Consider the following 56346-nt stretch of genomic DNA (forward strand, 5'->3'; position numbering starts at 1 on the left):
TTGTGGACCAGGTTACCGTGCGACAGCACAACGCCTTTCGGTGTGGCCGTGGAGCCCGAGGTGTACTGCACCATGGCGACTGTGCCGGCGTCGATGTCTGGTGGAACCCACGGCCGGTCGTCGCCCGCCGTGTCGGTGACAGCCCAGCGCAACGGACGCCCCCTGACCAGACCGTCCACCGTGGCCTTGATCCTCGTCTGGACTTCGGTGGTGGACAGAGCGAAGCCAGGTTGCGCGTCCGCGATGATCGCCTCGACGCGCGGGACCAGGTGATCGCGTACCGGCGGATGCATCGGAACGGCGACGGCGCCAGCGTAAAGACACCCGAACAAGCCGGCGACAAAGTCCAGGCCCGGCGGGCACAGCACCAGGACGCGCTCGCCGGCAGCGCCCAGTCGCTGGAGCGTCGACGCGATCTGCCGCGCGTGGGCATCCAGTTCCTGATAGCTCAGCCGGCTGACTCCTTGTTCCTCGCCATCGCGAGAGTAGGTGAACGCAAGCTTGTCCCGATAGCGTGCGGCTCGCTGCTGCAATTGCCCAACCAGCGTCGGCGCGGTAAGCGGCGGATAATCCGCTATTTTCCAACCGGATTCGACGCGGTGTTCGGCGTGCTCGGCACCGCTTTTATCGGCGGCGCTCGTCTCGCTCCTCTTATCGGCCTTCGGTCGGCCACTTGTTCTGCGGACTCGTGACATCAGCTTTGCCCCGTCATATGGGTGGTTGGTATCGGCATTTCCGTGCCCTGAGCCGCTATTGGAGCTTTCGATGACGCCGCCCTCGGTGTTGGTCTCGAGCAATCCGCGGAATGCCTCCACGGTGTAGCAGGTAACGATCGCGTCGGTGCGTGCCCGCACCGACGCCGAGCGGGCCATCTGGAACAACGGCTCGAGCTCACCGACGTACTCGCCGGCGGTGGCGACCTTGAGCAGCTCCTCGGCCCCGTCCGCCGATTCCCGGACGACTTCCAGTTCGCCGTCGGCGACGACGTAGATCAAGTCCCCCACGCTGCCTTGCGCGAACAACACCGAACCGCTTGCAAGACGCACGGTTTCGGGCTCGGAGTCGGTCGCGGTGACATCCGGCAATAGCCTGACCACGTGGTCGGCGAACGGCAGGATCCGCGTGTCGTGGGTGGCGACCACGACGATGCGCTCACCGCTGGCCAACTCCCGGAGCAGCCGCAGCACTCCTTGCACCTGGACTTGGTCCAGGTGGGCCGTGGGTTCGTCGGCCAAGATCAGCGGTGGGTCCAGCGCGATCGCGCGGGCCACCGCAACCCGTTCCCGCTCACCGCCGCTGAGGTCGCCGGGCCGGTGTGTCATGCGGTCGTGCAGCCCGACGCGAGTCAACAATTCCTCGGCGCGTTCGCGCGCCGCACGCCGCGACCACCCGGCCGCCCACAGCGGCACCATCACGTTCTCCAGTGCGGTCAGGCTTGCCACCAGATTGAATGATTGAAAGACGATGCCCACGGTGCTGCGCCGGTAAGTGGTCAGCCTGCGACGGTCCAGCGCCGTGACGTCGATGTCGCAGACTTGGATGCGCCCACCGGTCGGGCTGAGGATGCCGCCGATACACGACAGCAATGAACTCTTCCCGCACCCACTTGGGCCCAACACGATCACCAGGGATCCGGCCTTGACCTCCAGATCCAGACCGTCGATGACGCGGAGCGCCTGCCCACCGTTGGAGTACTCGACGACGAGATCTTTGATGTGCAGATCACCCACGACTATGAACCCCCAAACGCCAGCGCCGGGTCGACCGCTACCGCGCGCCGCACGCCCGCCAAGCTCGCCAACAGACCGATCACCACCGCGGTCGCCACCAGGGACAGGAAGGTCGAGGTGGTCACCACCACGAGCATCGGAAACAACGGGCCGAGCACAACCGCCAGCAGCCCACCGAGGACCGCGGCGACCAACGCGACGAGCACTGCCTGTAGCGCGAGCCCGGTGAGCACCGAATGACTGGGGACACCGAGGGCTTTGAACACCGCGAAGTCGCGGGTGCGCTCCAGCGCAGAGAGATAGATCAGCGATCCCACGATCATCGCCGCCACTCCCCACAGCAGAATCGCCATGTAGAACATCGCCAGGCGAGCCCCGTGCAGCGGGCGGACCATGTCATCGATCGCAGCGCGGCGATCCACGGCGCGGTAGCCGGCGGGTATTTGGGTGAGTGTGCCGCGCAAACCGATGGCGGAAACCACCGGCTGCGCGGAAAACATCAACCGCTGCGCCCCCGCAACGGTCAGAAACGCATTGGGTTGGCCTGCGAGCGTGGTCGACTTGTCGACCAGCCCTACGATCCGCAGCACCTCCGCACCCATCTCGACGTCGGCACCAATGGGTCGCCCCAGCGTGTTCGACATGGCGACCTCACCGGGATTCGACGGTGCCCGCCCCGCAGCGATCGGCGGCATCGCTTGCTCGGGCACACCGTAGACGTTCACGTTTTGCGGCGAGGGCCGATCTTGCAAGATCGTGTTGCCGTAGACCACCGGGATCGCCGATTCGACGCCCGGGAGCCGGGCGATCGCCTGTAATTCTGCCTCCGGGAACCTCGATGAACCCATGAACGGACCTACTGCGCCCGTCTGGATGAGGTAGGTGTCAATGCCGATTGAATCGACCACACGCTGCGCCTCGACACGAAAACCGTGCGTCAGCCCGGTGAGGATGAGGGTCAGCGCGAATACCATTCCGGTACCGATTGCCGCGATGATGAAGCGTCGCAGACGCCAATGCATGTCCCGCAAGGCGGTGGTCAGCATCGGCAGGCACATCTGCTCCCGCAGGTCACCGATAGACCCCACGGCTAGACCTCCGATCTAACTAGGTAGTAAGAATCTGCCCGCTCGACCGTGGGTCGCGTAGAGCCGAAGGGCCTTTATCGGACATGACCTAACGCCCCGCTTGCAGCGCAGGCCGGGCTCAACGTGGTTGAGTGGTTCGTGGATCTCCCCGGAATGCCCGTCCACACACTTAGCGGCGTGCGCGATCGGTCAGGTAATGCGTCGAAAAACCTTGGCCGAGAACATCGCTCGGCGCGGATTGTTTGATGCGCCTGTTCAACAGGCGGCGGCGGTCGCGTCGTCGACGATGAGGCGAACAACCGGTTTGCCACTACCTCAGCAGGGCGGCCCGCAACCAACTGCGTGAAACCGATGATCTCTATGAAACATATTGCAAGATAAGCTTTTCGCTGCCCAGACGAAGCCCCTATGAATGCAAAAAGACAGACGGCCAGCGCCAGCAGCACACGGCGACGCCAGGGTGGGCCGCCATGGGTGCGCGTCCTCAGCCGAGGATCTTCTCGAACGCGATCGGGACGAACGGGCCCCAGGACGGCAGCGGGTCGGCGGGCACCCGGGTGTACCCGGTCGCGTCGTACAGCGCCTCGGCCTCGGGTTGCCGGTTGCCGGTGATCAGGTAGAGGCGCCGATACCCGCGCGCGGCGGTCTCGGCCTCCAACGCCGCCAGCAGGACGCGGGCGTAACCGCGGCGCCGATGCGCGCGGTCGGTCCAGATCCGCTTGAGCTCGGCGGTCTCGGCGTCGTATCGCCGGAACGCGCCGCCGGTGACGGGCACGCCGTCCAGCACACCGATCAGCAGCCCGCCGTCCGGCGCCGCCAACTCGGCCTCCGGCACGGGCAACCAGGACAGGTGCGTGCTCGGCGTGCCGCCGTAGCGCTGCGCGTACTCGTCGGCCAGCTCGGCCAGCAGCGGCTGCGCCAACGGGTCGTTGTGGGTGGCCGACACGAACCGCAGCTGTTCGGCTGGGGCTGACTTGAACATCAAACTATTAAACCCGCGTCGCGGTGAGGTATTCCGGGACGAACTCGGTGCCGCCGGGGCCGCGCCGCCGACCTGGCAGCCCCATGGCGCCAAGCAGGTCGGTGACGTTGCGCTGCACCGTCTCCCAGCCGTTGGCCGCCAAATACTCCGGCACGTAATGGTATTGGCCCGCATGAGTCAGGCTGGCCAGGTCGACGTCCAGGCCCTGTCGGTGCCAGCCATCGACAAACGACCGCTCCGCCTCGAGCTGCAACGGGGTCCAGGTCGGCATGTGGTCGGCCGCGAACCGGCTGCCGGCGGCACTCATCGCGGTGACCCCCTGCAGCAAGCGGTCCTGCAGGCCGGGCGTCAGGTACCCGATCAGCAGCTGCTCGGCGATCCACACCGTGGGCGAGGTGGCGTCGAAACCGACCCGCCGCAGCGCGGCCGGCCAATCCTGATGCACATCGACGCAGACCGCGCGCCGGCTCGCGGCCAGTTCGGCACCCAGGCCGCGCAGCACTTCGGCTTTGAAGTCGAGCACCTCGGGCCGGTCGATCTCGTAAACGGCTGTCCCCGGCGGCCACCACAGCCGGTACGGCCGGGTGTCCAGACCCGATACCAGGATCACCACTTGGCGAAGACCCGCCCTCCCGGCTTCGGCGACGAACTCGTCGACGAACCGGGTGTGCGCCGCGCAGATGTCCAGGAACCGCGGGCTGCCGGTGTCGTCGGCGGCGTACCGATCGTCGTCGAGCAAGCGGACGAAGTGGTCGACCCCGGCGGCGCGCACCAACGGTTCGGCGAACGGGTCGTTCAGCTGCCCCTTGTTGGTGGCGACCGCCCGCGCGACGGCGCCGAATGCCGCGGTCACCGGCACGCCCGCCGTCGCTGCCATGGTTCTATACGCCGGACCGGCGCCGAAGCATCAGCCCGGCGACCGCCCGCCAGCCGAGCAATAACAACGCGGTGACCGACGCCGCCACCACCACGAAACTCGCCGCCACACCCGCGGAACTGGCCTTGCGCAACACCATGCCGACGACGACGGTGCACAGCCAGACGACCACTCCGGTCGGCACCACCGCGGTGGGGCGCCGCCAGGCACGGGATGCCAGCCACCCGACGACGGTGCCGGTGAGAAACGGCCACGCCGTCGTCGCGACGCCGGTGATGTTGAGTCCTTCGTCGTGGCTGCGCCGGCCGACGGCGCAGAAGACGAGTACGCCGAGGACGTCCAGGGCTAGCCAGGCCGGCCTCCGGTGGCTGAGCATGCAGCGAGACTACCGACAGGCTTGCCGACCTTGACCCTGCCGCCACGGTGAACCTAAGTTCGTCAACAATGAACGCACATTCACAAGGCCGCCTGGCCGTGGTGACGGGCGCCGGTTCGGGCATCGGCAAGGCGATAGCGCTGGCGTTCGCCGCACAGGGCGACCGGGTGATCGCCGCCGACCTGGACGAGGCCGCGGCGGCGGCCACCGCCAAGGAGCACCCCGAGCTGATCACCGCGCTGCCGGTGGACGTCGCCGACCCGGCCCAGGTCGACGCCCTGCGGGACGCGACGCACGCCGAAGCCGGCGTGCCCGACATCGTGGTCAACGCCGCCGGCTGGGACCGCACCGATCAATTCCTCAACGCCACACCGGAATTCGCGGCCAAGGTGGTGGCCATCAACTACCTGGGGCCGGTGCACGTCTGCGCTGCGTTCCTGCCGGGAATGATCGAGACGCACGCCGGCGGACGCGTCGTCAACGTCGCCAGCGACGCGGGCCGCGTCGGCAGCGCCGGGGAATCCATCTACGCCGGAGCCAAGGGCGGGGTGATCGCGCTGACCAAGTCGCTGGCCCGGGAGATGGCCCGCCATCAGATCACGGTCAACTGCGTGTGCCCGGGCCCGACCGACACACCGCTGTTCCACGCCCAGCCCGAGAAGCTGAAAGAGGCGCTGGTCAAAGCCATCCCGTTTCGCCGCCTGGCGCGCCCCGAAGAGGTCGCCGCACCCGTACTGTTCTTCGCGTCGCCCGCCGCGTCGTTCATCACGGGACAGGTGATCAGCGTCAGCGGCGGCCTGACGATGGCAGGCTGAGACCTATGAGCACCCAAAAACTTCCCGCCTTCGACCGGTACGACCCCCTGGGCCTGGACGCCTCCCTGTCCGACGACGAGCTCGCGCTGCGCGACACCGTCCGGAAGTTCTGCGCCGAGCATGTCCTTCCCTACGTCGCGGAGTGGTTCGAGATCGGCGACCTGCCGGTGCGCGAACTCGCCAAAGGGTTCGGCCAGCTCGGCCTGCTGGGCATGCACCTGCACGGCTACGGATGCGGCGGGGCCTCCGCCGTGCACTACGGCCTGGCCTGTGTGGAGCTGGAGGCCGCCGACTCTGGCCTGCGGTCGATGGTCTCGGTGCAGGGGTCCCTGGCGATGTTCGCGATCTGGAACTTCGGGTCCGAGGAGCAAAAGCGGGAGTGGCTGCCCGGTATGGCGACCGGCGAACTGCTGGGGTGTTTCGGGCTGACCGAACCCGACGTGGGATCCGATCCCGCCGCGATGAAAACCCGTGCGCGGCGTGATGGTTCGGATTGGGTGCTCAACGGCCGAAAGCTGTGGATCACCAACGGCTCGGTCGCCGATGTCGCGGTCGTGTGGGCCGCCACCGACGAGGGGATTCGGGGCTTCCTAGTGCCGACTAGGACACCGGGATTCACCGCCAACACCATCCACCACAAGCTGTCGCTGCGGGCCTCGATCACCAGCGAGCTGGTGCTCGACGACGTGCGGCTGCCCGCCGACGCGATGCTGCCCGAGGCGACAGGGCTGCGGGGACCGCTGTCCTGCCTGTCCGAGGCGCGCTACGGAATCATCTGGGGTTCGATGGGCGCGGCGCGGTCGGCCTGGCAGGCCGCGCTCGACTACGCCACGCAGCGCACCCAATTCGGGCGCCCGATCGCCGGATTCCAATTGACCCAGGCCAAGCTCGTCGACATGGCGGTCGAGCTGCACAAGGGTCAGCTGCTGTCGCTGCATCTCGGCCGCCTCAAGGACGGTGTCGGGCTGCGTCCCGAGCAGGTCAGCTTCGGCAAGCTGAACAACACCCGCGAGGCCATCAAGATCTGCCGGACCGCTCGAACCATTTTGGGCGGCAACGGCATATCGCTGGAGTACCCGGTCATCCGGCACATGGTCAACCTGGAGTCGGTGCTCACGTACGAGGGCACGCCCGAGATGCACCAGCTTGTCCTCGGCCAGGCGTTCACCGGCAGCGACGCCTTCCGCTGACATGGCCCCGCGTCTGGAGTACGCCGAAGAGCACCGGCAGTTCCGCGCACTCGTCCGCGAGTTCGTCCAGCGGGTGGTGGTCCCGGCGCACGAGCGGGCCGAAACGCGGGGCCAGTGGGACCGCTCGCTGTTCATCGAAGCGGGAAAGCTTGGCCTGCTGGGTTTTTCGGTTCCCGAACACCTCGGCGGCCCTGGGGTCAACGACTTCCGCTACAACGCGATCGTCATCGACGAACTGCAACGCGCCGGGGCGGCGGCCGAGACCATCGCGTTCACGCTGCAAAACGACGTGGTGCTGCCCTATCTCACCGACCTGACCACGCCCGAGCAACAACAACGCTGGCTGCCCGGCGTGGTGACGGGCGAGACGGTGCTCGGCATCGCCATGACCGAACCCGGCACCGGCAGCGACCTGGCCGGAATCCGTACCGCGGCGGTCCGGGACGGCGACCACTACGTCGTCAGCGGCGCCAAGACGTTCATCTCCAACGGCCAATGCGGCGACCTGTTCGTCGTCGCGGTGCGGACGTCACCCGATCGGCACAAAGGGCTTTCGCTTCTGGTGGTCGACGCGGACACCCCGGGTTTCTCCCGCGGCCGCAACCTGGAGAAGATCGGCCTGCACGCCCAGGACACCAGCGAGCTGACCTTCACCGACATGCGGGTGCCGGTAGCCAATCTGCTCGGAGAAGAGGGCAGGGGCTTCTACCAGCTGATGCAGAACCTGCCGCAGGAGCGGCTCGCACTGGGGGTGGGGGCGGTGGCCGCCGCCGATGCCATCCTGGCGGAGACGCTGGAGTATGTGCGCGGCCGCAAGGCGTTCGGGGCGCCGATCGCCGGCTTTCAGCACAGCCAGTTCGTGCTCGCCGAGCTGGCGACCGAAATCGACATCGCCCGAACTTATCTCGACGACTGCCTGGCCCAGCACCTCACCGGCGAGCTGACGGCCGCGCGGGCCGCACGGCTGAAATGGTGGACCACCGACCTGCAGGTGCGGACCGCCGACCGGTGCCTGCAACTGCACGGCGGCTATGGCTACATGCGCGAATACGCCGTGGCGCGCGCGTTCGTCGACGCCCGCATCCAGACGATTTACGGCGGAACCAACGAGATTATGAAGACGATTGTGGCCAAGGACCTGGGGATCTAGTGGCCGTCGACTACGGCTCTCTGCCCGTCGAGGAGGCGGTACGCGCGGCCCGGGCCAGCGCGCGGCGCCGCCAGGTGCTCGACGCCGCGGTAACGGTGATGGGCAAACACGGCTTCCACCAGATGTCCATGCAGGACCTGGCCGCCGAGGCGAAGGTCAGCGTCGGCCTCATCTACACCTACTTCGGCGGCAAGGAGGACCTGCTGCTCGCCACGATCGTGCGGATCCTCGACGTGTTCCGCGATCAGCTTGCGCCCGTGATGGATGCCGCCGGCGACGACGTGGTGGACCAGTTGGCCGCGGGCATCCGCCGCTACATCCAGATCGTGGACGAGAATCTCGATGGCGTGGTGCTGACCTATCGGGAAAGCCGGACACTGGCGCCGGCCGATCGGGCGCGGATCAAGGAACTCGAAATCGCCACCGCCGCACCGCTGCGCTCGGTCATCGAAGACGGAGTCGCCCAGGGCGTCTTCCGCGACGTCGACGTCGACCTCACCGTATTCGACATCATGCTGATCGCACACGGCTGGGCGCTCAAGCACTGGCACTTCGGGCCGCTCTACACCAGCGACGAGTACATCCGACTGCAGACCCGCCACGTGCTCGACGCGTTGGTTCGCGATGACCGTCGCGCCGACTACGCACACGTGCTGGAATGAGAGGCATGAAAGGCACCGCACTCCGTGGCATGCTCGCGGCTCTCGCGCTGGGTGCCGTTGCCGGTATCCCGCCAAGCGGCGCCGATCCCACCGTCACGCTGCCCCCGATGACGTCGAGCGGCGGCGGGCCGATCATCGGCGGCGGCAACAGCGCCGGGATCGCGCAGCAGCTGTTCAGCTTCGGCACTCCCAACGTGCAGGAGGCCGACGGCTCGGACGCGGCGCAATTCATCACGGCTGCCGCCGGCAGCGCCAATCCGCAACTGGCCGCGCCCTTCTCGTTGATGCGCCGGGCGCTGGCGTGCCAGACGAACAACGCCGGATTCGGGGCGCGCGCGTATCGGCGCAGCGACGGGCAATGGGGAGGCGCGATGGTGGTCGCGGCCAAGAGCGCGACGCCCAACGTCGACGCCCTGGCGGGCTGCGCCAAGACGAACTGGCGCAGGGCCACGGCCGGCACGCAGGGCTCACTCTGCAACAGCGGCTGGAGCACCCCGAACACCTACGAGAGCCGCCGCGGCGAGACCTACTACATCTTGCTCGCCGGCACCGCCGACGACTTCTGCACCACGCTCAACGGCAAATTCAAGGACAACTCCAACGGGTGGCCGTTCTAGCAGGGGCGGATGAGCTGACGCGAGTGGCGCGGTCTTGGGCCCGGGTTCGTGGTCAGATCGGCATGGGTTCTCACCCATTGCCTAGACGTTCATCGCAGTTCAGCGCGGGTCGTCCGGACGGACAAAACCGGAAGAACGGGCTCAGCGAGCGTTGACACCGCTGAGGTACCGCCCGACCAGCACGACGCGTGGGGGTCCGGATCTTCCGCGGAAGCGATGAGAGGGGTGGTGCTGTGCCGAAGCTTCGTGGCCTCAAACGCTACCGCATCGCCGGGACGCAGCGAGATGGCTTTTCCCTCGACGATTAGTACTCCACCGTTCTGGGTCGACGGCGGAGACTGCAAGCACACCAGGACCTGAATCGTTCCCTCGGCATCCCGATGAGGATTGATGAATTCGCCGAATTCTGGCGAGCAGCTATTGGCCGAGCGTGTTCTGCATCGCCGCCGCCACCGCGTTCACCGCGGGACCGCCGTCGCCCGACTGACACACCTTGGCCTGCAGCAGAACGTTTTCCCGCAACCGGGTTTGGAAGAAGCAGCGACGATCAGTGCCCGGCTCCTGCTTGCTCCACGCGGCGTCGGTGCCCGTGATCGCACCGTTGGTGAACGACCAGACCTGGGTCGTCCCGTTGTCGATATGCATCGTGCCAGTCCGCCCTGAGCACCCGCCGGTACGGTCCAGGATCCGGTGGAAGGCCCCGTTCGCGGCATCATCGGTGGCGAACACACCGACCGCCTGCTTGACGTAGTGGGTCTCATCGGTGGGCGACTCCTGCATGACCGCGCTGTTGAACGCCTCCAGGCCGGGATCGGTGTAGACCTCCGGCAGCCCGACATCGGCGTAGTTGTTGCACAGCGGGAGGTCGATCCAATAATCCTGCACCGGCGCCGTCGACGTCGCCGCCCACCCGATGGTCGCGCCGACGATGTTGCCCACCGACCCCTGGTCGAGCACCGCACGATTCACCACGCCCGGATCCGAAGGTCGCGCCGCGGCCGCCGGCATGGCGCCGAAACCGGCCAATACCACTACGACAACGGCGCACGCGCGAGCACCCGCGGCTCCCAGCATGCCTTTTAAAGTAATTCCGTCAGCGGTGAGAGGTCCAATGTGCGGCACCCGGCGCAGTCGTACGGTGGAGGTGCGCCGCAGAGACACCGGGACGGATCAGAGGGGACAACTATGTCGCGTCATCGCGTCGTCATCATCGGAAGCGGATTCGGCGGCCTCAACGCGGCCAAGGCACTCAAGCGGGCCCCCAAAGGATGCCAAGTCGACGTCACCCTGATCTCGAAAACCACGAGCCACCTGTTCCAGCCCTTGCTGTACCAGGTGGCCACCGGCATCCTGTCCGAAGGTGACATCGCCCCGACCACGCGGCTGATCCTGCGCCGGCAGAAGAACGTCCGGGTGCTGTGGGGCGAGGTCAGCGAGATCGACCTGACGGCGAAGACCGTGACGTCGCACCTGATGGGCATGCAGACGGTGACGCCCTTTGACAGTCTCATCGTGGCCGCCGGCGCGCAGCAGTCCTATTTCGGCCACGACGAGTACGCCGCCTTCGCACCCGGCATGAAGAGCATCGACGACGCCCTCGAGCTGCGGGCCCGCATCCTCGGCGCGTTCGAGGCCGCCGAAGTCGCCACCGACCCCGCCGAGCGGCAACGCCGCCTGACGTTCGTGGTGGTCGGTGCCGGCCCGACCGGAGTCGAGCTGGCCGGCGAGATCGTCCAGCTCGCCGAACGCACCCTGGCCGGGGCATTCCGGACGATCACACCCAGCGAATGCCGGGTTATCCTGCTCGACGCGGCGCCCGCGGTGTTGCCGCCGATGGGTGAGAATCTGGGCCTCAAAGCGCAACGGCGTCTGCAAAAGATGGATGTCGAGATCCAGCTCAACGCGATGGTGAGCGCGGTGGACTACATGGGCATCACGATCCAGGAGAAGGACGGCAGCGAGCGCCGCATCGAATGCGCGTGCAAGGTGTGGGCCGCGGGCGTGCAGGCCAGCGAGCTGGGCAAGATGATCGCCGAGCAGTCCGAGGGAACCGAGACCGACCGCGCCGGACGGGTCATCGTCGAACCCGACCTCACCGTCAAGGGGCATCCGTACGTGTTCGTCGTCGGCGACCTGATGTCCGTGCCCGGCGTACCCGGGATGGCCCAGGGCGCGATCCAGGGGGCGCACTACGTCACCACGCTGATCAAGCACGCGGTGAAGGGCCACGACGACCCGGCCAACCGCAAGCCGTTCAAGTACTTCGACAAGGGCAGCATGGCCCTGATCTCGCGGTACAGCGCCGTCGCGAAGGTCGGCAAGCTGGAGTTCGGCGGCTTCATCGCCTGGTTGGCGTGGCTGCTGCTGCACCTCTACTACCTGATCGGCCACCGCAACCGCATCGCCGCCATGTTCGCCTGGGGCATCTCCTTCCTGGGCCGCACCCGCGGCCAGATGGCCATCACCAGCCAGATGATGTATGCCCGGCCGGTGGTGGACTGGGTGGAGCGGCAAGCGCAGGAGGGGACGCTGGCGGCGGCCGAACGCATCGAAGCGGCCGAGAAGCAAGCCGGCTAGCTGAGGGCCTGGTCGATATCGGCGATCAGGTCGTCGGTGCCTTCCAGCCCGACGGAGATCCGGACCACGCCGTCACCGAGGCCGATCGCCGCGCGGCCCTCCGGGCCCATCGCCCGGTGGGTCGTGGTGGCGGGATGGGTGACAAGGGATTTCGCGTCGCCCAGGTTGTTGGAGATGTCGATCAGCCGCAGCTTGTCCAACACCTCGAAGGCCCGCTGTTTGGCTTTGTCGTCGGGGCAGTCGAGCGCGAAGGTGATCACCGTCCCGCCGCCGGACATCTGGCGCTTGGCCAGGTCGTACTGCGGGTGCGACGGCAGGTACGGGTAGCGAACCCAGCTCACCGCCGGATGGGTCTCGAGGAACTCCGCGATCCGGTGCGCCGAGGAATTGCTGTGCTCGACCCGGATGGCCAGCGTCTCAAGGCCTTTCACCAACACCCAGGCGTTGAACGCGCTCAGCGCCGGGCCGGTGTGCCGCATCAGCTTCTGCACCGGACCGTCGATGTAGTCCTTGTCGCCGAGGATGGCGCCGCCCAGCACCCGGCCCTGGCCGTCGATGTGCTTGGTGCCCGAGTACACCACCACGTCAACGCCGAGGGGAATGCCCTGCTGCAGCAATGGTGTGGCAAAGACGTTGTCCAACACCACTTTTGCCCCCGCGGCGTGCGCCAGCTCGACCACCGCGGCGATATCCACCAGCGACTGCATCGGGTTGGACGGCGTCTCGAAGAACACCGCCGCGGTGGGGACGGACAGGGCCTCCTCCCACTGCGCCAGGTCGTCGCCGTCGACGAAGACGGTCTCGACGCCCCAGCGCGGCAGGATCTCGTTGCACACCACGAAGCACGACCCGAACAGGCTGCGCGCGGCGACCAGCCGGTCCCCGGCGGCCAGCAGCGCGCCCAGCGAGGTGAACACCGCGGCCATGCCGCTCGCGGTGGCGAACGCCGCTGGCGCGCCCTCGATCAGGCGCAACCGCTCCTCGAACATCGTCACGGTCGGGTTGCCGTAGCGCGAGTACACGAAGTGGTCCAGCTCGCCGGTGAACGACTTCTCCGCAACGGCCGCCGAGGAGTAGACGTAGCCGGACGTCAGGAACATCGCCTCGGCGGTCTCGTCGAACCCCGAGCGCAGCAGCCCGCCGCGCACTCCGATCGTGGCCTGGCTGACGCCGTCGGGCAGCGCCTTGGGCGCTCGGACAGAGTCCCCCGACGAGGAGGCGTCGGTCATAGCCGCTTCCAGGGCAATCCGATTGCGCGCCAGCCTGATTCACCGCGCCGGCCCTCGGCATTCAGCTGGCCTTCGAACCCGTCCAGCACGTTGTAGGCCGGGGTGATGCCGGCCCGGGTCGCGACCTCGGCGGCACCGATGGAGCGGTTGCCCGAGCGACACAGGAAGACCACCGGACGCTCGGATTCCGTTTCGGGAACCCGCGCCCGCAGTTCGTCGGCGAAATTGGCGTTGTACCTGCCGTCAGACGTGTTCCACTCGATGAACACCACGTCGCGGCCCAGGCTGGACAGGTCGGGCACACCGACGAACCGCCATTCATCATCGGTGCGCACGTCGACCAGCACGGCGTCGGGGTTGTCGTTGAGCAGCTTCCATGCCTGCTGGGGCGTGATGTCTCCGGCGTAGGAGCCTGCGCGTTCTGTGCTCATGCTTGTCTGACCTCGTTCTTGGTGAGCATTGTGAGCCACATTATCCGCGCTCGAGCGTCCCGGCCTCGGCGAGGTCAGGGTGCCGGGCGATGACTCTCCTGCCCCCGGTCGCGCGCGGTCAGCCGGTTGGCGACCTCACGGGCGCGCTCGCGCGCCGCCGTCACCTCCGGGGCCGTCGCCAACGCCTGGAATCCCCGCCCGACGACGCGAAGGTCGCTCTCCGGCACCGCCAGCGCACCGGCCAGCGCGGCGGCAGGGGCGTCGGCGCGCTGCACCCGGTGGGCCGCGCCCGGCGAAATCATCATGGTGTCCACCGGCAGGCCGAGAATGGTGCGGGCCTGCAGTTCGAACGCCGAAAGCCGCTGGCTGCGCACGGTCGCCCAGGCGCTGTCGGCGGGGTGGGGCGTGACGTCGGCGAAGTACACCTCGTCGCCGTTGATCATCAACTCGACCCCGAAGACGCCGCGCCCGCCGAGCGCCTTGACGATCCGCGCGGCAATCGATTTGGCGGCGTCCGTCGCGGCCGCGCTCATCTTCTGTGGCTGCCAGGACTCCTGCACGTCGGCAAGCCCCTCGCGGTGACCGATGGGCGAGCAGAACTCGATCACCGGCCCCTGGGGTCCGTCGCTGCGGACCGCCAGCAGGGTGACGTAAAACTCGACCTCCACCACGGTTTCGGCCAGCACCCGGTGCTGGTCCCCCTGGCCTCCCGTCGCGCGCTGCCAGGCCGGCCCGATGTCGTCGGGCCCCGCCGCCACCGACTGTCCCCGCCCGGCGGCCGCGAGCACCGGCTTCACCAGCAATGGGTACCCGGCGTGGGCACCCACCGCCTCGAGTTCGCCGGCGGAGCCGACGAACCAGAACGGCGCGGTGGGCAACCCCAACTCGTCGGCGGCCAGCCGGCGCAGGCCCTCCCGGTCGGCGGTGAGCCGGACGGCGCGGGCGCTGGGCACCAGCTGGGCACTCTCGAGCCCTTCGAGGGCCCAGGTGGCGACCGCGTCTGTGGCGGTCACGACGAAGTCCGGCTGCAGCCCCCGGAGCGCCTTCGTCAGCTCGTCGGCGTCGGTCATCGCGACCACTAGCGACTGATCGGACACCCCGTGCGCGGGCGCATCCGCGCGCTCGTCGACGGCGATCACCTGCGCGCCGAGGCGTCGCAAGGCGATCGCCAGTTCCCGGCTGAGCTCCCCGGAACCGAGCAACGCCACTCGCGGCCTGACGTCGGTTTCGTCCACCGGCGCTTGCGGGGGCACGGCGAGCATGGTCGTCTTGTCGTCTTGTCCTTCGGTCACGCCGTCAGTCACCGCTCAAGGATAGGTCGGTCGCGCAGACCTCAAGGCTGGCCGGGAAGCAGCCGCACCATCAGCCCGTTGGCCTCGGCCAGCACCGCGTCCCCAGATTCGCGCGCGTCGACGAGTTCCGCGGCCACGAACGCCTTGCGGCCTTCGGTGCTCGTGACGCGGCCGCGGACCGCCAACGGCGCATCGATCGGGGTGACCTTGCGGTAGTCGACGTGCAGGAAGGCGGTTCGGCTGATCGGCCGTCCCGCGGCGTGCGAGACCATGCCGAATACGTGGTCGAACAGCAGCGGCAGCACGCCGCCATGCACGGCGTGGTTTCCGCCGACGTGAAACCGGCTGAAGTAGCCGGTCATCTCGACCCCGTCCGGCGCGTACTTCGTCAACGTCCAGGGCGGCAGCAGCAGGCTGCCCATGCCGGGCAGGTCGGGTGTCCGCCCGGCCGGCGCCTGGCCCTCGTCGGCCTGGAACGGGCCCAGGACCTCCACCAGGGCCGCGGCGCGGTCGGCCGCATCGTCCCAGACGTCCTGAGCGTCTGGGCCGGGGTCGGCGGACACGGCAAGGTCCTGCAGCTGGCGCATGGCCGCGACGAACCGGCCGAACCCCGGGCCCGGACTGGCCGGGCCGTATTCGGGAAAGCCGCCGTGGTGTTCGTATTCGGGGTCGAGTTCTTTCGGGTCCAGCTCCGTCACGGGCGGGCCGCCAGGACGTCGCGGCGCACGATCGTCTGTTCGCGTCCCGGGCCGACGCCGATGCACGAAACATGGGCCCCGGCAAGCTCTTCCAGCCGCAACACGTAGTCACGCGCCTTGGCGGGCAGGTCGTCGAATTCCCGCGCGTCCGAGATGTCCTCCCACCAGCCCGGCAACTCCTCGTAAATCGGTTCGGCACCGGCCAGTTCGCTCTGAGTCATCGGCATGTCGGTGGTGCGCACGCCGTCGACCCGGTAACCGACGCACACCGGCACGGTTTCCAGACTGGACAGCACGTCGAGCTTGGTCAGGAAGTAATCGGTGATGCCGTTGACCCGGGTGGCGTAGCGGGCGATGACGGCGTCGAACCAGCCGCAGCGCCGGCGCCGGCCGGTGGTGACGCCGAACTCGCCACCGGTCTTGGACAGGTATTCGCCGCTCTCGTCGAACAATTCGGTCGGGAACGGGCCGGAGCCCACCCGCGTGGTGTAGGCCTTGAGGATCCCGAGCACGGTGGTGATCCGGGTCGGGCCGATGCCGGACCCGACGGCCGCGCCGCCGGCGGTCGGATTCGACGATGTGACATAGGGATACGTGCCGTGGTCGACATCTAGCAGGGTGCCCTGCGAGCCCTCCAGCAGCACGGTCTCGCCGGCCTCCAGCGCGGTGTTGAGTAGCAGCCGGGTGTCGCGGATGCGGTGGCGGAAACCCTCCGCCTGTTCCAGGAGGGCCTCGACGACCTGGTGCGGATCCAGCGCCTTGCGGTTATAGATCTTGACCAGGATCTGGTTCTTCAGTTCCAGCGCGGCCTCGACCTTGTGGGTCAGCCCGTCGGGGTCGAGCACGTCGGCGACGCGGATACCCATCCGGGCGATCTTGTCCTGGTAGCACGGCCCGATGCCGCGTCCGGTGGTGCCGATCTTCTTGTTGCCCATGTAGCGCTCGGTGACCTTGTCGATGGCGACGTGGTAGGGCAACAGCAGGTGCGCATCGGCGGAAATCAACAGCTTGGTGGTGTCCACGCCGCGGTCTTCGAGGCCTTTCAGCTCGTCGAGCAGCACGCCGGGGTCGATCACCACACCGTTGCCGATGACGTTGGTCACGCCCGGGGTCAGCACGCCCGAGGGGATGAGGTGCAGCGCGAAGTTTTCGCCGCTGGGCAAGACGACGGTGTGCCCGGCGTTGTTGCCGCCCTGATAGCGCACCACCCACTGCACGCGCCCACCGAGCAGGTCAGTGGCCTTACCTTTGCCCTCGTCGCCCCATTGGGCGCCGATGAGGACGATTGCCGGCATGACTTGCTCCCGCCTGCTTACTGTGGTTCCACTGGCAATGCGCCGTATCTTGCAGCGCCGCAACGGCTTGCGACATCGTCCGGTGGCTCGAGCTGCCGACCTGCACCAGCGCCTCGGTTAACCACTCCGGGACCGTGCGCGTAGCTGGACGCGTCTTTGCTTGCCGCGCTCACGTGGCGATCCTAAACGTCGGGTAACGACGGACTTGTGCCAAGGCCCATTTGATCCCGACTCGTGTCGCGGAGCGCCCCGGCTCATCCTGAAGGCGGCGCGGGCAGCCGCCCGCTGGGCGGCATTTCCGTCCATGCGCCGACGGGCGGAGCACTTGCCGTCGCGGGCGGTTTCGCCGCACATACACCGCTGCCGGTCGGCGCGTCCAACATCAGGCACAAGCCCTTCGGGTTACGACCGGTCCTCCCGGCCGCCCAACCCGGCCACACGGGTTTCCCGTTCCAACTCACCAGCGTCCAGCCATCGTGCGGATTGCCCTGGATCACGACAATGCCGGCGTTGGGCAGCGGGTCGAAGAGCAGGAGCAGCGGATCGGGGTTTTTGACGCTCATCATCGTCCCGACGCCGATCGCAAACTCGCTGGAGATCGCCACTTCGGTGATCTTGCCGTCCGCGGCCCGGACCGGGTTGGCCAGGGCTTTGCCATACATCGTTTGCAGGGAGTCGCCGAAGCGACTCGCGTTGGTCACCGCATTGCCGTACATCGTTTGCAGCGCGCCGTTGAAGCGTTTGTCGAATTCGAACCCGTTAGCGTCGGTGGAGCCCGGAGCCAGCATCGGCACGATGCGTAGCCCGAGCAGCCACGCCACAGGGCCTAGCAGGTACGCCAGCCCCGCCAGGCTGACCTGCGGTAGGCCATTGAATGCGCCGGCATCGATCTCGTTGAGCCCGGGCGATACCTGAACATTCATCCCCACCGTGACTGCCATCGGCGCCGCGGTCTGCTGCGCCCTGATCAACTGCGACGTGAAGATCGCGGCGAACGGGCCCTGCGCCGCGAGCACCTTGGCGACGTTCTGCGCCTGTTCCTGGCCGAGCACAGTGAGTGCCGTTCCGGGCACCGACGTGTCGATCAAGCGCGCCGCATTGGCCTCCGACTGGCCATGCCGCACCAAGTCGATCACGATCGATTCGTCGGCCGACGCCGTCGCCGACCCGATGCACAGCAGGACAGTCGAAAGCGCTACGGCGCCAACACGGCGGAGTTGCTTTGTCAGCAAGGGACCCGCGGGCCGGTACCAGACACGAGCAGCGCGGTTCGTGTGGGTGAGAAGACGGCGGTGAGTCGGCGAATGGCAGTTCTCCGTTCTCTTAGCCAATCGTTGGCTGGCCGTGTTGCAGGAGTAGAGTATCCGGTTGTTACCGGGCAGTGGCGCAACAACTTTCGTAGTCCGCAACCATGTTGTGACTACTTCGTTATGACGAGATCTTCCTGCGCCCAAATGGTCTGGCTGCCGACCGGACGAGAGGCGTTGGAGGACAGCGATATTGGTCCTGCTTGATTGGATAGCTTGTGACGCAAGAAGACCGTGGCCTGGCGGTGTTGGTGTTCGGTGATCGACGGGTGCCACGGCCGCTGATCGGCCTGCCGGTCCACACCGCCGATCTCGACGCCGCGATCGGGCCGTACCGACGGCTGGTGGTGGTCGGCGCCGACGCCGACCTGGCCGCCGTGCTGACCCGACTGCTGCGCGCCGACCGGCTCGACATCGAGGTGGCCTACGCGCCGTGCCGCCGCACCCGCGCGACCCGGATCTACCGCCTGCCGGCCGGACGCCGCGCGGCGCGACGTGCCCGGCGCGGTTCCCCGCAGCGGGTGACCCTGGTCCGCGACGAGACCGGGTCGGTTGTCGTCGGGCGGGCCGGCTGGGCGCCCACCGAGGGCCGACACCTGCACGGCGAGGCGGTCGTCGACGACACCACGTTGTTCGATGGCCACGCCCCCGCCGTCGACATCGAGCCGACGCTGGCCGTGCCGGGCCTGCGCGCCCGCGTGCCGACGGGCTGGCGCCGCTGGGTGACCGGCCGCGCGGTCCAGCTGGGCAGCACCGGCGCCACCGTGATGCGCGACGGCGTACCCGCGCCGCGCCCGGCGCGCCGGTCGACGTTCTACCGCAACGTCGAAGGCTGGCTGGCGGTCCGATAGTTTCGACCGGTGAACCTGCCCGCCCGGCACGAATCGGTGCGACCCAGCCCCATCTTCCTGGCCCTGGTGGGCTTGACGGCGGTCGGCGGCGTGCTGGCCTGGCTGGCCGGGACGAGCGTGCGACCGCTGGCGTACTTCGGGGTGTTCACCTTCGTCATCGCCGGCTGGTTGGTGTCGCTGTGCCTGCACGAATTCGGCCACGCGGTGACCGCCTGGCGATTCGGCGACCACGACGTCGCCGTGCGCGGATACCTGACGCTGGATCCGCGGCGCTACAGCCATCCCGCCCTGTCGCTCTTGCTGCCGATGGTGGTCATCGCGCTGGGCGGGATCGGCCTGCCGGGCGCCGCGGTGTACGTGCGGACCTGGTTCATGACGCCGAACCGGCGCACCCTGGTCAGCCTGGCGGGCCCGGCGGCCAACCTGGTGCTGGCCGTGCTGCTGCTGGCGCTGACGCGGGTGTTCTACGACCCGGCCCATGCGGTGCTGTGGGCGGGGGTGGCGTTCCTGGGATTCCTGCAGCTGACCGCGCTGGTGCTGAACCTGCTGCCCATCCCGGGTCTGGACGGGTACGACGCCCTGGAACCACACCTGAGTCCCGAGACGCAGCGCGCGGTGGCGCCGGCCAAGCAGTGGGGCTTTTTCATCCTGCTGTTCCTGCTCTTGCCGGCCAGCCATTGGTTCTTTCAGATGGTGCTCTGGCTGTTCGAGTTCTCCGGGGTGCAGCCGTGGCTGGTGTCCGCGGGCAACATGCTGACCCGCTTCTGGAGCCGCTGGATCTGACCCTTGCTATATATGCGTGAATCCGCATATATTGCACGGCATGGGCGCCGGCCACAATCACAGTCCCGCCGAGACCGACGGGTCCCGGTTGATTCCCCGCATGATCATCGCCGCCGTGATTCTGGCGGCGTTCTTCGTCGTGGAGTTGACCACCTCGTTGCTGATCAACTCGATCGCGCTGCTGGCCGACGCGGGCCACATGCTGACCGACGTCGTCGCGGTCTTCATGGGCCTGGCCGCCGTGACGCTGGCCCGCCGGGGCAGCTCGTCACCGTCGCGAACCTACGGCTGGCACCGGGCCGAGGTGTTCACGGCGGTCGCCAACGCGGGCCTGCTGATGGGGGTCGCCCTGTTCATTCTCTGGGAAGCGATCCAGCGGCTCCGGGAAACACCGTCGGTCCCCGGCGTGCCCATGATCGTGGTCGCGCTGGCCGGGCTGCTCGCCAACCTCGTGGTCGCGTTGCTGCTGCGGTCGCACTCGGGGCAGAGCCTGGCGGTCAGGGGCGCCTACATGGAGGTGGTCGCCGACAGCGTCGGCAGCCTGGGCGTGCTGATCGCCGGTGTGGTGACGGTGACGACGCACTGGCCGTACGCCGACGTGGTGGTCGCCGTGCTGGTTGCGCTGTGGGTGCTGCCGCGGGCGATCTCGCTGGCCCGCGACGCGTTGCGGATCCTCTCCGAAACGTCACCGACCCACATCGACGTCGAGGAGCTGCGCTCGGCGCTGGGCGCCGTCGACGGCGTGACCGAGGTGCACGACCTGCATGTCTGGACGCTGTCGCCAGGCAAGGACATGTGCACCGCGCACTTGCGGAGCACCGGCGACTCCACCCGGGTGCTGCAGGAGGCCCGTTCCGTGCTTTCGGCCCGCGGGCTGCAGCACGCCACCGTCCAGATCGACTCGCCCGACACCGGGTGCTCGGAGACCTTCTAGGAGCTATTAGAGCCCCAGCGCGGGGCGAGCCGCGGGGTCGCAATCGTCGAGCAGGTCCAGGCAGCGCATGTACTCGTCGGGTTCGCCGATCGTGTCGGCCGCCCGCGCCAGGGCCGCCACGCACCGCAGGAATCCGCGGTTGGGCTCATGCGAATACGGCACCGGGCCGAAGCCCTTCCAGCCGTTGCGCCGCAGCTGGTCCAGGCCGCGGTGATAACCGGTGCGGGCATACGCGTAGGCGGTGATGGCCTGGTCGTCGGCCAGCGCCTGCTCGGCGAGCGCCGCCCAGGCCACCGACGCCGAGGGGTGCGCGGCTGCGACGATCCCGGGTTTCTCGCCGGCGAGTAGTTCCGCCTCGGCGTCGGGATCGCCCGGCAGCAGGGTCGGGTCAGGTCCGAGAAGGTCTCGCATCGGCGTCATGGCTCCTATTCTGCAGCTGCCCCGATTCGTCGGGGTGCCGGACCTCAACCATCACCCCATCGAGGGGGGCGGGTCGCTAAGCTCTCCAACTACCCCACCCGATAGCGGAGGACAGCAGTACTCATGCCCCATCCACCCGAGCCCGAACGCGGCGGCACGCCGAATCCGCCTGGGCACGAATGGGCCGCGCAATCAGGCGAAGACGCGACCGAGAGCGTGCCGCTGGTACCGAGCGACTCCGAGACCGAGACCGTGGTGATCAAACCCGATGCCGGCGGCGCTCCGAGGGATCCCGAGGAGGATGCGGACGGCCAGCCGCGCGAACGCCGCTTCACCGCGCCCGGTTTCGACGCGAAAGAGACGACGGTGATCGCCACCACCCCGGAGCCCGCCACCGAAGTCTTCGCTTCATCGCCAGGGCCGGAGGGCCCGACCGCACAGCTCGGGACGCCTCCTAAACCTGCTGTGCCGCAATCGATCCCGCCACGACCCGGGGGAAAGCTGCGCACCTCTCGCCAATTCAACTGGGGCTGGGTGCTGGCGCTGGTGGTGATCGTGCTGGCGTTGGCCGCGATCGCGATCCTGGGCACGGTGCTGCTCACCCGCGGCAAACACACGAAAGTATCGCAGGAGGACCAGGTTCGGACCACCATCCAAAGCTTCGACACCGCGATTCAAAAGGGTGATCTGACCACGCTGCGCACCATCACCTGTGGCACCACCCGCGACGGGTACGCGGACTACGACGAGCATTCGTGGGATGAGACCTACCGCCGAGTGTCGGCGGCCAAGCAGTATCCGGTGATCGCCAGCATCGACCAGGTGGTGGTCAACGGCCAGCACGCCGAGGCCAACGTCACCAGCTTCATGGCCTACGACCCGTCGGTGCGGTCGACCCGCAGCCTGGACCTGCAGTACCGCGACGACCAGTGGAAGATCTGCCAGTCCCCCAGCGGCTAACGCTCCTTGCGCCGAGTGTGAAGCTAGCTTCACGTTGGGCGCCGAGTGTGAAGCTAGCTTCACGCTCGAGCTAACGCCCTAGGCGCTCAAGGACTTTCCGGCGCAGTGCAGGTCGTCGCAGGCCTCCACCACGCGCTCGGTCATCGAAGCCTCGCCCTTCTTGAGGTAGCTGCGCGGGTCGTAGACCTTCTTGGCGCCCACCTCGCCGTCGACCTTCAGCACACCGTCGTAGTTGCTGAACATGTGACCGGCGATCGGCCGGGTGAACGCGTACTGGGTGTCGGTGTCGACGTTCATCTTCACCACGCCGTAGCGCAGGGACTCCTCGATCTCCGACTTGAGCGAGCCCGACCCGCCGTGGAAGACGAAGTCGAACGGCTTGGCGCCGTCGGGCAACCCCAGCTTGGCCGCGGCCACCTGCTGCCCCTGGGCCAGGATGTCCGGGCGGAGCTTGACGTTGCCCGGCTTGTAGACGCCGTGCACGTTGCCGAACGTCGCGGCCAGCAGGTACTTGCCGTGCTCGCCGTGGCCCAGCGCGTCGATGGTCTTCTCGAAGTCCTCCGGCGTGGTGTACAGCTTGTCGTTGATCTCGTGGGCGACGCCGTCCTCTTCGCCGCCGACGACACCGATCTCGATCTCCAGGATGATCTTGGCCGCCGCCGCCGCCTTGAGCAGTTCCTGCGCGATGGCCAGGTTCTCGTCGATCGGCACGGCGGAGCCGTCCCACATGTGCGACTGAAACAACGGGTCCTCACCCGCCGCCACCCGCCGGGCCGAGATAGCCAGCAGCGGGCGCACGTAGCTGTCCAGCTTGTCCTTGGGGCAGTGGTCGGTGTGCAGCGCGACGTTGATCGGATACCTGGCCGCGACGACGCGGGTGAACTCGGCCAGCGCCACCGCGCCGGTCACCATGTCCTTCACACCCAGGCCGGAGGCGAACTCCGCACCGCCGGTGGAGAACTGGATGATGCCGTCGCTGCCGGCGTCGGCGAAGCCCTTGATCGCGGCGTTGACCGACTCCGAGGAGGTGCAGTTGATGGCCGGGAAGGCGTACGAGTTCTCCTTGGCGCGCCCCAGCATCTCGGCGTACACCTCGGGCGTGGCGATGGGCATGAGAACTCCTCTGCAGGCCGGGTGCACCCAGTATCGTCCAGGATGGTCAAGCGCTCACCCCGAAGCCGGTATCTTGAGGAATCGTGAGCACCACCGTGACGGCCCTGCCGCACATCTTCGACCCGATGTATTGGCTGGGCGCCGACGGCGTCTTCGGGTCCGCGGTGCTGCCCGGCATCCTGGTCATCGTCTTCATCGAGACCGGCCTGCTGTTTCCGCTGCTACCCGGCGAATCGCTGTTGTTCACCGGCGGACTGCTGGCCGCAGGCCCGAACCCACCGGCCAGCATCTGGGTACTAGCCCCCGCCGTCGCCACCGTGGCGATACTGGGCGATCAGACCGGGTATTTCATCGGCCGGCGGATCGGCCCGGCGCTGTTCAAGAAGGAAGACTCCCGGTTCTTCAAGAAGCACTACGTGACCGAATCGCACGCGTTCTTCGAGAAATACGGGCCGTGGGCGATCATCCTGGCCCGGTTCGCGCCGTTCGTGCGGACGTTCGTCCCGCCGGTCGCCGGGGTGTCCTACATGCGCTACCCGGTGTTCCTGGGCTTCGACATCGTCGGCGGCATCCTCTGGGGCGGCGGTGTGACGCTGGCGGGCTACTTCCTGGGCAACGTGCCGTTCGTGCACCACAACCTGCAGAAAATCCTGCTGGCCATCCTGGTCGTCTCCTTGACGCCGGTGTTCATCGCGGCCTGGCGAAACTCCCGGGGACGCCGGCAACCGGCGGCCGAGCCCGACAAGGAGCCCGAGCGGCTGACGACACCCGAGTAGCGGCCGCGTTCGGGGCGAGCTCAGACCGCGACTCTGAAGTCGCAGCCGGTGTTGGCGCGGACCTCCTCAACCGTCACTCCGGGATGCAGTTCGGTGAGCGTCAGCCCCTGTCCCGGCTCGACGTCGAAGACACACAGGTTGGTGATGATCATGTCGACCACGCCCTTGCCGGTGAGGGGCAGCGAGCATTGCCGGAGGATCTTCGGGCTGCCGTCCTTCGCGGTGTGGTCCATGATCACGATCACTCGCTTGACACCCGACACCAGATCCATCGCGCCGCCCGGCCCCTTGACCATCTTGCCCGGCACCATCCAGTTGGCCAGATCACCGTTCTCCGCGACCTCCAGCGCACCCAGGATGGAAAGGTCAATGTGACCACCGCGGATCATCGCGAATGAATCGGCGCTGCTGAAAAAGCTGGACCCGGGGAGACTGGTGATGGTCTGCTTACCCGCGTTGACGAGATCGGGGTCGACGGTGTCTTCGCTCGGGTACGCCCCGATGCCGAGCAAGCCGTTTTCCGATTGCAGCGTGACGCTGATGTTGTCGGGAATGAAGTTGGCCACCAACGTCGGAATGCCGATGCCGAGGTTCACGTAATAGCCGTCGCGCAATTCCTGGGCGGCGCGCTGCGCCATCCGCTCGCGAATGGGGCTGTCGTGCTTCAGCGCGGCACCACTGCTCGTCGTGCGGAACTCGATGCGCTTCTCGTAGCCGGTGCCCTCGATGATGCGGTCCACGTAAATGCCGGGGGTATGGACCAGGTCGGGATCTAGGTCGCCGACCTCGACCAGCTCTTCCACCTCGGCTATCGTCACGGCGCCGCAGGTGGCGATCATGGGGTTGAAGTTGCGCGCGGTCTTGCGATAGACGAGATTGCCTGCGCTGTCGCCCTTCCACGCCTTGACGATCGCCACGTCAGCCCGGATGCCTTCTTCCAGTACGTATTCGGTGCCGTCGAAGACCCGGGTGTCTTTCCCTTCCGCGAGAGTGGTTCCGTAGGCCGTGCGCGTATAGAAGCCGGGAATGCCCGCGCCGCCGGCGCGCAACTTCTCCGCCAGCGTGCCCTGGGGCGTGAGCGCGAGGTCCAGCTCGCCGGCCAAGACCTGGCGCTCGAATTCCTTGTTCTCGCCGACGTAGGAGGCGATCACCTTCTTCACCTGCCTGCCCTTGAGCAGCAGACCCATGCCGAAATCGTCAACACCGGCGTTGTTTCCGACGATGGTGAGGTCCTTGATGCCGCTGTCGACCACCGCCTGGATCAGCTTCTCCGGAATGCCGCAAAGACCGAAACCCCCGGCCGCGACGGTGATGCCGTCCTTCAGCAGGCCTTGCAGTGCCGACTCGGCGTCGGGGTGGACTTTACTCACTGAGCGCTCCTGTCCTGGTGCGGCGATTCGGCGGTGACGTTACAGGCGGCCTCCATCAGCATCCACCCCGACAGCTGCACCGACAGGTCCCGTTCGGCCACCTCGGAACTGTTCACCGCGCCGTCGACGAACTCCGCCTCGCCGGCGGCCTGGGTGGGCAGCTGGGCGTCGCGGTCCCAGAACGGGCCGAACAGCGGCAGCCCATCCACGGTTTGCCGGTAGTCCCACGCCGACTTCGCGCTGGCCAGCACGATCCGCCGGGCGGTGTCGCGGGCGACGGCGTCGTCGGCCGAGTCACCCGGCAAGGTGGTGGCGACCAACGCGAGGTATCGCGCCGTGACGCCGGAGAACAGGCCGCCGTCCCCGCCGCCGGCGCCGGAAAGCACGCCCGTCGGCGCCATGTGTTCGGCGACGGCCGCGACCAACCGGTGCACCCGGGGCGCGTGCCGATCGTCATGGGTGCGGGCCGCGAGTTCGGTTTCCAAACCGAGCACCACGCCCTGGCAGTAGGTGTACTGCGCGCGGACCAGCGAACCGGCTTTGATGCCGTCGAACACCAGGTGCGTCTCCGGGTCGATCAGCGTGCGGTCGATCCAGTCGGCCATCTGCTGGGCCCGCCGCATCCGGTGTCCGTAGCGGGCCAGGAAGATCCCCGCCGGGCCGTTGGCCGGGGCGTTGAAGAACTGGTCCTGCTTACGCCACGGGATCCCGCCGCCGTCCTCAGGCACCCACGCCTTGAGGAACTCCTCAGCCAGCTTGGGCAGCGCGCGATGGCGCTCGACGCCGGCGATGCGGGCGGCGCGTTCCAGCGCCAGCGCCAGCCAGGCCATGTCGTCGTAGTAGCTGTTGGTCCAGCGGAAGTTGTTGCGCAGCCGGTGCGAGCGGACCTGCCGGTTGATCTTGGTGTGCCGTTCGGGTTGCGGGTCGCGCAGCTGCGCGTCGACCAGGCAATCCAGCAGGTGCGCCTGCCACCAGTAGTGCCAGGTGCCGAATGAGGAGTCCCGCCGCGTCGGCGGCCACGCCACCACGCCCAGCTGCGTTCCGGGCAGCCCCCACAGTCGTTTCAGGTGTCGTTGCGCGACAGCGGCTTCGGAGCTGGCCGCCCGGTTGGCCCATAGCTGATCCATACCGCCGATCCTGCCTCATACTGAAATATGCGCTATCGGCAAACCCTTTCGGGGACCACGCACACCTTCGAGGGGCTGGTCGACGTGATGGCGAAGGCGACACCGCTGCGCTCCGGCGACCAGCTCGCGGGTTGCGCCGCCGGATCCGACGCCGAACGGGCCGCGGCGGCGTGGGTACTGGCCGATATACCGCTGGCGACGTTTCTCAACGACGTGGTCGTGCCGTATGAGACCGACGAGGTCACGCGGCTCATCATCGACAGCCACGACCGCGAGGCGTTCGGCCCGATTTCGGACTTGACCGTGGGCGGCTTGCGCGACTCGCTGCTGGATACGGCTTGCCGCGACGACAGCGCGGCGCGGATCGCCGCGATCTCCCCGGGACTCACGCCGGAAATGGTTGCGGCGGTATCGAAGATCATGCGCAACCAGGACTTGATCCTGGTGGCCGCCGCGGCGACGGCCACCGCGGCATTCCGCACCACGATCGGTTTGCCGGGCACGCTCGCGACCCGGCTGCAACCCAACCACCCCACCGATGACCCACGCGGGATCGCCGCGGCACTGCTCGACGGCCTGCTGATGGGCTGCGGTGACGCGGTGATCGGCATCAACCCCGCGACCGACTCGCCGCACGCCGCGTCGGACCTGCTGCACCTGCTCGACGACATTCGCCAGCGGTTCGCGATTCCCGTCCAGTCGTGCGTGCTGTGCCACGTCACGACGACCATGGAGCTGATCGACCGGGGCGCGCCCGTCGACCTGGTTTTCCAGTCGATCGCGGGCACTGAGGGCGCCAATTCCTCGTTCGGGACCACCATCGCGATGTTGATGGAAGCCAACGAGGCCGCCCGGTCGCTGCGGCGCGGCACCGTCGGCGACAACGTCATGTACCTGGAGACGGGGCAGGGTGCGGCGCTGTCGGCCGGGGCCCACCTGGGGGTGGGAAACAAGCCGGTCGATCAGCAGACGCTGGAGGCGCGCGCCTACGCGGTGGCCCGGGCTCTGCAGCCGCTGTTGATCGACACCGTGGTCGGATTCATCGGACCGGAGTACCTCTACGACGGTAAGCAGATCGTCCGCGCCGGGCTCGAAGACAACTTCTGCGGGAAGCTGCTCGGCCTGCCGATGGGCGTCGACGTCTGTTACACCAACCACGCCGAAGCCGACCAGGACGACATGGACACGCTGCTGACCCTGCTGGGCGCGGCGGGCACCGCGTTCGTCATCACGGTTCCCGGTGCCGACGACATCATGCTCGGCTATCAAAGCCTGTCCTTCCACGATGCGTTGTACGTGCGAAAAGCGTTGGGGCTGCGTCCCGCACCCGAATTCGAAGCCTGGTTGGCCGGCCTGGGCATGGTCGACCCCGACGGCCGGATCCTTCCCGTCGACCTCGCGACGTCGCCGCTGCGCGCACTGGCAGCCGGCTGATGGACGCCCCGAATCTGCCTTCGGACAACGACATTTGGGCGCCGCTGCGGGCGATCACGCGGGCGCGCATCGGACTCGGCCGTGTGGGAAACTCACTGCCGACCCGGCGCGTCCTGGAGTTTCAGGCCGCGCACGCCGCGGCGCGCGACGCGGTGCACGACCCCCTCGACGTCGACGGCCTCGTCCAGCGGCTGCACGACGTCGGCATCGACGAGCCGCTGCGGGTGCGCAGCCGAGCTACCTCGCGCAGCGAGTACCTGCGCCGGCCCGACCTCGGTCGCAGCCCGGCCGACCTGTCAAATCTGCCAACGACCAAGGCGGACATCGGTTTTGTCCTCGCCGACGGGCTCTCACCGCGTGCCCTGACCGACCACGCCGCGGGCATGGTGGACGCGCTGGTGCGCGAATTCGACAACCGCTACCGGATTGCCCCGCTGGTCATCGCGACCCAGGCGCGTGTCGCGCTCGGCGACCACATCGGTCAAGCACTCGGCGTCACAACGGTTCTCGTGCTGATCGGTGAGCGCCCGGGGCTGTCGGTCGCCGACAGTCTGGGCATCTACTTGACGCATCGACCGGCGCCGGGGCTCACCGACGCCGACCGCAACTGCATCTCCAACATCCATCCGCCCGACGGCCTCGACTACCCGACGGCGGCTTCGGTCGCCGCCGCGCTGGTGGCCGGGGCCCGCAAGCTCGGCCGCTCGGGCGTCGCCCTCAAAGACACAACGCGAGCAGCAATTGGCGCAGCCCAGTCAGGGAATGCGCAGGCAGAAGTAGATCGCAGTACGGCAGTGCCGCGGCCATCGAGCCGGCCAGCGGCTGGAATTCCTGCTGTGCCGCACGCGGATTGAGCCAGACCAGTAACTCGGCGCGGCGCCGCAGCCTTTCCATCGCGTGCGCGAGCACATTCGGCGGATCGCTGTCCCAGCCGTCCGAGGCGATGATCACCACGGCGCCGCGCAGCACGTTGCCATGTGGCGGGGCCAGCAGGGCGGCCACGCTGCGGCCGATGAAGGTGCCGCCGTAGCGGTCGGTGACTTTGGCGTTGGCCCGTTGCAGCGCCACCTCGGCCGACCGGTGCGACAGCACCGCGGTGAGCCGGGTCAGCGACGTCGAGAACGCGAAGACCTCGGCGCGGGCTCCCGCCTGGCGCGACACCGCCCGCATCAAATGCAGATACACCGCGGCGTAGGGCTGCATCGAGCGGCTCACGTCGCAGACCAAGACGATTCGCCGCGGCTTGCGGCGGGGTCGCGTCCGGGCCAGCAGCACCGATTCCCAGCCGGTCTTGCGCGACGCGTTCATGGTGGCCCGCAGGTCGATTCGCTTGCCCGCGTGACTGGGCTCGAATCGCAGGCTGCGCCGACGCGGCCAACGCGCGACGGTCGCCTCCAGCCAGATGCCGAGCAGGCGGAGGTCTTGCGCGTCGAAGCGGTCGAATGGTTCGTCAGCCAGCGCGGCGATCCGGCTGGGCAGCACGTCCGGCAGCAGCAGGCTCGAGCCCGCGGTACCGTCATCGGCCGCCAGCGCCCGCGTCACCCACGGCAACTTGTGGGCGGAAGTAGACCCACTGCCGGCCGGACGCAGTGTGCCGGCCGCGGGCGTTTTGGGGCCGGGCAGCGGCAGGGGCGTATCCGGGCGGCCGGTACCGTCGGGTTCGGCTGCGCCGAAGACCGCCGCGAAGACCGCGTCGAAGGCGCCGAGATCCTCCAACCGGTTGACCAACGTCAGCCTGGCCGCCCAATAGAGTGCGGTTGTGTTCTCCGGCGCCAGCGTTCGCAGCGCCTGCACGAAGCTCGCCGGGCCGCTGGCGGACACCAGCACTCCCACGCCGCGCAGCCGCGCGACCAGTGCCGCCGCGAACGCCGCCAGATCGACGCCCCGCAACAGCAAGGGAGTGCCCACGGGGCGCTAACGCCTCCGGCCGAGCACCCAACCCAGCAACAGCGCGGCGAGCACGGCCAGCACCAGCGGGGCATACTTCTTGAGCTGGTCGCCGCCGGCGAGCTCGAGCAGATCGATGGGTTCGGGCTCGGCGGCGGGAGCGGCGTGGCGCGGCTCCGGGATGCGCCCGACCTGCGACGGGCCCTCCGGTGTGGCCGGCGCCGGCACCGATTCGGCGGCGAGCTTGGCTTCGAGCGACTCCACGAACTGCCCCAGCAGCTTCTCCGACACCTGCTGCAGCATGCCGCTGCCGAACTGGGCCAGCTTGCCGACGATCTTCAGGTCGGTGTCGACGGCGACGCTGGTCTTCTCGCCGTCCGCCTGTAGCTGGGCGGTGACCGTCGCGGCCGCGTTGCCGGTGCCGCGCGTCTCCTTGCCCTTGGCGTCGATGACCGCGCGGTACTGGCCGCGGTCCTGCTCGACGAAACGGACCTTGCCACTGAACTCGCTGGTGACCGGCCCCACCTTGACCTTGACCTTGCCGGAATAGTCCTCACCCTCGTGGCCGGTGAGCTGCGCGCCCGGCATCAGCGGAATCACCTGCTCCAGGTCGCACAGCACGTCCCAGGCCTGGTCGATCGGCGCGCTGACGGTGAACTGGTTGGCGATCTTCATCCGGGGGTCCTCTCACATGCTGCTGTATTCGATGAACGCTTCGCGAATCAGCGTACGGTCGTCGGGAGTCTTGGCCAGCGCCCCCAGGCTGACCAGCGCGGCGGGATCGGCCAAGTCGGCGACGCCGAGCGACACCAGGGCGGCGACCCAGTCGATCGTCTCGGCCACGCCCGGGGGCTTGTCCAGGTCGAGATCGCGTGCGCTGCCGACGAATTGGGTGACGTGCTCGATCAGCGGGGTGGCGGCGCCCGGCACCGTCCGGCGCACGATCGCGGCCGCCCGGGAGGCCTCCGGGTAGTCGATCCAGTGGTACAGGCAGCGGCGGCGCAGCGCGTCGTGCAGGTCGCGGCTGCGGTTGGAGGTGAGCACCGCGATAGGGGGCCGTTCGGCGACGAAGGTGCCCAGCTCGGGGACGGTGACAGCGGCTTCGCCGAGGAACTCCAGGAGCAGCGCCTCGAATTCGTCGTCGGCCCGATCGATCTCGTCGATCAGCAGCACCGGTGGGGTGGGGCCGCGATGCCGCACGCAGCGCAGGATGGGCCGGTCGACCAGGTAGGCCTCGGTGTACAGATCGGCCTCGTCAAGGGCGGCCCCGCGGGCCTCGGCCAACCGGATGGACAGCAGCTGGCGCTGGTAGTTCCAGTCGTAGAGCGCCTCGCTGGCGGTCAGCCCTTCATAACACTGCAGCCGGACCAACGGTGTATCCAACACCGCCGCAAGCGTTTTCGCGGCGGTGGTCTTGCCGACGCCCGGCTCGCCTTCCAACAGCAGCGGCCGGCCCAGCGTGACCGCGAGATAGATCGCGGATGCGGTACCGGTGTCGAGCAGGTAGTCCCGCGCATCGAACCGGGCGATCACGTCGTCGACGTCGCTGAACACTGCCGGCGTCATGCGCCGGCTTTCCCCGCGAACGCCGTGCGGCATCCGGGGCCGCAGAACCAGTAGTCGGTGCCGGCCCGCCGCAGATGCTCGGCGGCGGGCCCGATCGGCACGGTCATGCCGCAGACCGGGTCGATGGCCTCGAGGGGGCCGCGCTCGGGCACGACGGCGCGGCCCAGGCCGCCGCGCACGCCGGCGACGAGTTCGGCGGCGATGGACACGGCGATCTCCGCCGGGGTCTTGGCGCCGATGTTCAATCCGACCGGCGTGTGGATGCGGGCCCGTTCGGCGTCGGACAGTTCGATCTCGTTGAGGATCGCGGCGCCGCGTATCTTGCTGGCCACCAAGCCGATATACCCGACGCCGTTGTCCAGTGCGGTACGGATGATTTCGGCTTCCGGGCCGCCATGGCTGGCAATCACTATGGCGGTTGGAAAGGCGGTGGTGTCGGCCATGTCTGCGTCACGACTGACCTCATAACCCAGCACACCGCAGATTTGAGTTAAGGCGTCGGCGATCGGCGTCGCCCCGTAGATCCGGATCATCGGCGGCGGCAGCTGCGGCGTCAGGAAGATCTCCAGCGACCCGCCGGACAGGCACGGGTTCACGACGACGCAGGCGCCGGGCGCCTCGGGAAAGTGGACGTCGCCGTCGGGTAGCACCCGCAGCAAAACGCTTTCGTTGGTTTGCAGCGCGCCCAGCGCCGCCTTGCGGACGGAGTTCTGCGCGCACTGGCCGCCGACGAAGCCCTCGATGGTGCCGTCCGCCAACAGGATTGCCTCGTCGCCGGGGTACGCCGAGGCGGGCGGCTGGGCACGCACCACGGTCGCGCGAACGAACGGTGTGCGCGCGGCCAGTAGTTGCTGAGCCCGTTCGCTGATGACGCTCATCAGATGGGCGGCCTCGCTCTGCCCTGCATGGCCTCCCACACCCGGGACGGCGTCAGCGGCATGTCGGCGTGGCGAACGCCGAACGGCGCCAACGCATCCACCACCGCGTTCACCACGGCGGGCGGAGACCCGACCGTGGCCGATTCACCGATCCCCTTCGCCCCGATCGGGTGGTGCGGCGAGGGCGTCACGGTGTGCCCGGTCTCCAAGTGGGGCACCTCCACCGCGGTCGGGATCAGGTAGTCCATCAGCGACCCGCCCAGGCAGTTGCCGTCGGCGTCGAACGCGATCATCTCCATCAGGGCCATGCCGATGCCGTCGACGATGCCGCCGTGCACCTGCCCCTCGATGATCATCGGGTTGATGCGGGTGCCGCAGTCGTCGACGGCCAGGAAGCGCCGCACCTTGACCACCGCGGTGCCCGGATCCACGTCCACCACACAGAAATACGCGCCGTAGGGGTAGGTCAGGTTCTCCGGGTTGTAGCAGACCTCGGCGTCCAGGCCGCCCTCGATGCCCTCGGGCAGATCGCCGGCCCCGTGCGCGCGCATCGCGATCTCCTGGATCGTCACCGACGCCGAGGGGTCGCCCTTGACGTGGAACGAGCCCTTCTCCCATTCCAGGTCGGCGACCGACACCTCGAGCATCCCGGAGGCGATGATCTTCGCCTTGTCGCGGACCTTGCGGGCCACCAGCGCCGCGGCCGCGCCCGAGACCGGCGTCGACCGGCTGCCGTACGTGCCGAGCCCGAACGGCGTCTGATCGGTGTCGCCGTGCACCACGTCGATGTCGTCGGGCGGGATGCCCAGCTCCTCGGCGGCGATCTGCGCGAAAGTCGTCTCGTGGCCCTGGCCCTGGCTCTGAACCGACAGCCGCACAACGGCTTTGCCGGTCGGGTGCACGCGCAGCTCGCACCCGTCGGCCATGCCCAGGCCGAGGATGTCCATATCCTTGCGCGGGCCGGCGCCGACGGCCTCGGTGAAGAAGGCCATGCCGATGCCCATCAGCTCGCCGCGCGCGCGCCGCTCCTTTTGCTCGGCGCGCAGCGCGTCGTAGCCGATCATGTCCATGGCCTTGCGCATGGTGGCCTCGTAGTCGCCCGAGTCGTACACCCAGCCGGTCTTGGTGGTGTAGGGAAACTGGTCGGGCTTCAGCAAGTTTCGTAGCCGGAGCTCGGCCGGGTCCATCTTGAGCTCGAAGGCCAGGCAGTCCACCAGCCGCTCGACGAAGTAGACCGCCTCGGTGATCCGGAACGAGCACGCGTAGGCCACCCCGCCGGGCGCCTTGTTGGTGTACACCGCGGTCATGTGGCAGTAGGCGGCGTCCAGGTCGTAGCTGCCGGTGAACACACCGAAGAACCCGGCCGGGTACTTCGTCGGGGCCGCCTGGCCGTTGAACGCGCCGTGATCGGCCAGCACGTTGGACCGCAGCGCCAGGATCTTGCCGTCGTTGGTGGCGGCGATCTCGCCGACCATGATGTAGTCGCGCGCGAAGCTGGTCGAGGTCAGGTTCTCGCTGCGGTCCTCCATCCATTTGACCGGCTTGCCCAGCACGAGCGAGCCGACGATGGCGCAGACGTATCCGGGATAGATCGGCACCTTGTTGCCGAAGCCGCCGCCGATGTCGGGGGAGATCACCCGGATCTTGTGTTCGGGCAGGCCGGCGACCAACGCGTAGAGGGTGCGGTGGGCGTGCGGCGCCTGCGACGTGGTCCACAGCGTCAGTTTCCCGGTCACCGGGTCCAAATCGGCTACCGCACCACAGGTTTCCATCGGCGCGGGGTGCACCCGCGGGTACACGATCTCCTGCTTGACGACCACGTCGGCCTTGGCGAACACCGCCTCGGTGGCGGCGGCGTCACCGGTCTCCCAGTCGAAGATGTGGTTGTCTTTCTTGCCGTCGAGGTCGGTGCGAATCACCGGTGCGGACGGATCCAGCGCGGTGCGCACGTCGACCACCGGATCCAGCGGGTCGTAGTCGACGTCGATCAGCTCCAGCGCGTCGCGCGCCGAATAACGGTCCTCGGCAACGACGAACGCCACCTCCTGCCCCTGGAAGCGGACCTTGTCGGTGGCCAGCACCGCCTGCACGTCGTTGGACAAGGTCGGCATCCAGGCCAGGCCCTTCTCGGCCAGGTCCGCGCCCGTCACGACCGCCTTGACCTTCGGATGCGCAAGGGCCGCGGTCACATCGATGCTTGCGATGCGGGCGTGCGCGTACGGCGAGCGCAGGATGGCCAGGTGCAGCATCCCCGGTAGGGCGACGTCGTCGACGTAGGTGCCGCGGCCGCGGATGAAGCGGGGGTCTTCCTTACGCAGCATCCGGCCATGGCCACACGGCTTTTGGTCGTTGTCTGCCGTGTCTTCGGGTGACGGTGGGCGGGATGCCCCCTCTTTAAAGGTGGTCATGAGGTGGCCTCCACAGCGGTGCCGTTCTTGGCGGCCCATTGGATGGAGCGCACGATCGTGGTGTATCCGGTGCACCGGCAGATCTGTCCGGAGATCGCCTCGCGGATGGTCTCCTCGTCGGGGTCGGGGTCGCGGTCGAGCAGCGCGCGGGCGGTGATCATCATTCCCGGTGTGCAGAATCCGCACTGCAACCCGTGACAGCGCATGAACCCTTCCTGCACCGGGTCCAGTTGGCCATTCACGGCCAAGCCTTCCACGGTTCGCACGCTGTGCCCGGAGGCCATCACGGCCAGCATCGTGCAGGACTTCACCGGCACGCCGTCGACGTCGACCACGCACGTCCCGCAGTTGCTGGTGTCACACCCCCAGTGAGTTCCGGTGAGCCGCAGCTGATCCCGCAGGAAATGCACCAGCAGCATCCGGGGTTCGACATCGGCGCTCACCTGCTCGCCGTTCACCGTCATGTTCACCTGCATTGCTAGTTACCCCTTTGTTCGCGCACCCGCTGCGCGGCCGTGCGCAAGGTGCGGATGGTCAGTTCGGAGGCCAGGTGCCGCTTGTATTCGGCGCTGCCGCGGACATCGGTCGCCGGATCGCAGGCCGCGCCGGCCCGCCGGCCCGCCTCGGCGAAAACCTCCTCGGTGGCCGGCTGGCCGACCAGGGCCGCCGAGAGCTCGGCCAACGCGGCCGGATCGGAATTCACCGCCGTCAGGTCGACGCGCGCGGCGGCGATCTGATCGCCGTCCAGGGCGATCGCCGCGCCGGCGGCCGTGACCGCCCAGTCGCCCACCCGGCGCTCCACCTTGGCATACGCGCTGGAGCTGTTGTGCCGCACCGGGATCCGTACCTCGATGAGCATCTCGTTGGCGGCCAGCGTCGTCTCGTACGGCCCGGCCAGGAAGTCGTCGATCGCGATCTCGCGTTCACCGGACGGCCCCCGGGCCAGGCACACCGCGTCCAGCACGGTGCACACCGTCGACAGGTCCTCGGCGGGATCCGCCTGGCAGAGCGAACCGCCCAGGGTGCCGCGATTGCGCACCACCGGGTCGGCGATCACGCGCTCGGCATCCCGGAAGATCGGGCACACGGCGGCCAGGGTGTCGGACTCCAGGATCTCGCGGTGCCGGGTCATCGCGCCGATGCGCACCAGGGTCGGATCGGTGATCACGTATCCGAGTTCGAGCGCGAGATCGTTGATGTCGACGAGGTATTCGGGGTTGGCGATGCGCAGCTTCATCATCGGCAGCAGGCTGTGCCCGCCGGCGACGATGCGCGCCCCCTCCCCCAACCGATCCAGCAGTCCGATCGCGTGGTCGACGCTGGTCGCGCGTTCGTATTCGAAGGGCCCGGGTACTTGCATGCGCCACAGTCTCAGCCCCGCTGACAGGGGCGTCAATAGCGAGTTAAGTAATCCCTGAACTAGCCGTGAAGTCGTCCTCTACCTGCGCGTCGTGGTGGATCCGCCCGACGATCTGGGCCAGCGGGCGGCCCCCGCCGCCCCAGCGCTTGGCGATGATGTCGGCGGCGATCGAGACCGCGGTCTCCTCCGGGGTGCGCGCGCCGAGGTCCAGCCCGATGGGGCTGGACAGCCGGCTCAGCTCGGCGTCGGTCAGCCCGGCGGCTTTGAGCCGGCCCACGCGGTCGTCGTGGGTGCGGCGCGAACCCATCGCGCCGATGTAGCCGACCTCGGGCAGGCGCAGCGCCACCTCGAGCACGGGCACGTCGAACTTCGGGTCGTGGGTGAGCACGCAGATCACCGTGTGGCGGTCGATGGTGCCCGCCTCGGCCTGGGCGGCCAGATAGCGGTGGGGCCAATCGACGACGACGTCGTCGGCCGTCGGGAAGCGCGCCCGCGTGGCGAACACCGGGCGGGCGTCGCACACGGTGACGCGGTAGCCGAGGAAGGAACCCTGCCGCGCCAGCGCGGCAGCGAAGTCGATCGCACCGAACACCAGCATGCGCGGCGGCGGCGCATAGCTGGACACGAAGACCTCCATGCCGTCGCCGAGCCGCTGCCCGTCGGGCCCGTACTTGAGGACCTCGCTGCGACCCAGCGCGAGCAGGCCGCGCGCGTCGTCGGCGACCGCGGCGTCGGCACGCGCCGAACCCAGCGATCCCGCCATCCCGTCGGGCCGGATGACGACCCGCCGGCCGACCCACGCCGGGTCCGGGTGGGCGATGACGGTGGCGGTCGCCACCGCGCGACGCTCGGCGATGTCGTCGGCCACCGCGCCGAGGTCGGGAAACGACTCGCGCGAAATCGGCTCGACGAACACGTCGATGACGCCGCCGCACGTCAGGCCGACCGCGAACGCGTCGTCGTCGCTGACGCCGTAGCGTTCCAGCCGTGCCGCTCCGGTTTTCGCCGACTCGGTGGCGAGGTCGTACACCGCGCCCTCCACGCAGCCACCCGACACCGACCCGGTGACCGAGCCGTCCGGCGCCACCACCATCGCGGCTCCCGGCGGACGCGGCGCGGACCGGAAGGTGCGCACCACCGTCCCCAGCCCCGCGGTGTCACCGGCGCGCCAGATCGACATCAGCTCGGCAAGCACGTCACGCACCCGTCCAACGTAGGCTGACAGCCATGACCCCGGCTCAACTTCGGGCCTATTCGGCGGTGGTTCGCCTCGGCTCGGTGCGGGCCGCGGCCGCGGAGCTGGGTGTTTCCGACGCCGGCGTCTCGATGCTCGTTACGGCGCTGCGCAAGGAGCTCGACGACCCGTTGTTCACCCGGACCGGTGCCGGGTTGGCGTTCACGCCCGGCGGCCTGCGGCTGGCCAGCCGCGCCGTCGAAATCCTGGGTCTGCAGCAACAAACCGCGATCGAAGTCACCGAGGCCGCCCACGGGCGCCGGCTACTGCGGATCGCCGCGTCGACCACCTTCGCCGAACACGCCGCACCCGGGCTGATCGAGCTCTTCTCGTCGCGGGCCGACGACCTGTCGGTCGAGTTGAGCGTGCATCCGACGAGCCGGTTTCGCGATCTGATCTGCTCGCGCGCCGTGGACATCGCGATCGGCCCGGCCAGCGAGAGTTCGGTCGGCTCGGACGACTCGCTGTTCGTGCGGCCCTTCCTGAAGTATCAGATCATCGCCGTCGCAGCGCCCAATAGCCCTCTGGCCGTTGGCGTTCCGACGCCCGCGTTGCTGCGTCAGCAGCAGTGGATGCTGGGCCCGTCGGCGGGCGGGGTGGACGGCGAGACCGCAACGATGCTGCGCGACTTGGCGATTCCGGAGTCGCAGCAGCGGATCTTCCAGAGCGACGCGGCCGCCCTCGAGGAGGTGCAGCGGGTCGGCGGGATCACGTTGACCGTCGGCTTCGCGGTCGCCAAGGACCTGGCCGCCGGCCGGCTGACCCATGTGCACGGTCCGGGGCTGGACCGGTCGGGCGAGTGGTGCGCGGCGACGTTGGCGCCCTCGGTCCGTCAGCCGGCCGTGTCGGAACTGGTCCGCTTCATCACCACTCCGCGCTGCACACAGGCGATGATCCGCGGATCCGGCGTGGGCGTCACCCGGTTTCGCCCGAAGGTGCACGTAACTCTATGGAGCTGAACGGGTTTGGCCTCACCTGTCACAGCAGCACCAGATTCCCGACCCGTATGTGGTCTGCGAATTTGATATCGCATGCGATATCAAATTCGAGGATGAGCGCATACCCCCGAAGGCATTCGACGGCGTGCTACCAGGCCTGGGTCAGGTCCGCGTGCTGCCGAATCCAGGCGTGCATGGCGATCCCGGCGGCCACGCCGGCGTTGATGCTGCGGGTCGAGCCGAACTGGGCGATCGACACGGTCATCGCCGCGCCCGTCCGGATGTCGTCGGTGATGCCCGGACCCTCCTGACCGAACACCAGCAGGCACTCCCGCGGCAACGCGGTCTCCTCGAGACGGACCGCCCCCGGCACGTTGTCCACCGCGACCACCGTCAGCCCGGCACCGGCCGCGAAGCCCAGCAGTTCGGCGGTGCTGTCGTGGTGGCACAGCCGCTGATAGCGGTCGGTCACCATGGCGCCGCGGCGATTCCAGCGCCGCCGGCCCACGATGTGCACGGTGTGCACCGCGAACGCGTTGGCGGTGCGCACCACGGAGCCGATGTTGGCGTCGTGCCCGAAGTTCTCGATCGCCACATGCAGCGGTTGCCGGCGCCGATCGATGTCGGCGATGATCGCCTCCCGCGTCCAATAGCGGTAGGCGTCGACGACGTTGCGAGTGTCGCCCTCGCGCAACAGGACTGGGTCATACCGCGGGTCGTCGGGCGCCTCGCCCACCCAGGGCCCGACCCCGCCGGCCGGTGCGCCCCACTCGGTCGGCCCCGGATCGGTCATCGCGGCGTCCACACGCCGGCGTGGGTGCCGTCGACCGCGACCGTCGCGTAGAGCAACGCCTCGTTGATCTCGCCCTGGGTGCACAGCGAGGCGCTGACGTGCACCGCGTCCAGTGCGGCGTCGGGCAGGATCAGCACCGACGATCCGTACGCCGAGCAGGCCGGGTTCAGCCCGGGGCCGGGCAGGGTCGGCGACGCGAGCAGCATCAGCGGGCCGCCGCGTTTGGCCGAGTCGTCGCGGTACCTGGCCGCGATGCCGTCGGCTTCCAGGCCCAGCAGCATGTAGCCGTTCCCGTTGAACGCCGCGGGATCGCCGAGCTGCGCCTTGGTCATCGGGGCGCCGTCGGCGCGCCAGGCCGACAGGCTGGTGGTCTTGACGGCCAGGCCGGTGTCGTTGGCGTTGGTGGGCATCAGCCCCACCGGAAACGCGGCCGGGTAGGCCGCCGAGGTGTTCGGGATCCGGTCGCGCGGCGAGTAGCCGTACACGCCACGGACCTGGCTCCGATCCTTAAGCGGCCCAAGGCAAACCGTGCCGGTGAGCCGGTCGCCGGGGGCCGACAGCGGCGAGTGGACGTCGGGCGCTTTGGCCGTCGCGCGGTCGCAGCTGCCCAGTCCGGTCGACTCGATCGGGTGCGACAGCGCGCCGTAGAGCCCGAACCGGATGTCCTCGGGTTTGGCGTGCGGCGCGTGCGGGTCCGCCGCGGAGGCGTCGACGTCGATGAGCACGTAGTCGCCGTCCCAGCGCAGGTTCGACACCGCCATGTTCCAGCCGAGCAGCGAAAGCGATTCCCCGAAGTGCGCGCCCTGGGCGCCGTACGGGCGAACCGGCTGGCTGGAGCCCGAGCAGCCCGTCAGGAAGGCCAGCAGGCAGGCCGCCGTCGCGAGGAAGGTGCGCACAGCGATGACGGCCTAGCCCAGCCCCAGATCGGCAAGGCCCAGCACGCTGCGGTACGGCAGACCCTCGGCCTGGATCGCCTCCGCGGCGCCGGTGGCACGGTCCACGACCGTGGCCACGCCGACCACCTGGCCGCCCGCCTCTTGGACGGCGCGCACCGCCGTCAGCGCCGACGCGCCCGTGGTGCTGGTGTCCTCGACGACCAACGCCCGCTTACCGGCGACCTCGGATCCCTCGATAAGGCGTTGCATCCCATGGGTTTTCGCGGACTTGCGCACCACGAACGCGTCGATCGGGCGGCCGGGCGCGTGCATGACGGCCGTGGCCACCGGGTCGGCGCCCAGGGTCAGCCCGCCGACCACGGCGTAGTCCCAGTCGCTGGTGAGGTCGCGCATCAGCGCGCCGATCAAGGCCGAGGCCCGGTGGTGCAGGGTCGCGCGGCGCAGGTCGACGTAGTAGTCGGCCTCCTTGCCCGACGACAGCGTCACCCGGCCGTGCACCACCGACAGCTTGCGCACCAGCTCGGCCAGCTCCGCGCGCAGGTCAGGTCCGGCCACGGCCACCGCCGATTCGCTTGGTCACGGCCCGCATCAAGGTCCGCGGAATCATCCGCTCGGCCGCGGTGATCGCCTTGTATTGCAGGCCCGGGATGCTGATCACCTTGCCGCGGGCGACATCGGCCAGGCTTTGGTTCACCACGTCGTCCACCTCGAGCCACATGAACGACGGCGAGTCGGCCATGTCGATCCCGGCCCGGGCGTGAAATTCCGTGCGCACGTAACCCGGGCACACGGCGTGCACGCCCACACCGGTGCCCTGCAGGCCGACGGACAGGCCCTCGCTGAACGAGATCACCCACGCCTTGGACGCCGAATAGGTCGACCCCCGTCCCGGCACCAGCCCGGCCACGCTGGCGATGTTGATGACGGTGCCCGCGCCGGCGTCGAGCATGGCCGGCAGTGCCGCCCGGGTGAGATGCATGACCGCGGTGACGTTGACGTCGAGTTGCGACTGCAGCAGCGCGGGATCGGTTGCCCAGAAGTCGCCGGAGGTGCCGAAGCCGGCGTTGTTCACCAGGACCCGCACTCCCTGGGCCAGCCGTTCGCAGACCTTGTCGCGGCCGGCGCGATCCGCCAGGTCGGCGGGCAACACCTCGATGCTGCCGGCCCGGTCTTCCAGTTCCCGAGCCAGTTCCCGCAACCGGTCCACGTCGCGGGCGACCAGGACCAGGTCGTAGCCGTCGCTCGCATAGCGTCGCGCGTAGCCGGCGCCGATCCCGGACGTGGGCCCGGTGATCAGAGCGACGGGACGAGGCATGAGCGACATCCTAATGACGGCGGTCGCGCCGCCCACCCGGCGCCCGGCGCGCCGTCAGCGCTGATAGTTGGTGGCCTGATGGCCGTTGCGCCCGGCCGGCGGCGGGCGGCGAACGGCGTCCGAACCGCGCTGCTCCCGGCGGATCGGCTCGGCCGGCCGGCGAGCAGACGCATCACCCAACAGCCCGCCCACGTCTTGCTGCGCGCGCCGGGGCGGCAACTCCGCGCGGCCGGCCGGCGCCAGCGGGCGGCTCGGCGACGCGTTGCGCGGCCCCGCGGGCGCGCCGGCCTCTTGCTGGGTTTCCTCGGGCAGCGGCGGCAGCACCCGCAACAGGTCGTTGAACTGCCGCACGGTGCGCAGCCCCTCGTCCCATTCGGTGCGGGTGCTGGTGATGGGCATGGCGACCAGCGTCCAGTTCTGCTCGTTCCACATGATCTCGGCGCAGTCCGGTGCGGTGTGCGCGAAGGTGACCATGCGTCGGTCGCAGGCCCGCCGGGCCGCGTCCAGGTTGGTGGAGTACACCATCCGCGGACCGATCGCACCCAGCAGCCAAATGTCGCTCTCCCGTGGCTCTTTCAGGCCCTTGAGCCGCAGGTCCACCACGACGTTGGTGCCCACCTTGCGGTGCAGCGCGATCACGGTGGCGACTTCCTCGAGGTCGAAGATGTACACCGCCTCGCCGCGGATCTGGCCCAGCACGACGTTCTGGGCGGCGATGTCACCCACCGTCGAGACCACCCCGCGCTTCCAGCGCTTGAGGATGTCGGCCGATTCACGCTCGTAGTCGAATCCGTGCGACCGCGCCCACGACTTGCGGCGCCTGCTGCGCCCGCGGCGCCGATCGAGATCGACGTACAGCAACACCCCCGCGCCGACGAAGCACAGCGCGGACAGCGTGAACCAGAGGGGAACCATCCCACACAGGGTATCTGTAATTGCGCAGGAATACAGAAGCCGACCAGGTCACAACCGGGCATCAGGGTCGTGACGGCGAGGCCGACGGATGACCCGGCGATGCCGGCACTTCCCGCTGACACCGATTCCGGGCCGCAGCAGTGCGAATTCGTGCGAGAATCGCCGCGTTCTGTGCACCGGCGGCTCGCATCTGGAGGAACCCGTTGCGATGAAGGCGTTTCGCCGCTTGTTTTCGGTTCGCACGGCCACCGGGAAGCTGGTCTTCTCGGCACTGCTCATCGCCCTGTCATGCCTCGGCTTGTTCTGGCCTCTCGCTCAACAAAGCGCCAGCTCCAGATCCGGGACGACCGAAGCCCCGGTCGATTGGCAGTCGGAGATCAAGGACTATGCCGCGACCTATCGCGTGGCGGCTGACGGACACGTGGCGGCCACCGAGGTCCTCACCGTGCAACTGGGCGCCAACCGACACGGCATCTTCCGGTTTTTCCCCGTCGCCGACCCCACCGACCCCCACGCGCGGATGGTCCCCAGCATCAGCGACATCACCATGGACGACCGCGCGGTACCGGTCAGCTATGAGTGGCGTGACAGCCGCCGCGTCTACGTCGCGCGGATCGGCGACCCCAACGCGACGGTGAGTCCTGGCCTGCACACCTACGCGATCAGCTACACAGTCGACGGCGGACTGGTGCGGCCGCCGACGGCGCCCGGACATTTCACCAACCACGCCGGGGTCAACTCGACCACGCCGACCGCGTCGTTCTACTACAACGTGGTCGGCTTCTGGACGATGCGGATCGGTGCCGCGCACGTGAGTATCGACCTTCCCGGTCCGTCCGGGTCGACGCAGTGCGCCGCGGACGACACGGGGGCGACGCCGTGCGCTATCACGGGCGCCGGCACCGACCACGTCACAGTGACCACCGCGGGTCTGCCGCCGCAGAACCCGGTCACCGTGCGGATAGATCTGCCGGTGCCGCTTCCGCACCGGGCGACGCTGCCGTGGACCGTGCGCTTCGACAAGACGTTCAGTCGGTCGCTTCCGGCCGCCGGCCTGGTGGCCCTGTTGTCAGTTCTTGCCGCACTGGGCGGATATCTGTGGGACCGACGATCACGCGAAGCGTCCCCCGGGACTCCGGTGCTGTACGTCCCGCCCGACGGGCTCGGACCCGCGCAGACGGCCTACATCGTCACCGAGGGCGTCGGCGACCACGCCTTGGTGGCCACGTTGCTCTATATGGCCGAGCGGCGACTGGTGCGCCTCGACCGCGCCGGCTCCACGCGCTGGACCGTTACCGGCCTTGCCACCCCCGAGCAGTGGGCGGCCGCCGACCCGGTGACCAGGGAGGTCGGCGACGCGCTGGGCGTCACCACCGCCGGCGCGAAGTTCAGCCTCACCGGCAGCCAGACCGCCGGTTCGAAGCTGTCGAAAGCGACGGATCGACTGGTCTCCAGTTGCCGATCCTGGGCCCGCACCCAGGGACTGATGGTGACTGTCGGCGCGGAATGGGCCGGCCGGCTGCTGGTCATCGCCTGCCTGGTGCTGGCCATCGTCGGGTTCGCGGGAGCCTTCACGTGGACCATGTGGGGTCTGCCGTTCGCGGCGTTCGCGCTCGGCGGCATCGGGTTGCTCGCCAGCGGCGTCGGCACCCGCCGCACCCCGTCGGGACGACGGATGTGGTCGCGCGCGGCGGGCTTCCGGCGGCTGTTGGCGACACCATCGGCCGAGGACCGGTTCGACTACTCCGCGCACCGCGACCTGTTCGTCTCCTACATTCCGTACGCCGTGGCCTTCGGCGTCGCCGAGGCGTGGGCCGCCAAGTACCGGGCCGCAACGGGATCGGAGCCCCCGATCCCCGACTGGTACCCGGCCCCCCGTGACACCAGCCCGGCCACGCTCTACTCGTCGCCCGGCGGATTCGCCAGCTTCGATTCCGCGGTGTCGGCATCGATCAGCGCCTACAACGCCTCGCAGAGTTCCTCGTCGAGCTCGGGCGGGTCAAGCTTCAGCAGCAGCGGCGGCAGCTGGGGAGGCGGCGGTGGCGGTGGCGGGGGTACGTGGTAGACCGGACCGGCTTGGGCCGAAGGAGGTAGGGATATGCCAATCGGTGTCATCGTGATCATCGGCGTGATCGCGCTGGCCGGGCTGGTAATGCTCGGCGTCGTCGCGTTCAACTCGCTGCGCGGACTCGACGTGAAAGCCCAGGAGGCGCTCGGCGGTATCGACGTCCAACTGACTCGTCGTGCCGACCTGGTGCCCAACCTGGTCAACACCGTCAAGGGATACGCGGCGCACGAGAAGTCGGTCTTCGAGGACGTCACGGCCGCCCGTGCCGGCGCGGCCCAGGCGGCAGCGTCCGGCACCGTCGACGAGAAGGCTCAGGCGCAGGGGCGGCTGGACCGGGCGATCGGCAACGTGCTCGCCGTCGCCGAGAACTACCCGGACCTGAAGGCGTCGACCAACTTCGCCCAGCTGCAGGAGCAGCTGGCCGACACCGAAAATCAGTTGGCATTCGCGCGCCAGTACTACAACGACGCGACGGCCAGTTTGAACCAGCGGGTGGTCACGATCCCCTGGATGTTCTTCGCCGGCTTGGCGGGTGTGCACACGCGGCCGTTCTACCAGGCACCCGAGGGTCAGCAGGCGCCGCCGCAGGTGCAGTTCTAAACACCTGCGGCGGCGGCCCTTACCGGCGACTCAGCCCAAGTGGTGGTGACCCGCTTCGCGATCACCACTAGCCCAGAATCAGCGAGTCGCCATCCGGGCTGACGTTGACCGGAACGGTGTCGCCGTCGTGCACCTCGCCGGCCAGCAATTGCTTGGCCAGCTGGTCGCCGATGGCCTGCTGGACGAGCCGGCGCAACGGCCGCGCGCCGTAGACGGGGTCGAACCCGCGCTGCGCCAGCCACTGCTTGGCCGGCAGCGACACCTCCAGCGTGAGGCGACGCTGGGACAGCCGCTTCTGCAGCTGGGCCAACTGGATGTCGACAATCTGCACCAGCTCTGCGGGCTCGAGGCCGTGGAAGACGATGACGTCGTCGAGCCGGTTGATGAACTCCGGCTTGAACGCGGCGCGTACGGCGGCCATCACCTGCTCCTCGTTGCCGCCCGACCCGAGGTTGGACGTCAGGATCAGGATGGCGTTGCGGAAGTCGACCGTGCGGCCCTGCCCGTCGGTGAGCCGGCCCTCGTCGAGCACCTGCAACAGCACGTCGAACACGTCCGGGTGGGCCTTTTCGATCTCGTCGAACAGGATCACCGTGTACGGACGCCGCCGCACCGCCTCGGTCAACTGTCCGCCGGACTCGTAGCCGACGTAGCCGGGCGGGGCGCCGATCATCCGAGCCACCGAGTGCTTCTCGCCGTACTCGCTCATGTCGATGCGGACCATCGCGTGTTCGTCATCGAAGAGGAACTCCGCCAAAGCCTTGGCCAGCTCCGTCTTACCGACACCGGTCGGCCCGAGGAACATGAACGCGCCCGTCGGCCGGTTGGGGTCGGCGACCCCGGCCCGGCTGCGACGCACCGCATCCGAGACCGCCTGCACCGCCTTTTTCTGCCCGATGACCCGCTTGCCGAACTCGTCTTCCATGCGCAGCAGCTTCGCGGTCTCGCCTTCGAGCATCCGCCCGGCGGGGATACCGGTCCACGCCGACACCACGTCGGCGATGTCGTCGGGTCCCACCTCCTCCTTGAGCATCACGTTGTCACGCGCCTCGGCGTGGGGCAGCGCGGCGTCGAGTTTCTTCTCGACCTCGGGGATGCGCCCGTACCGCAGCTCGGCGGCCTTGGCCAGGTCACCGTCGCGCTCGGCGCGCTCGGACTCGCCGCGCAGCGTGTCCAGCTGCTCCTTGAGGTCGCGGACGACGTCGATCGCGCTCTTCTCGTTCTGCCACCTGGTGGTCAGCTCGGCCAGCTTCTCCTTCTGGTCGGCCAGCTCGGAGCGCAGCTTCTCCAGCCGCTCCTTGGATGCCTCGTCCTCCTCTTTGGCCAGCGCCATCTCCTCGATCTCGAGGCGGCGCACCAGGCGCTCGACCTCGTCGATCTCGACGGGCCGCGAGTCGATCTCCATCTTCAGCCGGCTGGCGGCCTCGTCGACCAGGTCGATGGCCTTGTCCGGCAGGAAGCGGGCGGTGATGTAGCGGTCGGACAGCGTGGCCGCGGCCACCAGCGCGGAGTCGGTGATGCGCACGCCGTGATGCACCTCGTAGCGGTCCTTCAGCCCGCGCAAGATGCCGACGGTGTCCTCCACCGACGGCTCGCCCACGAATACCTGCTGGAAGCGCCGCTCCAGCGCGGCGTCCTTCTCGATGTACCTGCGGTACTCGTCGAGCGTGGTGGCGCCGACCAGCCGCAGCTCGCCGCGGGCCAGCATCGGCTTGATCATGTTGCCGGCGTCCATCGCGCCCTCGCCGGTCGCGCCGGCGCCGACGATGGTGTGCAGCTCGTCGATGAAGGTGATGATCTGCCCGGCGGAGTTCTTGATGTCGTCGAGCACCGCCTTGAGCCGCTCCTCGAACTCGCCGCGGTACTTGGCGCCGGCCACCATCGAGCCCATGTCCAGGCTGACGACGGTCTTGTCGCGCAGGCTCTCCGGCACGTCGCCGGCCACGATGCGCTGGGCCAGGCCCTCGACGATCGCGGTCTTGCCGACGCCGGGCTCGCCGATCAGCACCGGGTTGTTCTTGGTGCGACGGGACAGCACCTGCACGACGCGGCGGATCTCGTTGTCACGTCCGATGACCGGGTCGAGCTTGCCTTCCCGGGCACGGGCGGTCAGGTCGGTGGAGTACTTCTCCAGCGCCTGGTAGGTGGCCTCCGGCTCGGGGCTGGTCACGCGGGCGCTGCCGCGGACCTTGACGAAGCCGTCGCGCAGGGCCTGCGGTGAGGCGCCATGGCCGGTCAACAGCTTGGCGACGTCCGAATCGCCGGTGGCGAGACCAACCAGCAAGTGCTCGGTCGAGACGTACTCGTCGTCCATCTCGGTGGCCAGTTGCTGGGCGGTGGTGATGGCGGCCAGCGATTCGCGAGACAGCTGGGGCTGCGAGTTGGCGCCGCTGGCCTGGGGCAGGCGGTCGATCAGGCGCTCCGCCTCGGTGCGAATGGTCGCGGGCTGGACGCCGACAGCCTCCAACAGCGGTCCCGCGATCCCGTCGGCCTGCGTCAGCAGGGCCATCAGCAGGTGCGCGGGGCGGATCTCGGGGTTACCGGCGGCCGAGGCCGCCTGGAGCGCCGAGGTCAGCGCCGCTTGCGTCTTGGTTGTCGGGTTGAAAGAGTCCACGACGCCTCCGTTCGGGGTAGGACCAGAATGCTTGTCGCGTTGTTCAACGCCGTCAAGGTTGAGTGTGTTCCGCTCAACTCTAACGAGTTTTGGCCAATATGGCGTTACCGGGTACCCCGTAACAATGACGCAGGTTGGGCAGCATCAGAACCGGGCCGACGCCACCCTCGCCGACGGCACGCGCGCCGCGACGCCCCGTCGGGTTTCCGTCGCCTTCTCGCTGACCATCGTCGCCGGCGCGCTGGTGGCCCTGGCGGGGCTGTCGGGGGCCGGAGTCCACGCCGATCTGGTCGGCGGCGGCCCGTCGGCGACCGTCCCGGAGTCGGGCACGTTGCAGGTCAACGGCACCGGGACGACCAAGACCATCCCCTGCCACGGCGGCTACCTGTCGATCAGCGGGCAGACCAACACCGTCACCGTGACCGGCCACTGCACCAGCGTCAGCGTCTCGGGCCGGGGCAACCGCGTCGTGGTCGACAGCGCGGACGCGGTGAGCACATCCGGGACCGGCAACGCGGTCACCTTCCACTGGGGCTCACCCAACGTCGCCAACGCCGGAACGGCCAACACCGTCAAGCAGGGCTGAGTCCGTCACGCCCGATAGTCGGCCGGCAGGCCGAGCTCGGCCGCGTCCGCGGTCAGATAGCGCTGCACGCTCGGCGCGATCAGCCCCACGACCTCGTCGGTGCGAAGGTCGGCCAGCGGGCCCACCCGCATCACGTAGCGGAACAACGCGGTGCCGACCAGGTTGGTGCCGGCCAGGTTGGCACGCAGCACGGTGTCGGGGCCCTCGCCCAGGACGCCGGAGATGGCCGCCATCACATAACCGCGCATGAAATCGCGGAAGGCCTCGTACGCGTCGGAATTCAGCATCGCCGAGTGCAGCATGGCGACCATGGTCGGGCCGGTCTCCGGCTCTTCCCAGATCCGCAGATAGGCCCGCACCAACCGGATGCCGATGTCCTCGCGCGGGCCGTCGGTCATCGCGGCGACCAGCACGCCGGCATCCAAGACCAGCCGCATCGACTCACGGAACAGCTCGGCCTTGGAACCGAACAGGTACAGCACCATCGCGGCGTCCACATGGGCGTCATCGGCGACCTGACGCAGCGTCGTCTTCTCGTAGCCCTGGGCGGCGAAGCGCTGCTTGGCCGCGCGGAGCACCACGTCCTTCGACACCGGCTCGCCCTGGCGGCGGCCCCTGCGCTTTTGCATCCCCGATGGAGAAGTAGCAGGTCGCGGCATACGACGACAGTATCATTTCATTGATTGTTGAAAATATCGAACCGCGCCGTTACGCTCGCATCGTCATATTTCATCCACTGATGAAAAGAGTGTCGCGCATGCTCACGCAGCCACTTACCGAGCCCGGCAGACCCGCACGCCACCGCCGCCCGCTGCCTCTGTTCCGGGCGACCGGCCTCGTCGCGGCGATGACGGTGGCGGTGGCCATCATCTGCGTCGCCTCCGCGCTGCCGGCGGCGCGCTCCAAGCCACACCACATACCGATCGGCCTGGTGGGACCGGGCCTGGTGACCGGGCTGATCAACAGCCAGCTCGACACCGCCGCTCCAGGCGGCTTCGCCGTGACCAGCTACCCGAACGAGGCGGCGCTGCGGTCGGCGATCGGCAACCGCGACGACTACGGCGGCCTGGTCGTCACCCCCGACGGCCCCACCCTGCTGCTCGCGTCCGGGGCGAGCCCGACAGTGGCCCAGCTGCTGACGCAGATCGGCAACCAAGTCGCGCAACACGCCGGCGCACCGCTGCACACCGAAGACCTGGCCCCGCTGCCGGCCAACGATCCGCGCGGCACCGGCCTGGCCGCCTCCGCGCTGCCACTCACCCTGGCCGGGATCCTGCCCGCCATCGTGCTGCTGCTGGCATTTCCGCGTCGGCCGTGGCTGAATTGCGCTGTCGCCGGCGCCTTTTCGGTTGTTGTCGCGGTGACCATCGCCATGTTGCTGCGCTACGTGCTCGGGTCGGTCGACCAGAATTTCTGGGGCGTGACCGCCGGACTCACGCTGGGCACGCTGGCCATGGCGCTGCCGACGCTGGGGTTGGGCGCGCTGTTCGGCCGGGTGGGCCTGAGTAGCGCGGTGGCGGTGGCCATGCTGTTGGGCAACCCGCTGTCCGGCCTGATGAGCGCCCCGGAGATGCTGCCATCCGGGTGGGGCGCGCTGGGTCAACTGCTGCCGCAGGGGGCCAACGCCACACTGTTGCGTTCGACGGCGTATTTCTCCGGTGCCGGGGCGACGACCGCCAGCCTCGTGCTGTGCGGCTGGGTGGCCGCCGCGGCCGTGCTGATCGGGATTGCCGGCGCGCGGCGGGCCTAGAATCGGGCCCCGTGGGGCTCGAGGACCGGGATGCGTTGCGAGTGCTGCGCGATGCCTTCGCGCAGGACGAGTCGGGGCCCGGCAACGAACTCGTCCGCCGGTTCTACACCCACTGGTTCGGCCTCGACGTCTCGGTACGCGACCTGTTCCCGCCCGAAATGGGTGGGCAGCGGACCGCTTTCGCGCACGCCCTGCATTGGGTGTACGGCGAACTCGTCGCCCAGCGCGCGCAGGAACCGGTCGCCTTTCTCGCTCAGCTCGGCCGCGATCACCGCAAATACGGTGTGCTGCCACAGCATTACGACACGTTGCACCGCGTGTTGTTGTCGACGTTGCGGGCGTACCTCGGCGATGCCTGGACCGACACCGTCGACGACGCGGCCAAACAGTCGCTCAACCTGATCACCGGCGTGATGCGGGGCGCCGCGGAAGCCGACGAGGGGCCCGCCTGGTGGGACGGCACGGTCGTCGAGCACATGCGGGTCTCCCGCGATCTCGCGGTGGTCCGACTGCAGCTCGACCGCCCGATGGACTATCACGCCGGCCAGTACGTCAATGTGCAGATACCGCAATGCCCGCGCCGCTGGCGCTACCTGTCCCCCGCCATTCCGGCGGATCCGGGCGGCGGCATCGAGTTCCACATCCGCGTGGTGCCCGGCGGCTTGGTCAGCACCGCCATCGTCAACGAGACGCGGCACGGAGACCGGTGGCGGCTGTCCAGCCCGCACGGCGGCCTGCGGGTCGACCGGGAGGGCGAGGACGTGCTGATGGTCGCCGGTAGCACCGGCCTGGCACCATTGCGGGCGCTGATCATGGACCTCAGCCGGTACGCGGTGAACCCGCGGGTGCACCTGTTCTTCGGCGCCCGCTACCGCTGCGAGCTCTACGACCTGCCGACTCTGTGGCAGGTCGCGTCCCACAATCCGTGGCTGTCGGTCTCGCCGGTCTCGGAGTACGGCGCCGACCCGGCGTGGGCCGCCGACTATCCCGACGTCACGCCGCCGCGCGGCCTGCACGTGCGGCAGACCGGCCGTCTGCCCGACGTGGTGACCAAATACGGCGGGTGGGGTGACCGGCAGATTTTGATCTGCGGCGGACCGGCGATGGTGCGCGCCACCAAGGCCGCCCTGATCGCCAAAGGCGCTCCGCCGGAACATATTCAGCACGACCCACTGTGGAGGTAAGCATGCGTGTCGTCACCCTGCGCGACCCGGCATCGTCGGTGGCCGCGGAGTTCGTGCCCGAGGCGGGCATGATCGGCACCTCGCTGAGCGACGCCGGCGTGGAGCTGCTGGGGCAACGGCGCGGGCTGGACGCCTACGTGACGGCGGGCAAGACGATGGGGATCCCGATCCTGTATCCCTGGGCGAATCGGTTGGGCGAGAACACCTATACCGCCGAAGGCGTGACGGCGACGGTGACGCCGGGCGAAAACGGTGTCCGTGCCGACCCCAACGGGTTGCCGATCCACGGTGTCCTGGCGGGCTACCCGCGCTGGCGGGTGACCGCCGAGTCGGACGACGAGCTGACCGCCGAGTTGGATTTCGCCGCCGACCCACAGTTGCTGGCCAGCTTCCCCTATCCGCATGTGCTGGCGGTGGCGGTCCGGCTGGCCGAGCGGACGCTGACGGTGCGCACGACGGTGAGCGCGACCGGCGACACGGCGGTCCCGCTGTGTTTCGGCTTTCACCCCTACCTGCGCCTGCCGGGCGTGGCCCGCGGCGAGTGGGTCATTCAGACACCACCGCTGCGGCATCTGTTGCTCGACGGCCGCGGGCTGCCGACCGGTGCGTCCGGACCCGCGCCGGCGCGCGAGGAGGTGTTGGGCGACAAGGCTTTCGACGATGCCTACGACCAGGTGCCCGACGGCGCGGTGTTCGCGGTATCCGGCGGCGGGCGCCGGCTGGAGGTGCGCTTCGAGCGGGGGTATCCGGCGACGCAGATCTTTGCGCCCACGGCCGAGCAAATAGTGTGCTTCGAGCCGATGACCGCGCCGACCGACGCCCTGCGCCGCGGTGGCTACCGATGCGCGCGGCCGGGCGAGCCTGCGGTCGCGCAGTTCTCGATTCGCGTTTAGCGGCCGCGCGTTCTGCGCGGCTGCCACACCACCACGGCGGTGCTCTTGGGCACCACCGCCAGATCGCGACGCTGGCCGGCGCGCATTTGCGCCAGCTCCTCGGTGAGCTCCTGGACCCGCGCCTGCAACGCCTCGACGTGGTTGGTCAGCTCGATGATGCGTTTGATGCCGGCCAGGTTGACTCCCTCGTCCTGGGACAGCCGCTGCACCTCGCGCAGGAGATCGACGTCGTGCTCCGAATAACGCCGTCCCCCACCGGAAGTGCGGCGCGGGCTGACCAGGCCGAGGCGGTCGTAGGTACGCAGTGTCTGGGCATGCATGCCGGCCAGCTCGGCGGCCACCGAGATCAGGAACGTCCGGGATTCTTCCCGTGAACTCTTCGCCATCAGCGATTACCTGCCCATCCTGCCCGCGGGTCAAACCCACTGGCCCGCTCGGCGGCCGCGTACGCCTCCAGCGCCTCCTGCGCGGCGCCCTCGACATTCGGCGGTACGGCGACCTTCACGGTGACCAGCAGGTCCCCGTTACCGCCGCTGCGGTTGGGGACGCCCCGCCCGCGCACCCGCAGGATGCGGCCGTCGGAGGTCCCCTTGGGCACCCGGACACCGACCTTGCCATCCAGCGTGGGCACCGAAATCGTTGAACCCAAAGCTAATTCGGTGAAGCTGACGGGAACGGTCACGGTGAGGTCGTCGCCGTCGCGGCCAAACACCTTGTCCGGCCGCACATGTACCGTCACGTACAGGTCGCCCGACGGGGCCCCGCGCAACCCGGCTTCGCCCTGTCCGGGCAGCCGGATGCGCTGCCCGTCCTCGACGCCGGGCGGGATCCGCACGTTGATGGTGCGGGTGCGGGTGGTGACCCCGGTGCCCTTGCACTCCTCGCAGGGGTGCTCGATGATCGAGCCGCTGCCCCGGCAATCGGTGCAGGGCTCAGAGAAACCGAACGCGCCCTGGTTGCGGCTGATCACGCCGGAACCGTTGCAGGTGGGGCACACCTTCGGGCTGGTGCCCGGCCGCGCGCCACTGCCGTGGCAGTTGGTGCACGGCGCCGGGCTGGTCAGCCGCAACGGCATTGCCACACCCTTGGCGGCCTCGACGAAATCCAGCTGCGTCTCGGTCTCCAGGTCGTTGCCACGTCGCGGCCGGCTGGGACGCGCACTGGCGCCGCGCCCGAACAAGCCGCCGAACAGGTCACCGATGTTGGCGCCGCCGCTTCGGCCGGCGGCATCGAACAAGTCGTTGAGATTGAATTCTGCGCCGTCACCGCCGGCACCGAACCCGCCGAAACCACCAGTGTCGAACCGGCGACCGCCGAAACCGCCGCCCGCGAACAGGCGGCGGGTTTCGTCGTACTCCTTGCGCTTGGCCGGATCCGACAACACGTTGTGCGCTTCCGACACCGCCTTGAATCGCTCGCCGGCGGCGGGATTGTCGGGATTGGCGTCCGGATGCAGGTCGCGCGCTAGCTTCCGGTAGGCGCGTTTGATCTCTTCGGGACTGGCGTCAGAGGAGACGCCCAGCTCCTTATAGAAGTCCTTTTCGACCCATTCTCGCTGGGCCATGTCGCGTCACCCCCTCTCACCTTTCTGTTCTGTTGTTGTGCTGATTCTGTGGTCTATTCACCGGATGCGCCGGGGTTATCGTCCGATTCGACCGGCGCGGCCGCCGCGGCACCCTCGTCCGCCACCGTGTCGACGACGCCGACCAAAGCGTGCCGCAGGACCTGGTCGCCCAGTTTGTAACCCTGCCGCATGACCGTGCCGATCACCGGCTTGGAGCCGTCGCCGCCGTCGCCCTCGTGCTGCACGGCTTCGTGCAACACCGGGTCGAAGTCCTCGCCTTCCTCGCCGAACGCCGTCAGACCGAGTCCGGCCAGGGCGCCGTCCAGCTTGTCGGCTACCGACTTCAGCGGGCCGGACTCCAGGTCGCCGTGCTTGCGCGCCCGCTCGAGATCGTCGAGCACGCCCAGCAATTGGCTGACGACGGTGGCCTTGGCCCGGTCCGCCGCGGCCTGCTGGTCGCGCAGCGCACGCTTGCGGTAGTTGGCGAAGTCGGCCTGGACCCGCTGCAGATCGCCGAGCAACTCGGCCGCCTTGCCGGCCTCCTCCGGGCTTTCACCCGCAAACTCCCCCGGCGCCGTCTCGCCCGGCGCTGCGCCGGGCGAGACGTGCCGTACTTCACCGGTCACAGGATCGATCCGCCGCTTGTCGGTGACGGTCACCTGCTCCTGTGGATTGCCTTCGGTCACTTGGACTCCCGGTCGTCGTCGACCACCTCCGCGTCCACGACGTCATCGGCGGAGCCGGACGGGCCCCCGGGCTCGCCGCCGGCCTGCCCACCCGCGGCCTGGGTGGCCTCGTAGATGGCCTGGCCGAGCGCCTGGGACTCCTGGCCCAGCTTCTCCATCGCCGACTTGATCGCGGAGATGTCGGTGCCGCCCAGGGCTGTCTTGGCCTCGGCGATCGCGCCGTCGACCTTGGACAGCGTCTCCTCGGGAACCTTCGACCCACCCTCGGCTTCACGCTGCTCCTTGACGAACTTCTCCGTCTGGTAGACCAGCGATTCGGCCTGGTTGCGGATGTCGGCCTCCTCGCGGCGCTGGCGGTCCTCCTCGGCGTGCGCCTCGGCGTCCTTGATCATCCGGTCGATCTCCTCCTTGGACAGGCCGGAACCCTCCTGGATTTTGATCGTGTTCTCCTTGCCGGTGCCCTTGTCCTTGGCCGTGACGTGCACGATGCCGTTGGCGTCGATGTCGAAAGTGACCTCGATCTGCGGGACGCCGCGCGGAGCCGGCGGGATGCCGGTCAGCTCGAAGGAGCCGAGCAGCTTGTTGTGCGAAGCGATTTCGCGCTCACCCTGGTAGACCTGGATCTGCACCGACGGCTGGTTGTCGTCGGCCGTGGTGAAGGTCTCCGACCGCTTGGTGGGGATCGTGGTGTTGCGCTCGATGAGCTTGGTCATCACGCCACCCTTGGTCTCGATACCCAGGCTCAGCGGCGTAACATCAAGCAGCAGAACGTCTTTCACCTCGCCCTTGAGGACACCCGCCTGCAGCGCGGCACCAACGGCCACCACCTCGTCGGGGTTGACGCCCTTGTTGGGCTCCTTGCCACCGGTCATCTCCTTGACCAGCTCCGACACCGCGGGCATGCGGGTGGAACCACCCACCAGGACCACGTGGTCGATCTCGGAAACCGAGATGCCGGCGTCCTTGATCACGGATTGGAAGGGCTGACGCGTGCGGTCCAGCAGATCCTGTGTGATGCGCTGGAATTCGGCGCGGGTCAGCTGCTCGTCGAGGAACAGCGGGTTCTTGTCAGCGTCGACGGTGATGTAAGGCAGGTTGATCGAGGTGCTCTGCGAACTCGAGAGCTCGATCTTGGCCTTCTCGGCGGCCTCACGCAGCCGCTGCATCGCCATCTTGTCCTTGGTCAGGTCAATACCGCTGGTGCCCTTGAATTTGTCGACGAGCCACTCGACGACGCGGTCGTCCCAGTCGTCCCCACCGAGGTGGTTGTCACCACTGGTGGCGCGGACCTCGACCACGCCCTCGCCGATCTCGAGCAACGAGACGTCAAAGGTGCCGCCGCCCAGGTCGAAGACCAGGATGGTCTGTTCCTTCTCGCCCTTGTCCAGGCCGTAGGCCAGCGCCGCGGCGGTGGGCTCGTTGACGATGCGCAGCACGTTCAGGCCGGCGATCTGGCCGGATTCCTTGGTCGCCTGCCGCTGGGCGTCGTTGAAGTACGCCGGCACGGTGATGACGGCGTCGGTGATGTCCTCACCCAGGTACGCCTCCGCGTCGCGCTTCAGCTTCATCAGCACCCGGGCGCTGATCTCCTGGGCGGTGTATTTCTTGTCATCGATCTCGATGGACCAGTCCGTGCCCATGTGCCGCTTGACCGAACGGATAGTGCGGTCGACGTTGGTCACCGCCTGGTTCTTGGCGGGCTGGCCGACGAGCACCTCGCCGTTGCGCGCGAACGCGACGACGGACGGGGTCGTCCGTGAGCCCTCGGAGTTGGCGACGACCACGGGGTCACCGCCCTCGAGAACTGCGACGACGGAGTTGGTGGTCCCGAGGTCGATACCGACCGCACGAGCCATAGTGATTCCTCCTGATTGAGTAGAGCTTCTTTGGTGCCACTATGCTGAGTGAACCCCGCTCAAGCCTGCTCTGAGCGACACCATGGTGTCAACCCAGTATTGAGTGTGGTTCGCTCAACTTGTCGATCATGCTAACGGAGGGCGTCGCCGTCTTGTTCCCCGGGGGGCGGCGGATGCGGGTGCGCGGCGGCGGCAACTTGCCGAGCGCGTCGGCGCATCGGTGGGTTAGCCTGAGCCTTTCCCGGAGCCAACACGGCAGGACTCGATGCCA

The 56346-nt window shown here is 68.6% G+C and carries 55 protein-coding genes and 1 pseudogene (2 of these 56 running past the window's edge); 21 read left to right on the top strand and 35 right to left on the bottom strand.

Annotated elements, in window-relative coordinates:
* From AWC17_RS21915 to AWC17_RS21935, 5 genes are all read right to left on the bottom strand, one after another.
* Window positions 1-1730, bottom strand: the start of a protein-coding gene (locus AWC17_RS21915; protein WP_197083343.1) for a type I polyketide synthase. The gene continues 6298 nt to the left of window position 1, outside the view; only the first 1730 of its 8028 coding nucleotides appear in the window; it begins with the start codon at window positions 1728-1730; its stop codon lies off the left edge, out of view.
* 2 nt (window positions 1731-1732) lie between these two features.
* The gene (locus tag AWC17_RS21920; RefSeq protein ID WP_046182197.1) at window positions 1733-2776 is read right to left on the bottom strand and encodes an ABC transporter permease; all 1044 of its coding nucleotides are present in this window, start codon (window positions 2774-2776) and stop codon (window positions 1733-1735) included.
* Between the two features lie 526 nt (window positions 2777-3302).
* The gene (locus AWC17_RS21925; protein ID WP_046182185.1) at window positions 3303-3800 is read right to left on the bottom strand and encodes a GNAT family N-acetyltransferase; all 498 of its coding nucleotides are present in this window, start codon (window positions 3798-3800) and stop codon (window positions 3303-3305) included.
* Between the two features lie 7 nt (window positions 3801-3807).
* Window positions 3808-4677 (bottom strand): SAM-dependent methyltransferase, encoded by an 870-nt coding sequence (locus tag AWC17_RS21930; RefSeq protein WP_046182184.1) that lies wholly within the window; start codon window positions 4675-4677, stop codon window positions 3808-3810.
* Window positions 4678-4681: 4 nt separating this feature from the next.
* The gene (locus tag AWC17_RS21935; RefSeq protein ID WP_046182183.1) at window positions 4682-5053 is read right to left on the bottom strand and encodes a DUF3054 domain-containing protein; all 372 of its coding nucleotides are present in this window, start codon (window positions 5051-5053) and stop codon (window positions 4682-4684) included.
* Window positions 5054-5121: 68 nt separating this feature from the next.
* Between AWC17_RS21935 and AWC17_RS21940 the strand changes: the two genes are divergently transcribed.
* From AWC17_RS21940 to AWC17_RS21960, 5 genes are read left to right on the top strand one after another with little or no spacing between them, the layout of a single operon-like run.
* Complete coding sequence (locus tag AWC17_RS21940) at window positions 5122-5868, top strand: SDR family NAD(P)-dependent oxidoreductase (RefSeq protein ID WP_046182182.1); 747 nt, start codon at window positions 5122-5124, stop codon at window positions 5866-5868.
* A gap of 5 nt (window positions 5869-5873) precedes the next feature.
* A complete protein-coding gene (locus tag AWC17_RS21945; RefSeq protein ID WP_046182181.1) occupies window positions 5874-7058 on the top strand; it encodes an acyl-CoA dehydrogenase family protein in 1185 nt (394 codons plus the stop codon).
* 1 nt (window position 7059) lies between these two features.
* Window positions 7060-8208 carry an acyl-CoA dehydrogenase family protein gene (locus AWC17_RS21950; RefSeq protein WP_046182180.1) on the top strand — a complete coding sequence of 383 codons (1149 nt, stop codon included), beginning with the start codon at window positions 7060-7062 and terminating at the stop codon, window positions 8206-8208.
* Window positions 8208-8870 (top strand): TetR/AcrR family transcriptional regulator, encoded by a 663-nt coding sequence (locus AWC17_RS21955; RefSeq protein WP_046182179.1) that lies wholly within the window; start codon window positions 8208-8210, stop codon window positions 8868-8870. Before AWC17_RS21950 ends, AWC17_RS21955 begins: the two co-directional genes overlap by 1 nt.
* Before the next feature lie 5 nt (window positions 8871-8875).
* Entirely contained in the window at window positions 8876-9487 is a 612-nt protein-coding gene (locus AWC17_RS21960; protein WP_046182178.1) for a hypothetical protein, read from the top strand.
* Window positions 9488-9904: 417 nt separating this feature from the next.
* On the opposite strand, the gene AWC17_RS21965 is transcribed toward AWC17_RS21960, so the two are convergent.
* Window positions 9905-10561, bottom strand: a complete 657-nt coding sequence (locus tag AWC17_RS21965) for a sensor domain-containing protein (protein WP_046182177.1) — start codon at window positions 10559-10561, stop codon at window positions 9905-9907.
* Between the two features lie 111 nt (window positions 10562-10672).
* Between AWC17_RS21965 and AWC17_RS21970 the strand changes: the two genes are divergently transcribed.
* Window positions 10673-12064, top strand: coding sequence for an NAD(P)/FAD-dependent oxidoreductase (locus AWC17_RS21970; protein ID WP_046182176.1), 1392 nt, complete (start codon window positions 10673-10675; stop codon window positions 12062-12064).
* Here the strand turns inward: AWC17_RS21970 and AWC17_RS21975 are convergent.
* From AWC17_RS21975 to AWC17_RS22000, 6 genes are all read right to left on the bottom strand, one after another.
* Window positions 12061-13293: an O-succinylhomoserine sulfhydrylase gene (locus AWC17_RS21975; RefSeq protein ID WP_046182175.1), complete on the bottom strand. Its 1233-nt coding sequence runs from the start codon at window positions 13291-13293 to the stop codon at window positions 12061-12063. The genes AWC17_RS21970 and AWC17_RS21975 overlap by 4 nt on opposite strands.
* Window positions 13290-13724, bottom strand: a complete 435-nt coding sequence (locus AWC17_RS21980) for a rhodanese-like domain-containing protein (RefSeq protein ID WP_046182174.1) — start codon at window positions 13722-13724, stop codon at window positions 13290-13292. The genes AWC17_RS21975 and AWC17_RS21980 overlap by 4 nt, the downstream gene beginning before the upstream one ends.
* A gap of 74 nt (window positions 13725-13798) precedes the next feature.
* The gene (gene purT / locus AWC17_RS21985; RefSeq protein WP_197089771.1) at window positions 13799-14986 is read right to left on the bottom strand and encodes a formate-dependent phosphoribosylglycinamide formyltransferase; all 1188 of its coding nucleotides are present in this window, start codon (window positions 14984-14986) and stop codon (window positions 13799-13801) included.
* Window positions 14987-15057: 71 nt separating this feature from the next.
* Entirely contained in the window at window positions 15058-15714 is a 657-nt protein-coding gene (locus AWC17_RS21990; RefSeq protein WP_046186774.1) for a PaaI family thioesterase, read from the bottom strand.
* Entirely contained in the window at window positions 15711-17009 is a 1299-nt protein-coding gene (locus AWC17_RS21995; RefSeq protein WP_046186773.1) for an adenylosuccinate synthase, read from the bottom strand. The genes AWC17_RS21990 and AWC17_RS21995 overlap by 4 nt, the downstream gene beginning before the upstream one ends.
* A gap of 254 nt (window positions 17010-17263) precedes the next feature.
* Window positions 17264-18241 (bottom strand): histidine phosphatase family protein, encoded by a 978-nt coding sequence (locus AWC17_RS22000; RefSeq protein ID WP_046186772.1) that lies wholly within the window; start codon window positions 18239-18241, stop codon window positions 17264-17266.
* Window positions 18242-18534: 293 nt separating this feature from the next.
* Here AWC17_RS22000 and AWC17_RS22005 point away from each other — a divergent pair, with 293 nt between their 5' ends.
* Genes AWC17_RS22005 through AWC17_RS22015 form a run of 3 tightly spaced genes read left to right on the top strand, consistent with a single transcriptional unit; the run spans window position 18535 to window position 20884 of the window.
* On the top strand, window positions 18535-19167 hold the full coding sequence (locus AWC17_RS22005) for a peptidase M50 (protein ID WP_085165083.1): 633 nt from the start codon (window positions 18535-18537) through the stop codon (window positions 19165-19167).
* A gap of 9 nt (window positions 19168-19176) precedes the next feature.
* Window positions 19177-19950, top strand: coding sequence for a site-2 protease family protein (locus AWC17_RS22010; protein ID WP_046184820.1), 774 nt, complete (start codon window positions 19177-19179; stop codon window positions 19948-19950).
* A gap of 40 nt (window positions 19951-19990) precedes the next feature.
* A complete protein-coding gene (locus AWC17_RS22015; protein ID WP_046184821.1) occupies window positions 19991-20884 on the top strand; it encodes a cation diffusion facilitator family transporter in 894 nt (297 codons plus the stop codon).
* Between the two features lie 6 nt (window positions 20885-20890).
* Here AWC17_RS22015 and AWC17_RS22020 read toward each other — a convergent pair whose 3' ends face one another.
* Window positions 20891-21304, bottom strand: coding sequence for a DUF3151 domain-containing protein (locus tag AWC17_RS22020; RefSeq protein WP_046184822.1), 414 nt, complete (start codon window positions 21302-21304; stop codon window positions 20891-20893).
* 123 nt (window positions 21305-21427) lie between these two features.
* Between AWC17_RS22020 and AWC17_RS22025 the strand changes: the two genes are divergently transcribed.
* Window positions 21428-22264 (top strand): Rv0361 family membrane protein, encoded by an 837-nt coding sequence (locus tag AWC17_RS22025; protein ID WP_046184823.1) that lies wholly within the window; start codon window positions 21428-21430, stop codon window positions 22262-22264.
* Window positions 22265-22342: 78 nt separating this feature from the next.
* On the opposite strand, the gene fbaA is transcribed toward AWC17_RS22025, so the two are convergent.
* A complete protein-coding gene (fbaA, locus tag AWC17_RS22030) occupies window positions 22343-23377 on the bottom strand; it encodes a class II fructose-bisphosphate aldolase (RefSeq protein WP_046184824.1) in 1035 nt (344 codons plus the stop codon).
* A gap of 83 nt (window positions 23378-23460) precedes the next feature.
* Here fbaA and AWC17_RS22035 point away from each other — a divergent pair, with 83 nt between their 5' ends.
* Window positions 23461-24153: a DedA family protein gene (locus tag AWC17_RS22035; RefSeq protein ID WP_046184825.1), complete on the top strand. Its 693-nt coding sequence runs from the start codon at window positions 23461-23463 to the stop codon at window positions 24151-24153.
* A gap of 20 nt (window positions 24154-24173) precedes the next feature.
* Here AWC17_RS22035 and AWC17_RS22040 read toward each other — a convergent pair whose 3' ends face one another.
* Window positions 24174-25523, bottom strand: a complete 1350-nt coding sequence (locus AWC17_RS22040; protein WP_046184826.1) for a 3-oxoacid CoA-transferase — start codon at window positions 25521-25523, stop codon at window positions 24174-24176.
* Window positions 25520-26650 carry a glycoside hydrolase family 76 protein gene (locus tag AWC17_RS22045; RefSeq protein ID WP_046184827.1) on the bottom strand — a complete coding sequence of 377 codons (1131 nt, stop codon included), beginning with the start codon at window positions 26648-26650 and terminating at the stop codon, window positions 25520-25522. Before AWC17_RS22045 ends, AWC17_RS22040 begins: the two co-directional genes overlap by 4 nt.
* A 27-nt stretch (window positions 26651-26677) precedes the next feature.
* Here AWC17_RS22045 and AWC17_RS22050 point away from each other — a divergent pair, with 27 nt between their 5' ends.
* Together AWC17_RS22050 and eutC are read left to right on the top strand one after the other, a co-directional pair.
* Entirely contained in the window at window positions 26678-28084 is a 1407-nt protein-coding gene (locus AWC17_RS22050) for an ethanolamine ammonia-lyase subunit EutB (protein ID WP_046184828.1), read from the top strand.
* A pseudogene (gene eutC / locus AWC17_RS22055) lies at window positions 28084-28833 on the top strand (ethanolamine ammonia-lyase subunit EutC); the annotation flags it as partial. The gene AWC17_RS22050 and the pseudogene eutC, both read left to right, overlap by 1 nt.
* Here the strand turns inward: eutC and AWC17_RS22060 are convergent.
* Genes AWC17_RS22060 through AWC17_RS22095 form a run of 8 tightly spaced genes read right to left on the bottom strand, consistent with a single transcriptional unit; the run spans window position 28802 to window position 37387 of the window.
* Complete coding sequence (locus AWC17_RS22060; protein ID WP_046184829.1) at window positions 28802-29992, bottom strand: vWA domain-containing protein; 1191 nt, start codon at window positions 29990-29992, stop codon at window positions 28802-28804. The pseudogene eutC and the gene AWC17_RS22060 sit on opposite strands and share 32 nt — an antisense overlap.
* 6 nt (window positions 29993-29998) lie before the next feature.
* Window positions 29999-30646: an SRPBCC family protein gene (locus AWC17_RS22065; protein WP_085165084.1), complete on the bottom strand. Its 648-nt coding sequence runs from the start codon at window positions 30644-30646 to the stop codon at window positions 29999-30001.
* 12 nt (window positions 30647-30658) lie between these two features.
* Window positions 30659-31537: an AAA family ATPase gene (locus tag AWC17_RS22070; RefSeq protein WP_046184831.1), complete on the bottom strand. Its 879-nt coding sequence runs from the start codon at window positions 31535-31537 to the stop codon at window positions 30659-30661.
* A complete protein-coding gene (locus AWC17_RS22075; protein WP_085165095.1) occupies window positions 31534-32415 on the bottom strand; it encodes an XdhC family protein in 882 nt (293 codons plus the stop codon). Before AWC17_RS22075 ends, AWC17_RS22070 begins: the two co-directional genes overlap by 4 nt.
* Window positions 32415-34823 (bottom strand): aerobic carbon-monoxide dehydrogenase large subunit, encoded by a 2409-nt coding sequence (locus AWC17_RS22080; protein ID WP_046186828.1) that lies wholly within the window; start codon window positions 34821-34823, stop codon window positions 32415-32417. Before AWC17_RS22080 ends, AWC17_RS22075 begins: the two co-directional genes overlap by 1 nt.
* On the bottom strand, window positions 34820-35299 hold the full coding sequence (locus AWC17_RS22085; RefSeq protein WP_046186829.1) for a (2Fe-2S)-binding protein: 480 nt from the start codon (window positions 35297-35299) through the stop codon (window positions 34820-34822). The genes AWC17_RS22080 and AWC17_RS22085 overlap by 4 nt, the downstream gene beginning before the upstream one ends.
* Before the next feature lie 2 nt (window positions 35300-35301).
* Window positions 35302-36183, bottom strand: coding sequence for an FAD binding domain-containing protein (locus AWC17_RS22090; RefSeq protein WP_085165085.1), 882 nt, complete (start codon window positions 36181-36183; stop codon window positions 35302-35304).
* A gap of 43 nt (window positions 36184-36226) precedes the next feature.
* A complete protein-coding gene (locus AWC17_RS22095) occupies window positions 36227-37387 on the bottom strand; it encodes an XdhC family protein (RefSeq protein ID WP_208618385.1) in 1161 nt (386 codons plus the stop codon).
* A gap of 23 nt (window positions 37388-37410) precedes the next feature.
* Between AWC17_RS22095 and AWC17_RS22100 the strand changes: the two genes are divergently transcribed.
* Entirely contained in the window at window positions 37411-38376 is a 966-nt protein-coding gene (locus AWC17_RS22100) for a LysR family transcriptional regulator (protein WP_046184177.1), read from the top strand.
* 127 nt (window positions 38377-38503) lie between these two features.
* Here AWC17_RS22100 and AWC17_RS22105 read toward each other — a convergent pair whose 3' ends face one another.
* From AWC17_RS22105 to ttfA, 5 genes are read right to left on the bottom strand one after another with little or no spacing between them, the layout of a single operon-like run.
* The gene (locus tag AWC17_RS22105; RefSeq protein WP_046184182.1) at window positions 38504-39148 is read right to left on the bottom strand and encodes a TrmH family RNA methyltransferase; all 645 of its coding nucleotides are present in this window, start codon (window positions 39146-39148) and stop codon (window positions 38504-38506) included.
* Window positions 39145-40044, bottom strand: coding sequence for a hypothetical protein (locus tag AWC17_RS22110; protein ID WP_046184176.1), 900 nt, complete (start codon window positions 40042-40044; stop codon window positions 39145-39147). The genes AWC17_RS22105 and AWC17_RS22110 overlap by 4 nt, the downstream gene beginning before the upstream one ends.
* A 12-nt stretch (window positions 40045-40056) precedes the next feature.
* A complete protein-coding gene (gene pyrE, locus AWC17_RS22115) occupies window positions 40057-40599 on the bottom strand; it encodes an orotate phosphoribosyltransferase (RefSeq protein WP_046184181.1) in 543 nt (180 codons plus the stop codon).
* The gene (locus AWC17_RS22120; protein WP_046184180.1) at window positions 40586-41359 is read right to left on the bottom strand and encodes an SDR family NAD(P)-dependent oxidoreductase; all 774 of its coding nucleotides are present in this window, start codon (window positions 41357-41359) and stop codon (window positions 40586-40588) included. The genes pyrE and AWC17_RS22120 overlap by 14 nt, the downstream gene beginning before the upstream one ends.
* 54 nt (window positions 41360-41413) lie before the next feature.
* The gene (gene ttfA, locus AWC17_RS22125) at window positions 41414-42274 is read right to left on the bottom strand and encodes a trehalose monomycolate transport factor TtfA (protein ID WP_046184175.1); all 861 of its coding nucleotides are present in this window, start codon (window positions 42272-42274) and stop codon (window positions 41414-41416) included.
* A gap of 208 nt (window positions 42275-42482) precedes the next feature.
* On the opposite strand from ttfA, the gene AWC17_RS22130 reads away from it, so the two are divergent.
* Together AWC17_RS22130 and AWC17_RS22135 are read left to right on the top strand one after the other, a co-directional pair.
* On the top strand, window positions 42483-44339 hold the full coding sequence (locus tag AWC17_RS22130; RefSeq protein ID WP_046184179.1) for a DUF2207 domain-containing protein: 1857 nt from the start codon (window positions 42483-42485) through the stop codon (window positions 44337-44339).
* A 33-nt stretch (window positions 44340-44372) separates the two neighbouring features.
* Window positions 44373-44942, top strand: a complete 570-nt coding sequence (locus AWC17_RS22135) for a LemA family protein (protein WP_046184174.1) — start codon at window positions 44373-44375, stop codon at window positions 44940-44942.
* Window positions 44943-45009: 67 nt separating this feature from the next.
* Here the strand turns inward: AWC17_RS22135 and clpB are convergent, their stop codons facing one another.
* Window positions 45010-47556 (bottom strand): ATP-dependent chaperone ClpB, encoded by a 2547-nt coding sequence (gene clpB / locus AWC17_RS22140; RefSeq protein ID WP_085165086.1) that lies wholly within the window; start codon window positions 47554-47556, stop codon window positions 45010-45012.
* A gap of 124 nt (window positions 47557-47680) precedes the next feature.
* Between clpB and AWC17_RS22145 the strand changes: the two genes are divergently transcribed.
* Entirely contained in the window at window positions 47681-48142 is a 462-nt protein-coding gene (locus AWC17_RS22145; RefSeq protein WP_046184172.1) for a DUF3060 domain-containing protein, read from the top strand.
* 5 nt (window positions 48143-48147) lie between these two features.
* On the opposite strand, the gene AWC17_RS22150 is transcribed toward AWC17_RS22145, so the two are convergent.
* The gene (locus AWC17_RS22150; RefSeq protein WP_046184171.1) at window positions 48148-48801 is read right to left on the bottom strand and encodes a TetR/AcrR family transcriptional regulator; all 654 of its coding nucleotides are present in this window, start codon (window positions 48799-48801) and stop codon (window positions 48148-48150) included.
* 98 nt (window positions 48802-48899) lie between these two features.
* On the opposite strand from AWC17_RS22150, the gene AWC17_RS22155 reads away from it, so the two are divergent.
* The 3 genes from AWC17_RS22155 to AWC17_RS22165 are packed head-to-tail and all read left to right on the top strand — an operon-like array spanning window position 48900 to window position 51969.
* Window positions 48900-49892 (top strand): ABC transporter permease, encoded by a 993-nt coding sequence (locus tag AWC17_RS22155; RefSeq protein ID WP_141224719.1) that lies wholly within the window; start codon window positions 48900-48902, stop codon window positions 49890-49892.
* Between the two features lie 11 nt (window positions 49893-49903).
* Window positions 49904-51076 carry an FAD-binding oxidoreductase gene (locus AWC17_RS22160; RefSeq protein ID WP_046184169.1) on the top strand — a complete coding sequence of 391 codons (1173 nt, stop codon included), beginning with the start codon at window positions 49904-49906 and terminating at the stop codon, window positions 51074-51076.
* 2 nt (window positions 51077-51078) lie between these two features.
* On the top strand, window positions 51079-51969 hold the full coding sequence (locus tag AWC17_RS22165) for an aldose 1-epimerase (RefSeq protein WP_046184168.1): 891 nt from the start codon (window positions 51079-51081) through the stop codon (window positions 51967-51969).
* On the opposite strand, the gene AWC17_RS22170 is transcribed toward AWC17_RS22165, so the two are convergent.
* Genes AWC17_RS22170 through dnaK form a run of 4 tightly spaced genes read right to left on the bottom strand, consistent with a single transcriptional unit; the run spans window position 51966 to window position 56075 of the window.
* Entirely contained in the window at window positions 51966-52355 is a 390-nt protein-coding gene (locus tag AWC17_RS22170; protein WP_046184167.1) for a heat shock protein transcriptional repressor HspR, read from the bottom strand. The two genes, AWC17_RS22165 and AWC17_RS22170, sit on opposite strands and share 4 nt — an antisense overlap.
* Window positions 52355-53533, bottom strand: coding sequence for a molecular chaperone DnaJ (gene dnaJ / locus AWC17_RS22175; protein ID WP_046184166.1), 1179 nt, complete (start codon window positions 53531-53533; stop codon window positions 52355-52357). Before dnaJ ends, AWC17_RS22170 begins: the two co-directional genes overlap by 1 nt.
* A gap of 53 nt (window positions 53534-53586) precedes the next feature.
* Window positions 53587-54219, bottom strand: coding sequence for a nucleotide exchange factor GrpE (gene grpE, locus AWC17_RS22180; RefSeq protein WP_047322806.1), 633 nt, complete (start codon window positions 54217-54219; stop codon window positions 53587-53589).
* The gene (gene dnaK, locus AWC17_RS22185) at window positions 54216-56075 is read right to left on the bottom strand and encodes a molecular chaperone DnaK (protein ID WP_047322805.1); all 1860 of its coding nucleotides are present in this window, start codon (window positions 56073-56075) and stop codon (window positions 54216-54218) included. The genes grpE and dnaK overlap by 4 nt, the downstream gene beginning before the upstream one ends.
* A 265-nt stretch (window positions 56076-56340) precedes the next feature.
* Here dnaK and AWC17_RS22190 point away from each other — a divergent pair, with 265 nt between their 5' ends.
* Window positions 56341-56346 carry the 5' end (the start) of an amino acid permease gene (locus AWC17_RS22190; RefSeq protein ID WP_046186683.1) on the top strand. It continues 1443 nt past the right edge of the window, so 6 of the gene's 1449 nt are visible here — the first part of the coding sequence; it begins with the start codon at window positions 56341-56343; the stop codon falls past the right edge of the window.

The organism is Mycobacterium nebraskense, assembly GCF_002102255.1.
In the GTDB taxonomy this organism is placed as follows: domain Bacteria; phylum Actinomycetota; class Actinomycetes; order Mycobacteriales; family Mycobacteriaceae; genus Mycobacterium; species Mycobacterium nebraskense.

Excerpts from the sequence above, each read along its gene's own strand:
- AWC17_RS21940 (WP_046182182.1), top strand. The coding sequence starts at position 5,122 with ATGAACGCACATTCACAAGGCCGCCTGGCCGTGGTGACGGGCGCCGGT.
- AWC17_RS21925 (WP_046182185.1), bottom strand. The coding sequence starts at position 3,800 with ATGTTCAAGTCAGCCCCAGCCGAACAGCTGCGGTTCGTGTCGGCCACC.
- dnaJ (WP_046184166.1), bottom strand. The coding sequence starts at position 53,533 with ATGGCCCAGCGAGAATGGGTCGAAAAGGACTTCTATAAGGAGCTGGGC.
- AWC17_RS22080 (WP_046186828.1), bottom strand. The coding sequence starts at position 34,823 with ATGACCACCTTTAAAGAGGGGGCATCCCGCCCACCGTCACCCGAAGAC.
- AWC17_RS21960 (WP_046182178.1), top strand. The coding sequence starts at position 8,876 with ATGAAAGGCACCGCACTCCGTGGCATGCTCGCGGCTCTCGCGCTGGGT.
- AWC17_RS21950 (WP_046182180.1), top strand. The coding sequence starts at position 7,060 with ATGGCCCCGCGTCTGGAGTACGCCGAAGAGCACCGGCAGTTCCGCGCA.
- AWC17_RS22170 (WP_046184167.1), bottom strand. The coding sequence starts at position 52,355 with ATGGCGAAGAGTTCACGGGAAGAATCCCGGACGTTCCTGATCTCGGTG.
- AWC17_RS22025 (WP_046184823.1), top strand. The coding sequence starts at position 21,428 with ATGCCCCATCCACCCGAGCCCGAACGCGGCGGCACGCCGAATCCGCCT.
- AWC17_RS21945 (WP_046182181.1), top strand. The coding sequence starts at position 5,874 with ATGAGCACCCAAAAACTTCCCGCCTTCGACCGGTACGACCCCCTGGGC.
- AWC17_RS22105 (WP_046184182.1), bottom strand. The coding sequence starts at position 39,148 with ATGACCGATCCGGGGCCGACCGAGTGGGGCGCACCGGCCGGCGGGGTC.
- ttfA (WP_046184175.1), bottom strand. The coding sequence starts at position 42,274 with ATGGTTCCCCTCTGGTTCACGCTGTCCGCGCTGTGCTTCGTCGGCGCG.
- AWC17_RS21995 (WP_046186773.1), bottom strand. The coding sequence starts at position 17,009 with ATGCCGGCAATCGTCCTCATCGGCGCCCAATGGGGCGACGAGGGCAAA.
- AWC17_RS22090 (WP_085165085.1), bottom strand. The coding sequence starts at position 36,183 with ATGCAAGTACCCGGGCCCTTCGAATACGAACGCGCGACCAGCGTCGAC.
- AWC17_RS22130 (WP_046184179.1), top strand. The coding sequence starts at position 42,483 with ATGAAGGCGTTTCGCCGCTTGTTTTCGGTTCGCACGGCCACCGGGAAG.
- AWC17_RS21935 (WP_046182183.1), bottom strand. The coding sequence starts at position 5,053 with ATGCTCAGCCACCGGAGGCCGGCCTGGCTAGCCCTGGACGTCCTCGGC.
- AWC17_RS22135 (WP_046184174.1), top strand. The coding sequence starts at position 44,373 with ATGCCAATCGGTGTCATCGTGATCATCGGCGTGATCGCGCTGGCCGGG.
- fbaA (WP_046184824.1), bottom strand. The coding sequence starts at position 23,377 with ATGCCCATCGCCACGCCCGAGGTGTACGCCGAGATGCTGGGGCGCGCC.
- AWC17_RS22120 (WP_046184180.1), bottom strand. The coding sequence starts at position 41,359 with ATGCCTCGTCCCGTCGCTCTGATCACCGGGCCCACGTCCGGGATCGGC.
- purT (WP_197089771.1), bottom strand. The coding sequence starts at position 14,986 with ATGCTCGCCGTGCCCCCGCAAGCGCCGGTGGACGAAACCGACGTCAGG.
- AWC17_RS22065 (WP_085165084.1), bottom strand. The coding sequence starts at position 30,646 with ATGAAGATCGCCAACCAGTTCACCGTCAGCGCGCCGATCGACCAGGCC.
- AWC17_RS22155 (WP_141224719.1), top strand. The coding sequence starts at position 48,900 with ATGCTCACGCAGCCACTTACCGAGCCCGGCAGACCCGCACGCCACCGC.
- AWC17_RS22100 (WP_046184177.1), top strand. The coding sequence starts at position 37,411 with ATGACCCCGGCTCAACTTCGGGCCTATTCGGCGGTGGTTCGCCTCGGC.
- AWC17_RS22150 (WP_046184171.1), bottom strand. The coding sequence starts at position 48,801 with ATGCCGCGACCTGCTACTTCTCCATCGGGGATGCAAAAGCGCAGGGGC.
- AWC17_RS22165 (WP_046184168.1), top strand. The coding sequence starts at position 51,079 with ATGCGTGTCGTCACCCTGCGCGACCCGGCATCGTCGGTGGCCGCGGAG.
- AWC17_RS22075 (WP_085165095.1), bottom strand. The coding sequence starts at position 32,415 with ATGAGCGTCATCAGCGAACGGGCTCAGCAACTACTGGCCGCGCGCACA.
- AWC17_RS22015 (WP_046184821.1), top strand. The coding sequence starts at position 19,991 with ATGGGCGCCGGCCACAATCACAGTCCCGCCGAGACCGACGGGTCCCGG.
- AWC17_RS21975 (WP_046182175.1), bottom strand. The coding sequence starts at position 13,293 with ATGACCGACGCCTCCTCGTCGGGGGACTCTGTCCGAGCGCCCAAGGCG.
- AWC17_RS22050 (WP_046184828.1), top strand. The coding sequence starts at position 26,678 with ATGCGCTATCGGCAAACCCTTTCGGGGACCACGCACACCTTCGAGGGG.
- AWC17_RS21920 (WP_046182197.1), bottom strand. The coding sequence starts at position 2,776 with ATGCTGACCACCGCCTTGCGGGACATGCATTGGCGTCTGCGACGCTTC.
- AWC17_RS22045 (WP_046184827.1), bottom strand. The coding sequence starts at position 26,650 with ATGGATCAGCTATGGGCCAACCGGGCGGCCAGCTCCGAAGCCGCTGTC.
- AWC17_RS22070 (WP_046184831.1), bottom strand. The coding sequence starts at position 31,537 with ATGACGCCGGCAGTGTTCAGCGACGTCGACGACGTGATCGCCCGGTTC.
- AWC17_RS21930 (WP_046182184.1), bottom strand. The coding sequence starts at position 4,677 with ATGGCAGCGACGGCGGGCGTGCCGGTGACCGCGGCATTCGGCGCCGTC.
- AWC17_RS22085 (WP_046186829.1), bottom strand. The coding sequence starts at position 35,299 with ATGCAGGTGAACATGACGGTGAACGGCGAGCAGGTGAGCGCCGATGTC.
- dnaK (WP_047322805.1), bottom strand. The coding sequence starts at position 56,075 with ATGGCTCGTGCGGTCGGTATCGACCTCGGGACCACCAACTCCGTCGTC.
- AWC17_RS22145 (WP_046184172.1), top strand. The coding sequence starts at position 47,681 with ATGACGCAGGTTGGGCAGCATCAGAACCGGGCCGACGCCACCCTCGCC.
- AWC17_RS21980 (WP_046182174.1), bottom strand. The coding sequence starts at position 13,724 with ATGAGCACAGAACGCGCAGGCTCCTACGCCGGAGACATCACGCCCCAG.
- AWC17_RS22020 (WP_046184822.1), bottom strand. The coding sequence starts at position 21,304 with ATGACGCCGATGCGAGACCTTCTCGGACCTGACCCGACCCTGCTGCCG.
- AWC17_RS21970 (WP_046182176.1), top strand. The coding sequence starts at position 10,673 with ATGTCGCGTCATCGCGTCGTCATCATCGGAAGCGGATTCGGCGGCCTC.
- AWC17_RS21965 (WP_046182177.1), bottom strand. The coding sequence starts at position 10,561 with ATGCTGGGAGCCGCGGGTGCTCGCGCGTGCGCCGTTGTCGTAGTGGTA.